Genomic DNA, 46,520 nt, shown 5'->3' with positions numbered 1-46,520 from the left:
TCTGACAGCCACCAAATTTGGCACTTCCAAAACAAACGGCGTGCTAATTTCGGCGGACGGGGGGCATCACTTGTGGGGAGAGTTGCACCATGTTGCCGAAGGGGTGTTTGGGTCGTTGCCTGGCCGTCGCCGGGCTTTCCTTGGTGTTGGGTGGTGTCGCGCAGGCGGCGCCGGGTAACAGCAGTCCTGTCGGTTCGGGCAACGTCACCGTCGCCGATCCGACTGTGCCGCGTCCGCCGGGACAGCCGTGCGTGGTGCAGCTTTTCAGCAATGACACGTTCAATGACTACAGCCCGCGGCCTTTCAGCTACACGCCGCCTGCCGGCTGCGGCACGCGCTGGTCGAAAGTGGTGCTGGAGGGTGATTTCTCGATCGACCCCGGCGTGCAGTTCGACCGCACGGCCACCATTTTCCTGAGTGGCGTCAATCTCTATTTCGGCACTACGCAGGAACCTGGCTCCACCGACGAACGCACTTGGCACGTGGAGCGTGATCTCACGGACTACACCGCGCTGTTCCGCAATGCCGGCAACGGGCAGGTGTTCATCGGCAACATCGTCAACAGCCAGTACACGAGCTCGCTGCATGGCAGTGCGCGGCTGTTGTTCTATCCGGCGTCGGTGGTGGCGCCTGCACCGCGCGTGCCGGATGCGGTGTACCCGCTGGGTAGCGATCCGGTCGGCAGCACCGTGACCTTGAACAACTCCAGCAGCCAGATGGCGGCGACGCTGACATTGCCGAGCAACGTGGAACGCGCTTACCTGGACGTGTTCACGCAGAGCCAGAGCAATGACGAATTCTGGTACACCTGCGTGCCGGATCAGTACGCCGCGGAAGCGGAAGAATGCGGCGGCGGCAATTTCCGCGAAGCCGAAGTGAGCATCGATGGCCAGTCCGCAGGCGTGGCGCCGGTGTACCCGTGGATCTATACCGGCGGCATCGATCTCTTCATCTGGAAGCCGACGCCCGGTGTGCAGACGCTGAACTTCATGCCGTATCGCGTGGATCTCACGCCGTTCGCCGGCATTCTCAGCAATGGCTCGCCGCATACGGTGGCCGTCAACGTGCAGGGGGCGAACAGCTACTTCTCCGCCACGGCGAGCTTGCTGGTGTACCAGGACAAGGGTGCGAAGCAGGTCAGCGGCGCCGTGGTGCGCAACACGCTGGCCAACCAGCCGCCCACACCGACCATCGGCAGCACGCTGCAACAGGATTCGTCGGGTAATGTCACCGGCGCCATCACTACCGATCTCAGCCGGCACTTCGTGATCGAGGGCTACGTCAACACTTCGCATGGCCGCGTGACGACCACGGTCGATCAGACGGTGAGCTTCGCCGACACACAAACCTTCGACATCACCGCGAACGATTTCCACCAGATCAGCGATCAGCTCACCAAGGTGGAGGGTGTCAGCCGCAGCCGCATCGGCAATTTCCTGAGCGGCGAATACGAAGCGCGTTTCCGCTATCCGCTGCACGTGGATGCCAACGAGACGATCGAGTCGAACGGCGATTATTCGATCCTCACCTCGATCAAGCAGGGCTACGACCAGCACGCCGGCCTGAGCTTGGGCGGCTTCCCGCTGTATTCGTCGGACGTGCATAACCAGATCGCGGGTTCGGACACGCTGGTTCTCAACAGCAACTTCCAGATCGTCAGCCATAGTGGCCAGCAGGCGACGCAAGACTTTGCGTTCAACGATTCGCTGGGTGGCTGCTATCGCGGCAGCGTCAGCTCGGCGAACAACCTGGTGACCGCCTACAGCACCGGCAAAGGTTGCCCCGCCGGACAAAACCGGGTGCTGTGGTTCGCGCATCCAGACGGCTCGCCTTACCTGGGCGATAGCTTGCTGCCCTGGTAAGTAACGAGTGAACATGGCGCCCCCTCCAATGGTCTGAGGGGGCGCCGGCATGCTAGGTTTGCCGGCATCTGACTTGAGCTTGTCGCTCACTGGAGCCCTTACCGATGCGTACTCGTCTGCTTGCCCTTTCCGTTCTTGGCGTGGCCGTTGCTCTCGCTGGCTGCCATCGCGGCACGCGTCCGGACGGTAAGCATGGTGTCACCGACATGGCATCGTTCGAAACTTTCATCGGTACGCACCCGACGCAGGACGAATTCAAGAAGACGTATCCAGGCGTGCAATTGATGCTGCCCGGCACCATCAGCACGATGGAAATCCGCTACGACAACTCGCGCTTCTTCCCGAATCTGGATCAAGACGGACACATCATCGGCGGCGACTTCCACTGAGAATCGCTCGCATACTGTACTCAAGCTGTCATATCCGACAGTTTGAGTCACGTTAGTGACATGTTGCTGCGTTAACGTGATCCCGACAGGGCGCTGCCATTTTTGCTAGGCGGCGAGTTTTCCAGGATCAAAGCGCAGGTCAGCATGTCTTCAACCGTTTCCCTCCCTGCGAACCGGCGCGGTTTGCTATTCGTCGTGCTTGGCGCGGTGCTGCTGTTGGTGATCGGTGGCGGGCTTTGGTATGCGCGCACGCAAATGAGCAGCAAAGAAGCCACGGGCCACACGGCCAATGATGGCAGCGAAGTGGGTGTGATGCTGGATCTGGCCGACAAGGCCTACAACGAAAAACGCCTGGTGTCCCCGGTCGGCAGCAACGTCTATGAGTTCTATTTCAGCGTGCTGCAGCTCGACCCTAACGACGCCATCGCGCAGAAGCGTTTGCACGAGGCGTTCAAGCCTGCTTGCGATGTGGTGGAAAGCACCATCAACGGCGGCGACCTGGATGAGGCCCAGCGCGAGCTATCGCTGCTGCGGCAATACGATCCGCACAATTACAAGCTCGCCTTGCTGGGCAGCGTGCTCGATGCGCAGCGCGTGATCGAGCGGCGCAAGCATGAGGCCGAAGCGGCGCGCATCCAGGCGCAGCAGACCAACGGAAACTAATTGCACGTAGGCAGGGATGCAATCCCAGCATTGAATGAGCAAAGAACGCTGGGATTTCATCCCTGCCTATGGCATCAACCTTCGGCGAGATAGACGTCCTTCAAGCGCACGTAGTGATCGGCGGAATAGTGCAGCTGCTCGATCTGCTTGTCCGTCAGCAGACGTACGCACTTCGCCGGATTGCCCAGCCAAAGCTCGCCCTCGCCCACCACCTTGCCCGGTGGCACCACGCTGCCGGCGCCGACGAAACCGTGTTTCTTGATCACCGCACCATCCAGCACGATGGCGTGCATGCCGATCAGGCAGTAATCCTCAATGGCGCAGGCATGGATCACCGCGGCGTGGCCGATGGTGACGCCTTCACCGATCACGGTAGGAAAGCCCCCCGGCGAATACGGACCATCGTGCGTGACATGCACGATGGTGCCGTCCTGGATATTGCTGCGCGCGCCGACGCGGATGTGATTCACATCGCCGCGCAATACCGCGCCGGGCCAGATGGAAACGTCATCGCCCAGCACGACATCGCCGATAACGCTGGCGGCTGGATCGACATAGGCGCGGGCGCCGAGAGTGGGCAGGATGCCCTTGAAGGAACGCAAGGAATTCATTCGCCTAGTTTAGCCTTCGAGCGGAAGCTGTGCCGTATCGCTTGCGTGAGAGGGATGGCGCTCTTCTTCTTCCAGCACGCGCAGCGTTTCCCGGTAACCGGAATCCACCGCCAGTTGCCAGTCGCGCCAGTCGAGCATGCCGACGTGCTCCAGCGGCGGCGTGATCAACACATCCGCCTGTGCACGGCAGCGTTCGCTGGTCTCCTCGCTGTTGACCATCGCCGCCCGGGTCAGCGTGGACACCAGTCGCGGCCAACCGACGCCGCGCCGCTGGCGCAGCCACAGCCGCCACCATGGCGGCGTGGCGAATTCCTCGGTCTTGGCGCGCAGTTCGATATCGGCGCGAATGCTTACCGCGGTGATGTGAGCAATGCCGTCTTCCGCCATGACATCGGTGGGCAGGTTATCGACCAGCGCACCGTCCACGTACACCTGCCCGTGATGCAGCACCGGCGGCAAAATGCCGGGGATCGAGCTGCTTGCGCGCAGCCACAGCCACAGCGGTCCATGGCGATGTACCACCTTGCCCTGGCCGGACAGATTGGTAGTCACGCAGAAAAATGGCCGCTCCAGATCCTCGATATCGATTGCCCCGAACGCACGCCGCAGCATGATAGCCGCGCGCCGTCCGCGCGTGAGCGCCACCAGCGGCAGCGTCCAATCCGACAGCGGCTTGCCGCGCACGAAAGCTTCGACATACACGCGCATCATCTCCTCGACGCTCCACATGTTGGCGAGGCCTGCACCGATGATGGCGCCGATGCTGGTACCGCCGATGGCGTCGAAGTCGTGTCCAGTCTCCTGCAGTGCGCGCAAGGCGCCCAGATGCGCCAAGCCGCGTGCACCGCCGCCGGCCAGTACCAAACCGCGTGCGTGGCCGCTGATCAGGCGCGCGATGCGTGGAATATCGCTTTCGCCGCAGATGTGGTGATGGCGAACGTCGCCGCTGAACTGCCCGCGCCAACGTCGTGCTGCGCCGTGCAGTACGCGGTGCGCAGGATGGATCAGCAACAGATGCCGCGGCCGATGCCGCACGCGCGCCGGATGCCCGGGTGCCGCTTCCGGCCATGGCCTGGCCGGTTGCGCCGCCAGCGCAGGCAGCAACAGCACGTCGGCCTGGCGCAGGCAGCGCAGGCGCCAGGAGGCATCGCCGGTACTGTCCAGATAGATCACGAAACGCACCTGCGATTCGCGCTCGGCAAACCAGTCGCTGCCGCGGTTGGCGCCGTGCTCGGCATCGATCACCACGCAGCTACCGAAGGCCTCCAGCGCTTGCGCCAGCTGCATCGCCAGGCCACGCACGGGAACGGTTTCGTCCACCGGCAAGATCGCAAACGTGCGCGGCTTGTCGGGCGGCTCCACGTGGCGTTCACGCCGGATCAGCCGATCCACTGCCTGCCGCGCCATGCCCATCATCGCGCGCGGATGATGTTCGATCAGCTGCTCGAAATGCTGTTGATCCAGACGCAGCAGCTCGCAATCGCGCAAGGCACGCACGTTGTAGCGGAGCGCCTCACCGCCCAGCAGGCTGATCTCGCCGACACAATCGTCCGCGGCGACTTGCCGAATCAGATCGGTCGCCCCATCGAACACACCCAGGCTGCCGCTACGCAACAGATACAGCGCGTCGGCCACTTCGCCGGCGCGGTACAGATACTGGCCGCCAGGCAGGCAAATCCAATGCAGATAGCCGGCCAATGTCGCCCGCTGCGCATCCGTCAGATGCGAAAACAGCGGGATACGACCGATCAGGGCGGGGATGTCGGCAGGTAGCATGCGCGCGATGGTACGACGGGCGTGATGACATCGTATGCGTTGCATCCGGCTTGATTTCGGCCCGTCGCGCCAGCACCCTTCCAGGCCTGTAAGGAGCGAAACCATGAGTCAAGACAACCCCCTGCTGGCCGACAGCGCACTCCCGGCGTTCTCCCAGATCCAGCCCGAACACGTGCTGCCAGCTGTCGAAACCCTGCTGGCCGACAGCCGCGCCGGCATCGCCGCACTGACTGCGCCGGGCGCCACGCACGATTTCAAATCCGTGATGCTGCCGCAGGAACGCTTCGACCAGCGCATCGCGCATGCCTGGTCGCCTGTTTCGCATCTGCACTCGGTCGCCGATAGCGAAGCGCTGCGCAAGGTCTACGGTCCAGCGGAAGAAATGCTCACCGACTACTCGATCGAAGTTGGCCAGAACCGCGATCTCTACGCGGCTGTGCAAGCGGTGGCGGATGCACCGAATTTCGCCAGGCTCTCCCGCGCGCAACGCGCCCTGGTCGAACATGCTCTGCGTGATTTCAAGCTATCCGGTGTTGCGCTGGAAGAACCCGCGCGCTCGCGCTTCCGCGACATCGGCGTGGAGTTGTCCAAGCTCTCCACCGAATTCTCCAACGCCGTGCTGGATGCCACCGATGCGTGGCAGGAACACATCACCGACGAACGCGATCTGGCTGGCATTCCCGAATCCGGCCGGGCCGTGCTGCGGCAGTACGCCAAGGAAAAGGGGATGGAAGGCTATCTGGTCACGCTCAAGCAACCCAGCGTGCAAGCGGTGATGACCTATGCCGACAACCGCGGCCTGCGCGAACGCGTGTATTGGGCCTATCAAACGCGCGCTTCCGATCAAGGACCACACGCCGGCAAATACGACAATACCGCACGCATCGACAAAATCATGGCGTTGCGCCATGAAGCAGCTCAGCTGCTCGGCTTCAACAACGCGGCAGAAGAATCGCTTGCCACCAAGATGGCTGGCGCACCGGACGAAGTGCTGACTTTCCTGCGTGACCTCGCTTTGCGTGCCAAGCCGGTGGCGCAGAAAGAACTCACCACGCTGCGCGATTTCGCCGCCGAGGAACTCAAGCTCGACAATCTCGAATCCTGGGATGTTGCTTACGCGGCGGAGAAACTGCGCCAGCAGCAATACGCGCTGGATGAAGAACAACTCAAGCCGTACTTCCCATTGCCGGCGGTGATCGACGGCTTGTTCGGCCTGGTGCAGAAGCTTTACGGCATTACGCTGAAACCGCGCGACGGCATCGACGTATGGCATCCGGACGTGCGCTACTACGACGTCGTCAACGCTGAAGGACACATCTTTGCCGGCGCCTATATCGATCTCTACGCACGCAGCGGCAAGCGCGGTGGTGCATGGATGGACGTGTGCCGCGCGCGCTTCGACGATGGCACGCATCTGGAATTGCCGGTGGCCTTCCTCACCTGCAATTTCGCGCCGCCGACCGAAGGCCGCCCTGCACTGCTCACGCACGACGACGTGCTTACGTTGTTCCACGAATTCGGCCACGGCTTCCATCATTTGCTGACCGAGGTGACGCTGCCTTCTGTCGGCGGCATCGACGGGGTGGAATGGGATGCGGTGGAACTGCCCAGCCAATTCATGGAGAACTTCGGCTGGCATCGCGAAGCGCTGGACATGTTCGCCAAGCACTGGGAAACCGGCGAGCGCCTGCCGGACGAACTGTTTGAACGCATGCTGGCGGCGCGGCACTTCCATGCCGGCCTGTTCCTGGTGCGCCAGCTCGAGTTCGCGTTGTTCGATTTCCTGCTGCATCTGCAATACGAGCCCGGCAAGGGCGCGCGCACGCTCCAGGTGCTGGAGCAGGCACGCCACGAAGTAGCCGTGCTGCATCCGCCGGCCTGGCAGCGTTTTCCGCATGCCTTTACCCACATCTTTGCCGGCGGCTACGCGGCGGGTTACTACAGCTACCTATGGGCGGAGTTGCTGAGTGCGGATGCGTTCGGCGCCTTCGAGGAGCATGCGCGCGACGGGCAGAGCGTGATCGATCCGGCTACCGGCGAGCGCTTCCGCCGCGAAATCCTGGCGGTGGGCGCAAGCCGGCCGGCTATCGAAAGCTTTATCGCGTTCCGCGGACGCAAGCCCGAACCCGAGGCGCTGCTGCGTAGCCACGGCTTGGCATGATCGACTTGCTCCCCTCTCCCTTCGGGGGAGGGGCTTCTCCTCTCGCACTTATCAGGCCAACAGGTTCACAATCGCCTCCACCCCGCCCTGCGACCATCGGCGGTGAAAGCTGCTACCCAATCGACTGCGCTGTAGACCTAAGGACTCTGCGATGAACGCGATGACGCACCTGCCGCCCGAATGGCATAACTGGATCCAGGAAAACCTCTCCCGCGGCTGTGCCCCGCAATCGCTGATCGACGACATGGTGCGCAATCATTTCGATCCGGTGTTCGCGCGCGCAGCGGTCAACGGCGTCATGAGCGGCCCCTTTGTTGCCGCAAGCAAACCACAACCGCAAGCCCAGTCTCCCGCCGGCTATGTGTATGAAAGGCCACGGCTGCACGCCGGCAATCTGATTCGCACGTCCGATCGCGACGTCCGTGTGGTTACGCGCGTGAATCGCCCGATGATCGCCGTGCTCGATGGCGTATTGAGCGAGGAAGAGTGCGATGAACTGATCCGCCGTTCCTCCGATAAGATGCGCCGCTCCACCACGGTCGATCCGCTTACCGGCAAGCACGAAGTCATCGCCGATCGCAGCAGCGAAGGCACCTTCTTCACCCTCAACGCCGATCCCTTTATCGCACGCCTTGATCGGCGCATTTCCGAGGTGATGAATTGGCCGGTCGAAAACGGCGAGGGCCTGCAGATCCTGCACTACGGCATCGGCGGCGAATACAAGCCGCACTTCGATTACTTCCCGCCGGAAGATCCCGGCAGCCAGGTACAGATGACCATCGGCGGGCAGCGTGTCTCCACCATGGTGATGTATTTGAACGAAGTGGAAGAGGGCGGCACCACCATCTTTCCCGAAATCGGCATGGAAGTCGTGCCGAAAAAAGGTTCAGCCGTCTATTTCGAATACACCAACAGCCAGAACCAGTTGGATCGCTTGACGCTGCATGGCGGATCGCCGGTGACACGTGGCGAGAAGTGGATCGTGACGAAGTGGATGCGGCAACGCAAGTACGGCGAAAGTGCTACGTGAACGTATATGTAGTGGGTGATTCATTGGACACTTAAACAGGAAGCTATTTCCATATGCAGGACAATCCGTATTCGCCTCCGACCGCAGCGCTGGTTTTACCGGTCGAGAACAAACCCAGTGCGCAAGCTCCATTTTTTGCTGTCTCGCCACTGAAACTTGTGTTGATGTCGATCTTCACGTGCGGGTTATACGAGCTGTATTGGTTCTACAAGAACTGGCAAAGCATCAAGCTTCGCGAAAAGGAGAATATTTCTCCTTTCTGGCGTGCTGTTTTTGGTGTCTTCTTTTGCTATTCCCTTTTTGACGAGATACGAGAATGGCAAAAAGAACATGGCAAGGGAGAAATGCCTGCCGGTTGGCTGGCAGCTGGATGGATTCTCTTAACGCTCGCGTACAAATTGCCGGGTCCCTTTGGATTGATCAGCATGGCCTCGGTAGCTTTTTTGATTCCCGTGCAGAAGGTCATCAACGACATCAACCGAATCGAAGCGCCCGAGCACGATCCCAATTCGAAAATTACTGGCGTAAATTGGATTGCTATGGTGCTGGGTGGTCTTCTGCTCGCCCTAGCCCTAGTGGGTCTATTCCTGCCTGACAACCCGGGTTGATCCATTAAACAGACGCCAGCAGTTGCGTAGGTTGGGTTGCGCCGCGCTCACCCAACCTATGACCACGGGATCATGAATTCGCGCCGTCCGCCTCAAGGTGGTAGTGCGTCGCAACTTCCACTTCCTTCTTCGAACCGAGAAACACCGGCACGCGCTGGTGCAAACCGGTCGGCTGCAGGCCAAGAATCGGCTCGCGTCCGGTGGTGGCCGCGCCGCCCGCCTGTTCGATGATGAAAGCCATCGGATTGGCCTCGTACATCAAGCGCAATTTGCCGCCTTTGCTCTTGATCTTGGCATCCAGCGGATAGAAGAACACGCCGCCGCGGGTGATGATGCGATGCACGTCGGCCACCATCGAGGCGACCCAGCGCATGTTGAAATCCTTGCCGCGCGGGCCGTCCTTGCCGGCAAGCAATTCGCCGATATAGCGCTGCATCGGCGGTTCCCAGTGACGCTGGTTCGACATGTTGATGGCGAATTCGGCAGTTTCCTCAGGGATGCGAATATCGCGGCGGCTGAGGGTGAAGCTGCCCACTTCGCGATCCAGCGTGAACTCGTGCGTGCCGTGGCCGAACGTCAGCACCAGCACGGTAGCGGGGCCATACACGACATAGCCCGCAGCGAGTTGCGTGGTACCGGGTTGCAGGAAGTGCTCAGCCTTTGGGTTGCTCACACCATCCGGGCAGCGCAGCACGGAGAAGATGGTGCCGACGGAAATGTTCACGTCGATGTTGGAACTGCCATCCAGCGGATCGAACAGCAACAGGTGATTGCCCTTCGGATACATGTCGGGAATCGGTTGCGGATCTTCCATCTCTTCGGATGCGCACGCGGCAAGCTGGCCGCCCCAGGCGTTGGCTTCCAGCAGGATCTCGTTGGAGATGACGTCCAGTTTCTTCTGTGCTTCGCCCTGGATGTTGCCAGTGCCCGCCTCGCCCAGCACCCCGCCGATGGCGCCCTTGTTGGTGGCCACCGCGATGCGCTTGCACGCACGCGCCACCACTTCGATCAGCAAGGTAAGTTCGGCGTTGATATGGCCGGCGCGGCGTTCTTCGATCAGGAATTGGATCAGCGAGATGGGCTTCATGGCGAACCTGCTGGCAAAGGGGCCGCCATTGTCCCGGCTAGGGCTTACGGAAGCCAGTCAACCGCCTGAATCTCTCGCCACCGTTGGCATCCCCTGCAAGGGTGGCGTCCTTTCGATGTGGTGCAGATCGAGATTCCCGCTTGCGCGGGAACGGCGTGGTGGGCTGCTGACAACACGCTGGCAGTAGCCGGGGCGCAAGCTTTCATTATCGAAAAGGAGGGACGATCATGCGCGACACGATTTATGTGCTGGTATTCGAAGGGTTTGCGGATTGGCAGGTGGCCTTGGCCCTGGCCGAAATCCGCCGCCCGGGGGAGTGGGAAGTACGCAGCGCCGGCTTCACGCGGGAGCCGGTCACATCGATGAGCGGGTTGCAGGTATTGCCCGATGTCAGCGTGGATGAGCTTGATCTGGATGCCGTCGCTTTACTGATTCTGCCGGGCGGGCATCTGTGGTTGCCTTCTCAGCTTGAGCAGACGGCAGCTGTGGCGCGACGCGTCTACGAAGCGGGAGCACCGGTGGCGGCCATCGATCAAGGCGTACCGGCGTTGGCGCGTGCGGGTTTGCTCGACCATTGCCGCCACACCGGCAACTGGCCGGCACAGATAAGCCGTGAAGCCCCCGGGTACACCGGCCACGATCAATACGATGCCAACGTGCTCGCCGTCAGCGATGGTGGCGTGATCACTGCCAGCCATCTGGGCAGCATCGAATTCGCGCGGGAAATCATCCATACGCTGGATCTGTACAACGCCAGCGACCGCGAACACTGGTACCGGCTGTTCAAGCATGCGGTGCCGCCGCCGTGGTTTGCCGGCCAGCCTATCGAAGTCGTTCGCGCAGCGTAAGGGGCTCACATGACTACCAAGAACTTCGTCGATCGTCTGTTGGCCGCGTACCGGCCGATGTATCTGCGGGGCCTGTTGATGGATGGCCAATATCGCCTGCCCGTGCCGCAGGAACAGCAGGAAGAGAAGCCCGAAAAAGGCAATCGCATCGTGCAGCTCACACCGGCATTCGAGCCGGAACGCAAACGCGTGCTGGTCTTGCCGGCCGCCGCTTCCACCAGCTTGCGCATGCGTTCGACGGATGAACCGTCGGGCGGCTTGAGCGGCGCATAACTCATCACTCGAGGATTGATCATGCAAAAGACCTATCACGGCAGTTGTCATTGCGGCGCAGTCAAGCTCGAAGCGGAGATCGATCTTGCGCAAGGCACGGGACGTTGCAACTGCTCCATCTGCAGCAAGGCACGGCAGTGGGGCGTCATCGTGAAGCCGGATGCGTTCCGGCTCATCAGCGGCGAAAGAGAGCTTTCCGACTACCAGTTCGGCAGCCACAGCATGCATCACCTGTTCTGCAAGCACTGCGGCGTCAGGCCCTACGGCAAAGGCAATCTCGACGTGCTGGGCGGCGAGTTTTACTTCGTCAACGTGTTCTGCCTGGATGACGTGGAACCCGCGGAGTTGATTGAGGCCCCGATGCATTTTTCCGATGGACGCAACAACAATTGGCAAAACGCGCCGGCTGAAACGCGGCATCTATAAACCTTCCGTTCAAAGGTGACGACATGAACCGCAAGATCGTTTTCTATCACGCACCCAATAGCCGTTCGGGCGGCACGTTTTCATTGCTTGAAGAATTGAATGCCGATTACGAACTGCACCTGGTCAACTTGAAGGCTGGCGAGTCGCGCCAGCCGGACTATCGGGCGATCAACCCGATGGGCAAAGTGCCGGCGATCCGGCATGGCGATGTACTGATCACCGAGCAGCCCGCGGTATTCCTGTATCTGGCCGATTTGTATGCGGAGGCAGGATTGGCTCCGGCGATCGACGATCCGCTGCGTGGTGCTTACCTGCGCTGGCTGGTGTTCTACGGCTCGTGCTTCGAGCCGGCGCTGGTCGATCGCTCGCTCAATCGCGAACCCGCGCCGCCTTCCACGTCGCCCTATGGCACCTGGGACGACGTCGTCAATACTTTGCAATTGCAGTTGGCCAAGGGGCCGTACATGCTCGGCGAGCGGTTCACCGCGGTGGACGTGCTCTGGGGCGGTGCGTTGCATTGGACCACCCTGTTCAAGCTGGTGCCGGAAACACCGCAGATTCGCGCCTACATCGATCGCGTGATCACGCGCCCGGCGATGCAGCGCGCGGCAGCCAAGGATGCTGAGTTTCTGGCTCAGCAGGCGGCGTGAGATGCACGCGAAGTGCGCGAGGCTGGGTTATCCAAGCGGCCGTCATTTCCACTCTCGCGGGAATGACGGCCGGGAGGGAACGCGCACTTTCACAGCCATTCTTCGTCCGAGGGGTGCAGCGCATGCCGACGTCTCACGCACTGCGACGACCCTGCATGACTTCGGACGCTGGTCCGTAAGGTCAACCTGGGCGATCATGCACGGATGCGTCGTGCTGATCGCCTCTTCCTCATCATCAATGCCCTGCGTGGTCGTCGTACCGCGCTGCAGGCACGCCAGCTCGCGGAAATGCTGGGGGTATCGCTGCGCACGGTCTATCGCGACGTGGCAGACCTGCAGCTCTCGGGCGTACCGATCGAAGGCGAAGCCGGCGTCGGCTACATGCTGCGCAAGGGCTCGGACATCCCTCCGCTGATGTTTACCGCCGAAGAACTCGAATCGCTGGTGGTCGGCACGCGCTTCGTCCGCGCGTTCGCAGGCGAAAAGCTGGCCGCCGGGGCGCAAGCCGCGCTGATGAAGATCGAAGCGGTGCTGCCGCCGGAACTCCGCGAACGGTCCTCGCGCACGCGCATCTATGCGCCGATCTGGCGCGACGAACACTCCACCGCCTTTGCCGCACGCATCGATCAATTGCACGCCGCGATCGAAGCGCAACACGTGTTGCGCCTGCTCTACAAAGACGAGGCGGGCCGCGCCAGCGAACGCGAGGTGGAACCGCTATGCCTGGCGTTCTGGGGCGGCAAATGGACCCTCGGTACCTGGTGCCGGCTGCGCAAGGACTTTCGCAACTTCCGGCCGGATCGCATCGATCGCATGGACAAGACCGGCGAGGTGTTCCAGACCGCACCGGATCGTGATCTGGGCTCCTACATGCAGGCGATGCGCGGGTATTACTCGGGGCTGGAGTAGGTTGGGGTGCGAACCCCAACATCGAGATATATATCCACGTGGGGAAGTTGGGGTTTGCACCCCAACCTACGCTACCCTGCGCCCACCAGGGCCACCGCAGGAGTCACCCCATGTCGTCAGGCGTGCGTCATCCGTTGTTGTCGATTGCGCCGGCCAAACTGCGCCCTACCCAGATGACCGTGGGCAAGGCGGAAGTAGCGGAGAAACGCGCGCAATGGGAAAAGCTCGGCAAGAAGAAGCGCAAGGAGCTGCTCGCCGCGCACTGGTTTCCTGGGGTATTGGGGCCGAAGCATCAGGTCTACATCGTCGATCACCATCACCTTGGCCTTGCCCTGTGCGAGGAAGGTGTCAAGGAGGTGCCGGTGATGATCCAGCGCGACTTTTCCTGGCTGGATGCGGACGTGTTCTGGCGCACCATGGAATTCAACCGCTGGGCCCATCCGTATAACGAACACGGCCAGCGGCAGGAATACGATGCGATTCCGCGCAACCTCACGGATCTGGCGGATGATCCCTATCGCACCTTGGCCGCGCGCGTGCGCGTCGCGGGCGGTTACGCCAAGGACGCCACGCCCTATTCGGAATTCCTGTGGGCGGAGTTCTATCGGCGCAACGTGAAACTCAAGGGTGAGCGCGTGACGTCCAAGCAGTTGCAGGATGCCTTGCTGCTCGCCCATTCGCACGAAGCGGCGTATCTGCCTGGGTGGAGCGGACAAATCCAATGAGTACCGCCACCTCGTCGGCCCCCATCGCCGACGTGCTGGCCGGCTTGGGGATAGCGGGTCTGCTGCTGCCCGAGGCGGTGGCCTACTCCGGTATCGCGGGCATGCCACCGCAGGCCGGTGTGGTGGCGTTGTTGGTCGGCTTGGTCTGCTATGGATTGCTGGGTACCAGCCGTTTCGCGATCGTGTCGTCGACCTCGTCCTCTGCGGCGGTGCTGGCAGCCGGCACGCTTTTGCTGGCCGGCGGCGGCGTGAATCGCGTGGCCGTTGCCGCCACGCTGGTGTTGTTGGGCGGCGGGTGTTTTCTGATTGCAGGCGTGGCGCGCCTGGGTGGTCTGTCGCATCTCATCGCGCGTCCGGTGTTGCGTGGCTACACCTTCGGGTTGGCGATCGTCATCGCGCTCAAGCAATTGCCGCATCTGGGCGACTGGCCGGGTCTGCACGGCGATTTCGTTCCCCTGTTGATCGTGGATCTGGTGCGCACCTCTGGGCAGGTACACGCCGTAACGCTGGCCACGGGCGTGCTGGCCTTGTTGCTGTTGTACGCGTGCGAGCGCCTGCGCCGCGTTCCGGGCAGTCTGCTGGTGATTGCATTCGGCGTGGCCGCATCCGGCTGGTTGGCGGCCCACGGCGTGCCGCTCACGGGCGTGATCGACCTCAAGCTGAGCATTGGCATGCCGATGTGGCCCACCAGTGGCCAATGGTTGCCGAGCGTGGAACTGGCGGCGGCTTTGTTGCTGATTCTGTATGCCGAGTCGTACAGCTCGATCCGCGGTTTTGCGTTGAAGCACAACGACACGGTGGCGCCGAATCGCGACCTGCTGGTGCTGGGCGTGGCGAACGTGTTGAGCGGCTTGTGCCAGGGCATGCCGGTCGGCGCCGGTTATTCCGGCACCTCCGCCAATGAAGCGGCGGGCGCGCAATCGAAGCTGGCCGGGTTGATTGCCGCGGCCACCGTGCTGTTGATGGTGTTGCTTCTGTTGCGCTGGATCGAACGCATTCCGCTCGCCGTGCTGGCCGCGATCGTGATTCACGCGGTCAGCAAATCGTGGCGCCTGTCGGTGTTCCGCCCGTATCTGCAATGGAAGCGCGATCGCCTGCTGGCACTTGCCGCGGTGATCGCGGTGCTGTCGCTCGGCATTCTCAACGGCTTGTTGTTCGCGATCGCCTTCAGCCTGATCTTGCTGCTGCGCCAGCTCGCTTCGGCGCGCGTCAGTGTGCTCGGCCGTCTTCCCGGCAGCCATGATTTCGTGGACATCGCGCAGCACCCGAACGCGGTGCAGCCATCGGGCATGCTGATCTTGCGCCCGGAAGAACCGCTGTTCTTCGCCAACGCCGAAGCGGTGATGGCGCTTGCGCGCAAGCAGCTGGAAGCACGCGGAAACGTGAAGCAGGTAGTGCTGAGCCTGGAAGCCTCGCCCGATCTGGACAGCACCGCGCTCGAATCGCTCGGCGATTTTTCCGGCTGGCTGCAGGCGCGCGGCGTCACGCTGCGCGTGGCGCGCGTGAAAGATGAAACCCGCGCCTTGCTGCTGCGCGCCGCCCTGCCCCAGCTTTCGTCACAGGCATTGGATAGCTGGAGCGTGGAAGATGCCGTGTCGGCTTCCATGGCCGCGATGTCTTCCACAGGAAATCCAACGCAGTGAAACACGCCTCTCGTATCGGCAGCCTCGTTGCAGGCTTGCTGCTGACCATGCCGGCCTTCGCGCAGCAACAAACCGCGGACGCACATTTCAAGCATCTCTACGAGCAGGAATGGGCCTGGCGTACCGGACAAGCCGGCGTGAGCGCTTCCGGCGAAGCGCAGCCGAACAACGGCCGCCTCGACCAGGTCGATGCCAAGCGCCAACAGGAGCGGCTCGATTACTGGCAGAAAGTCATGCGCCAGCTGGATGCGATCAACCCGAAGGAGCTTTCGCCCGCGCAGCAGGTGAACGACGCGATCTACCGCGAGCAGATCCGCAACTTCATCGCCGACCAGCAGTTCAAGCAATGGCAGATGCCGTTCAACAGCGACTCGGCGTTCTGGAGCGAACTCGACGGCGACCTGGGCGCCGATTCGCTGCACAACGAAACCGACTATCGCCGCTACGTCGATCGATTGGGACAGGTGCCCGCGTATTTCGACCAGCAAATCGCCAACATGCGCGCCGGCTTGAAGCGCGGCTTCAGCGTGCCGAAGGCGGTCCTGGCAGGACGCGATGTTTCCATCGCTGCCGTCGCCGACGTGAAAGACCCCACGCAAACGTCTTTTTACGAGCGGCTGCAGCACATGCCGTCGAACATCCCGGCGGTGACGACCGCGGCAATCCAGGCGGACGCTCGCGAGAAGATCAACCGTGCCGTTATTCCTGCCTATCAAAAGCTGCTCGCTTTCTTTCGCACCGAATACGTGCCGCAAGCGCGCAGCACACTTGCGGCGGAAGCCCTGCCCGACGGCAAGGACTATTACCGCCAGCAGATCCGCGAATACACCACGCTCGATCTGGACCCCGACACCATCCATCAGATCGGCCTGGCGCAGGTGGACAAAATCCACGCCCTGATGCTCGACACCATGCACGCCACCGGCTTCAAGGGCAGCTTCGCCGACTTTCTGCATTTCCTGCGCACCGATCCGCAGTTCTACGCCAAGACGCCGGAGGAACTGCTGGGCAAGACCGCCTGGGTGACCAAGGAAGTGGATGGCCAGCTTGGCAAGTTCTTCGGGCATCTGCCGCGTTCGCGCTTCACCATCGAGCCGGTGCCGGATGCGATCGCGCCGTATTACACCTCCGGCCGCGGCGGCCCGGACGTCTATCTGGTCAACACCTACGACCTGCCCTCGCGCCCGCTCTACAACATGCCGGCGCTGACCTTGCACGAGTCGTATCCCGGCCATGCGCTGCAATTGGAGTTGGCGGAAGAACAGCACGACCAGCCCGCATTCCGCCGCAACAGCTACATCTCCGCCTACGGCGAGGGCTGGGCGTTGTACGCGGAATACCTTGGCAACGAGATGGGCATCTACAAGACGCCCTACCAGCGCTTCGGCTATCTCACCTACCAGATGTGGCGCGCCTGCCGCCTGGTGGTCGACACCGGCATCCACCACCTCGGCTGGACGCGCCAGCAGGCGATCGACTACATGACCGAGAACACCGCGCTGTCCGACCGCGAAATCGCCAATGAGGTCGACCGCTACATCAGCTGGCCCGGGCAGGCGCTGTCGTACGAGCTGGGTTACTTGAAGATGCTTGATTTGCGGGCCAAAGCCGAGAAGGCGCTGGGGCCGAAGTTCGATCTGCGTGCGTTCCATGACACGGTGCTGTCCATCGGCTCGGTACCGTTGCCGGTGCTGGAGCAGCGCATCGACCGCTTTATTGCCGAGGGCGGCCCGGAGCCGGACTACGGCTGCGATTGCGCCAAGCATTGAGCGCGCGGCCAAGCCGCCGTAGGTGGGTTAGCGCAGCGTAACCCAACATTTTCCAGCGGTATCGTTGGGTTACGCAGCGCTAACCCAACCTGCACTGCCCCGATGGTCAAGGCTTGGCACAAACTTCACAGATGAAGTAGTATGCATTTAAACTTTATCGGGAGAGTCAGCCATGACAGCCCATGCCCTCCATCATCGGCTCGCCCCGGCCGAAGAAATGAGCGGCCCCGCCCTGCGCGCCTTCTTCAACATGGCCGAGCGCTGGAACCTGCGCATTACCGAACAGCGCAGGCTGCTGGGCGAACCACCCGAGTCCACGTTCTACAAGTGGAAGCGTCACCAGGACGGCACGCTGGGACGCGATACGCTGGAGCGCATCAGTTATTTGCTCGGCATCTACAAGGCGCTGCAGATCCTGTTTCCCAATCACGAACAAGCCGACGCCTGGCTGCATAAACCCAACCGCTCGCCGCTGTTCGGGGGGCAATCGGCGTTGGATCGCATGTTGTCGGGCAACGTGGCTGATCTGTACGTCGTTCGGCAATACCTGGACGCGCAACGCGGCTGGTAAGCCGCCAGCAAAACTACTGCGCGAGCGACGTTTTGCCAGCGGCTTGGTGGTATCGGTCGCAGTTGGCGAGAAGCCGTTTCGGCACCATTCCCCTCAACGTCGAACAGGGACGAATACCGATGCTGCGGTGATGTGCCGCGGACCACGCCATGCCTACCGACACGCCTCCCCTACGCCGCATCCGCTGGACGCATGCCTATCGCATCGTGCCGAGCCGCTTTCCGCCGGCTGGCTTGTTCGATCGCATTGCCGATCCGGCCGACATGGATGCGATCTTCGCCATTGAAGCGATGACCAATCCGCGCCTGCGCGAAGAGGCCGATGCGTTACGCCTGGTGCCACGGGATCGACGCATCAGCGGCCCGGGTTCGACGCCGGTGATGGCCGCATTCACGCATTTGAATCCGGAAGGCAGCCGTTTTTCCGACGGCACCTGGGGCGTGTTCTATGCGGCGCGCAACGTGATCACCGCCGTGGAAGAAACCGTGTACCACCGCGAGCGCTTTCTTGCGGCCACGTCGGAACCTGCATGCGATGCGGAGATGCGTTGTTACCGCACCAGCATCGATTGCAAGCTGCACGATATTCGCGGCGGCTGGATGCAGGCGCATGATCCGGACAGCTACGCCGACAGCGTCAAGCTTGCGCGCAGGCTGCTTGAAGAAGGTTCCAACGGCATCGTGTACAACAGCGTGCGGCATCGCGGTGGTGAATGCCTGGCGGCGTTTTATCCCGATGTCGTTGCACCGTGCGTGCAGGCGCAGCACCTGATCTATCGCTGGGATGGCCAGCATATTGCGCAAGTGCTTGAAGTGAACGAACTGAAGCGCCGTTGATGCAGTCGTGATGAGCGTGGCGGGATTATGATCGTCACTTCAACGATCGACCCGGGACCCTCATGAAGCTCCTGCTATCGCTGTTGCTTGCCCTGGCACCTTGTTTCGCGTGCGTCGCGCAGACCAACCATGCGCAGTGGAACGCGGCGATCGAGGCGTTCGAATCCTCCGATCGCGCCAATCCGCCGCCGCAGCATGCGGTGTTGTTTATCGGCAGTTCGTCAATCGAGCATTGGAAATCCGTCGCGGCGGATTTTCCGGAGGTCAAAGTCATCAACCGCGGCTTTGGCGGCTCGGAGCTGAGCGACTCCACCTATTTCGCCGACCGCATCGTCAAGCCCTACCATCCGCGCGCGATCGTTTTGTATGCGGGCGACAACGATTTGTTTGATGGCCACACGCCGCAGCAAGTACACGACGATTTCGTGGCGTTCGTGGCCAGGGTGCGTTCGTTCGATCCAGGTGTGGCGATCGCCTTCGTGGCGATCAAACCGAGCATGGCGCGCAAGGCGCTGTTGCCGAAGATCAAACAGGCGAATGCGCTCGTACGTAATTACGCATCAACGCAAAAGAACGTGACGTATATCGATGTGTTTACGCCAATGCTGGGAGCGGATGGCCAGCCGCAGCCGAAATGGTTTATCGAAGATGGGCTGCACATGAACCGCGCGGGCTATGCGCTGTGGATCGCGTTGCTCAAGCCATGGGTGGATGCGCACGGGCAATGAGGTGATTTGTAGGTTGGGTTACCCCCGGATCAAGTCCGGGGTAACCCAACCTACGCGACAACTGGCGGATCAAGTATCCGCGTCCGTCGCAAACCCTTCACGCGTACCGCGATGGAACACGCGATCACTCTCCAGCACATCCGCTGCCGCATGCGCGGTTTGCCGCTTCAACTTGGCATAGATGGGCGTGAAGTCTGGCCGCGTGGCATCGAACAGTTGCTCGAAGCTGTCGATCACGAAATACGTCTGCTGATAAGTATCGATGCGGTAGCGCGTGTTCATCACGCGCTCCAAACCGAAGCCGATGCGGTTCGGCGCGGGTGAATCCAGGCAGTAGATCGATTCGCCCTTGGAGCTGACGATGCCCGCGCCATAGATGCGCATGCCTTCGCTCGTGTTGATCAGGCCGAATTCCACCGTGTACCAGTACAGGCGCGTCAGGTTCATCAGCGCTTCGGGGCCGATGCCGAATGCCTTCATGCCGCCACGGCCATAAGCCTGCATGTAGTCGGCGAAGATCGGGTTGAGCAGTAGCGGTACATGGCCGAACAGGTCGTGGAACAGGTCCGGTTCGCTCAGGTAGTCGAGCTGTTCGGGCTTGCGGATCCACCAGGACACCGGGAAGCGCCGATGGGCGAGGTGGTCAAAAAACACTTCATCCGGCAGCAGGCCCTCCACCGCGACCAGTTCCCAACCGGTGGTCTTGCCGAGCACCTGGTTGAGGTCGGCGAATTTGGGAATGCCGCCATCACCCAGGCCGAAGCGTTCGACGCCTTCCAGGAATTCGCGGCAGGCCCGGCCGGGCAGCAGTTCGCGCTGGCGCTTGTACAACGTGTCCCACACCTCGTGGTCGGTGCGGCTGTAGCCGGACCAGGGCTGCTCCACCACACCGGTGGCGTAGACGGGGACATAACCACGGTCGGTCTGCTGGTGTTCGACGCGGCGCGGGGGGCTGGACGTATCCATCGACGGCTCCAAAAAAAGACGTGTGGCTGATCAATAGGATACGTCCCACATCGCGCATGTTCCTTGTTTTGTTGTGCGAAAAAGCGCCATGCGCGCAATAATCGTGCGCCAGATGATCATGAATCGGAGATATCGTGCATGGTTACCCTGGATCGCACCGACTTGCGTGTGCTGGCCGTGTTGCAGGCCGAAGGCCGCATCACCAATGCCGAGCTGGCCGAACGGGTGAACCTGTCGCCCTCCGCCTGCCTGCGTCGCCTGCAGCGGCTGGAGGAGGAGGGCGTGCTCACCGGCTACAGCGCGCAGGTGGATCCGGAAGCCGTGGGGCTGGGCTTGCAGGCGTTCGTGCGCGTGCAGCTCACCCGCCACGAAAGCGAGGTGATCGAGCGCTTTGTAGAGCGAGTCAATGGCTGGGATGAGGTGGTGAGCTGCTACGCGCTCACTGGCGACATGGACTACCTCATGCATATCTACGTGGCCGACCTGCAGCATTTCTCGCGCTTCCTGCTCGATCGGCTGCTCAACGCCTCCGGCGTGGCGGACGTGAACTCAAGCTTCGTGTTGCGGACGGTGAAGCGGGCAGGGGCCTTGCCGCTGACACAGCTGGAGCCGTAGGTTGGGGTGCGAACCCCAACGTCACGATGCATGCATACACGGCAATGCTGAGGTTCGCACCCCAGCCTACGATGCGGCGCTTTCGCCCGTGGCCACCCATGGCATGCGACCGTCACACCGCCGAATGCGCAACGCCAGGAACGCTGCCACCACACCCGTCGCACCGGCGATCACGAACGGCGTGAGATAGCTGCCCAATTGCACGCGCAGCACGCCCGCCATGAAGGCTGCCGTCGCTGCGCCCACCTGGTGCCCTGCCACGACCCAGCCGAACACCACCGGCGCATCGCGTTCGCCGAACGCATCGGTGGTAAGGCGCAGCGTGGGCGGCACGGTGGCGATCCAATCCAGCCCGTAGAACACGCCGAACAGCGACAGGCTGTACAGCGAGAAATCGGAATAGGGCAGATACATCAGCGACAGGCCGCGCAGTCCGTAGTAGACGAACAGCAGCTTGCGCGGGTCGAAGCGATCGGTCAGCCAGCCGGATGCGGTGGTGCCGATCAAGTCGCACACGCCCATCATCGCCAGCACGCCGGCCGCGCGCACTTCCGCAATGCCGTGATCGCCACACATCGCGATGAAGTGCGTGCCGATCAGGCCGTTGGTGGTGAAGCCGCAGACGAAGAAGGTCGCAAACAGCAGCCAGAACACGCCGCGCTTGCTGGCGCGCTGCAAGGTGCCCAAGGTCAGCGCGAACAGATTGCCCGACGACGCACTCGCCTCGATCGGTTCATTTGGTGCCGCGCCATACCGTGTCAGCCCGATATCAGCAGGACGCTCCGGCATCAGCCACAACACCAGGGGCAGCAACAACGCGCAAACCGCCGCGATGGTCAGCACCACCGGCCGCCAGCCGGCGTATTCCGCAATGGCGGCCAGGCCAGGCAGAAAGATCAGCGTGCCGGTCGCGGTGCTGGCGGTGAGCAAACCCATCATCAGGCCGCGATGCGTACTGAACCAGCGGCCCACCACGGTGGCGCCCAACACCACCGCCACGCAGCCGGTACCGGCGCCTGACAGCACGCCCCAGGTCAGCAGCAAGTGCCAGGGCCGCGTCATCAGCGCACTGGATGCCGCCGCCACTGACATGACCGTGAGCGCGATCAGCAGCACGCGCTTGATGCCGAAGCGCTGCATCAGCGCGGCGGCGAACGGGCCCATCAGCCCATAAAGCAGGATGCCGACGGCGGCTGCGGAGGAAATATCATCCCGGCTCCAGCCCAAGGCGCGGCCCAGCGGCAGCATCAGCACGCCGGGCGTGGCGCGCATGCCGGCCGAGGCCAGCAGCGCCAGAAACACCACGGCGACCACCACGAAAGCATAGTTTTGGCCGAATGACCGGCGGCGCTGTATAGTCATGTTACCGATCGGTACGGGACGGAAGCGCAGAGTACGTACCGATCGGTAACATTGTCAACCAGCCCGTTTATGGCCATGCGTTCTAAACCTTCCCCGGACACTACCACCGAAACCCCGCGACGCGCGGCAGACCGTATCCGCGATACCGCGTTCGATCTGTTCTACCGCGAGGGCATCCGCGCCGTCGGCGTGGAGGAAATCGTCAACCAGGCCGGCGTCACCAAGCCCAGCCTGTATCGTGCGTTCGAGTCGAAGGACGAATTGATTGCCGCCTACCTGCGCGATTACGACCAGCGCTTTTGCGAGCGCTTCGAGGCGCCCAGCGCCGAGCATCCCGACGATCCCAAGGCGCATCTGCTGGCGTACGTGGATCGGTTGTCCAGGCGCGCCAGCCGCGATGGCTATCGTGGCTGCGGCCTTACCAATGCGGTCATCGAATATCCCGACCATGACCATCCTGCGCACCAGGTCGCCGTGGAGAGCAAGCAAAACCTGCGCGAGCGATTGCGCGAAATGTGCCGCAGCATGGGTGCGCGCGATCCGGACGAGCTGGCCGATGGGCTGATGCTGCTGATCGAGGGCAGCTACGTGTCCGGCCAGACCTTCGGCGAAGGTGGGCCGGCACGCGTGCTTGGCGTGATGGCGCGGCGGTTGATCGACGCGTCGATGTAGCGGGTTGCGCCAACGTGTCTGCAGGCGAGCCGGATGTTGCACTGCCGATAGGACGTCGTTAACGCTAAACTAACCGCTGATGAGCATCGACGCCGTTTCCACCCCCGACCGTGACCTGCTGCGCCCACTGCGTTACCTGTGGCGCGTCCCGCTGCTGCTGGTGCACATAGTGCTTGGCATCATGCTGTGCGGGTTCATCCTCACCTGGCGCCGCCACGACGTCATGAAGAACGGGCGCGAACCGTTCACCCACCGCATGATCCGCGCCTGGTCCACCGGACTGATGCGCATCTTCGGCTTGCGCTCCGTGCGCGTCGGGCAGCCGTTGCGCGATCCGGTGCTGTTCGTCGCCAACCACACCTCGTGGATCGATATCGAGCTGCTGCATAGCCAGCGCGCGGCTTGCTTCGTGGCCAAGGCGGAAATCGCCAGCTGGCCGCTGGTTGGCTGGCTGGCGGCGAGCGGCGGCACCATCTTCCATCGGCGCGGCAGCAACCATTCGCTGGCGGCGGTGATGCAAGTGATGGTGGAACGCATGCGCGCCGGCCGTGCTGTGGCGGTGTTCCCCGAAGGCGGCACCGGCCACAACGGCGTACTGAAAGTGTTCCACGCACGTATCTTCCAGGCCGCGCTCGATGCCGACGTGCCGGTGCAGCCGGTAGCGTTGCGCTTCGTGCGCGATGGCAAGCGGCAGATCGATGCCGGTTTCCGCGACAGCGAGAACTTCCTGCAGAATTTCCTGCGCATGCTCGGCGGCGCGCCGATGGATGCGGAAGTGCATTTCCTGGAACCCGTGCCGGCCAGTCCCGAAGGTCGCCGTCGCATGGCCGATTTGTCGCGCGAACGCATCGCCGCCGCGCTTGAGGATCGTGCTTAATGTTGAGCAGGCCCCTCCCGCAAGGACGCGATTTTCAGCCGTCGTGGCCGCTGACCAGCGGGCATATCCAGACCATGCTCTCTTCCAGCGGCGTGCGGCGCACGCTGCTGCCGCGTCGCGCGTACCGCGTGCTGGATGGCGCGCAGGAAGTGATGGTGGATGGCGGCAACGGCATTCGCTTGACGGGCTCTTTCACCGCACAGACAACGCAACAGGCATCGCGCGGTTTGGCGGTACTGTTCCACGGTTGGGAGGGCAGTGTCGATTCCACGTACGTGCTGCAAACCGGCAGCCGTTTGCTGGACGACGGCTGGGATATTTTCCGCCTCAACTTTCGCGATCACGGCGAGAGCCACGGACTCAACGAAGCGCTGTTCCATTCCTGCCGCATCGATGAAGTCGTGCATGCGCTGGGCGATATCACGCGCCGCTGGCCTGCACGCGTGATGGCACTGGCAGGGTTTTCGCTCGGCGGCAACTTCGCACTGCGCGTGGCGATGCAGGCGCCGGCGCACGGCATTCCGCTCAACTATGCGCTGGCGGTGTGCCCCATTATCGATCCCAGCGAAGGTTTGTTCTCGCTGGAAGAATCCGCGCCGTGGTTCTACCAGGCGTATTTCATGAACAAGTGGCGGCGCTCGTTGCGCGCCAAGCAGAAAGCATTTCCGGAAGTGCAGTATTTCGAGCTTCAGGAATTGAAACAGAACCTGCGTGGCCTGACCGAATCGCTGGTTTTGCGCCACACCGATTTCGGTTCGCTCGAAGCCTATCTGGACGGCTATTCGGTAGCAGGCCGCATCCTGCAGCAGATGCAGATCCCGGCCACCATCCTGACTGCGCGCGATGATCCGGTGATTCCGGTCGCGGCGTTTGAAAAGTTGGAAGTGCCGAGCAACGTTGAACTCGATATCGCCACCTACGGCGGACACTGCGGCTTTATCCGCGGCTGGGACATGACCAGCTTCTGCGACGACTACATCGCTGCACGTTTCAACGCGATCGCCGATTCGTAGGTTGGGGCGCGAACCCCAACATCGTGATGCGTGGGAGACGACAATGTTGGGGTTCGCACCCCAACCTACGCATCCGCAGGCACGCAGCGCCCTTGCGCCCAGGCCCGCAAGCTGGCGACTTGCTCGTGCATCAATACCGACAGCGGTTTGGTCGTTTGCAAAGCATGCAGCAACGTTGCCTGATCAAGCGCACCGTCATTGCCGCTGGCATCGTAAAGCGCGCTGACGATGGCCTGTTCGATTTCCGCGCCTGAAAAGCCGTCACTCGCTTGCGCCAGCGCGTCCAGATCGAATTCGCCGGTATCGAGCTTGCGCCGCTTCAAATGCATGGCGAAGATCGCCGCGCGCACCTCAGGCTTGGGCAGGTCGACGAAAAAGATTTCATCGAAGCGCCCTTTGCGCAGCAGTTCCGCCGGCAATTCGTGCACCGCGTTTGCCGTGGCGACCACGAACACTTTGGCTTTGCGCTCCGCCATCCAGGTCAGCAGATAGCCAAGTACGCGCCGCGACACGCCGCCGTCTTCGCCACCACTGGCGAGGCCTTTCTCGATTTCATCGATCCACAGCACGCAAGGCGCCAATGTTTCGCAGCTAGCCAGCGCTTCGCGCAGGTTCTTTTCGGTTTCGCCCTGATATTTGTCGTAGAGCGAACCGAAATCCATGCGCACCAGCGGCACGCCAAAGCCGCCAGCGATCGCCTTGGAAACCAGGCTCTTGCCGCAACCCTGCACGCCCAGCAGCAACACACCCTTGGGTGGATCCAGCGCCGGCTTTGGGCTGGGATCGAGAAAGACCGTGCGCCGCCGCTGAACCCATTCGCGCACCTGGCTGACGCCGGCGACATCGGCAAAGGTGGCCGTGGCGTATTCGTAATGCAGCAGGCCCGAGCGGTTGAGCAGTTCGAACTTGGCCTTCATCAATTCGGGCAGGTCGCTGGCGTTGAGCGCACCGTCGTTATAGATCAGCTTGCGCACGATGCGCCGCGCATCCGGCCCGCTCAGACCGACCAGGTTGCGCACGATGGTGCGCGCCGCTTCGTTGTCCACTTCCAATGTGCGGTTGTGTTCGCGCTGCCACGCCGTGGCTTCGCCGCGCAGGATGCCGGCGAGTTCCTTGATGTCGGGCAGGGCCAGTGGCACGCGTGTGGCGAGCGCATCCAGTTCCTGCGGCAACTCCACTTTCGCGCCGACCAGCACCAGCGTGTGCGGGGCGCAGCGCTGGCGCTGCACGATCTCGCGCATCTGCCGCAGCGTGACGGCGTATTGCAGGCAGGGTTGGAAGTCGAACAGCAGATAGATGCTGCGTTGTTCGGCTTCGCGGATGGCGTGGAGCGTGGAGGTGGCGTCGGCCGCCACCTCAAGTGTGCGCGGGCCGTTGAAGTCCAGCCTTTCCAGGCCATCGGTCAGCGTCCAGCGCCACAGCGGATGCAGTGCCTGGGCGATGACATGGCGAAAACATTCGATGACCCGCTGTTCGTCGATCGTTTCAATCACCAGCAACGGCGTTGCCGCACGCACCAGTGTACTCAGGTCGTCCAACTCGCTCATGCTCCCTCCCGCAAGGGCGACTAAGGTAGCAGAGCTGTCACGACTGGATCATGGCCCGGGCGTTACGCTCGCTGCGGACAAGCGCCGGCTTGCCCCGCTCGACCCTGCCCCAGACTGGCGGCGTTCGATAGCGTTGGAGATGTCTCATGCAGCTACGCAGCGATAACTTCCTGCACGGTCAGCCGATTCCGCCGCAGCTGGCGTTCGCCAGGCTCGGCAAGCCGGTGTCTTTATCGGATAACGTGAGCCCGCACCTGGCCTGGAAAGACGCACCGGCAGGCACGCGTTCGTTCGCGATCACCTGCATCGACAACGACGTGCCGAGCAAACCCGATGACGTCAACAAGGAAGGCCGCACCGTGCCGCCGGATCTGCCGCGTGTGGAATTCGTGCATTGGCTGATGGCGAACATTCCAGTCGAATGCGGCGAGCTGGCCGAAGGCGCCTGCAGCGACGACATCACCCCGCGCGGCAAACCGCAGCCGTATGGACCGCCCGGCAGCGTGCAAGGTGTCAATAGCTATACCGATTGGTTCAAGGGCGACGTGCAGATGGAAGGCACCTATCTGGGCTACGACGGCCCGTGCCCGCCCTGGAACGATTCGCTGGTGCATCACTATCACTTTCGCGTTTACGCGCTGGACACGCAGTCGTTGCCGTTGATGCACGGGTTCTCACTGGAGGAACTGCGCGCTGCGATGGCCGGACACGTGCTGGCGGAGGCCTTGCTCACCGGCACCTACAGCCTCAATCCCAGCGTGGCCGCCTGAGCCCCCGTTCGCAGAACCAAAGCCGGAAACAGCAATTTTCACGCCAGCACGGCACGCTGTATGGCACATGGAAAACGGGCCGCGACAGGATGTCCTTAGGATCGAGGAGGAATGCTGGCATGTTGCACTACGCCCTGGTCTTTCTGGTCATCGCTGTGATTGCTGCCCTGCTTGGTTTTACCGGCATAGCCGGTACGGCCGCGTGGATTGCCAAGGTGCTGTTCGTGCTGTTTCTGGTGCTGGCGGTCATCGCCTTTTTCCGCCGGACCAGCTGAACAATGTGAGAAATGATTCAGCCAACAGCGCGGCAAACCGTTAGAGTGAACTTTCTTGATCTCACGGAGCAACGTCATGAACAACGAAGTCCAGACGAACGACAACAACGTCCACGGACGCATCGACCAAGGCGCCGAGCGCATCAAACAAGCCACTTCCGATGCCGTGGCGAGCAGCAAGGAAAAATTCGATCGCGCTGCCGATCGCGTCGAAGAACGCGTGCATCACGCCACCGACAAGGCCGCGCACGCTGCCAACCGCGCCAGCGACAAAGTCGCCGAGGCCACCGAGCGTGGGCGCGAAGCGTATGACCATGCCAGGGAACGCGCCGACGAATGGCTGGAGGAAGTGCGCGAATACGTGCGCGAAAAACCTGTGCAAGCCGTAGCCATTGCCCTTGGCGCCGGCTGGCTGCTCGGCCGCATTCTGCGTCGTTGAACTTGGCCGGTTACTAGGCACGGAGGCGGGCGATGCACGATTCCGTGCGCGACAACCAAGCAGATGCGCAGCCGGAGCCAGGCAGCGAAGCAGCATCGAGCGGCTTGCTCGACGATCTTGGCCGGCTCGCGCGCGCAGTACGCAGCCTGTTCGGCGCGCAGCTGAGCCTGCTCGCGGCGGAACTGGGATTGGCTCGCAGCGCCGTGTCCTGGCTGCTCGCGGCGGGCCTGGGCGCCACCATTGCCGGCGTGGGGCTCGGGCTCACTCTGCTCAGCTTGATCGGCTTTCTGCTGGCCAAGTGGCTGGGTTCATGGATCTGGGCGCTGGCTGTGCTTTCGGTGCTGGAAGTGCTGGTGTTGTTCGGCACCATCCTGCTGTTCCGCCGCTGCATGCATTGGATGAGCCTGCCGGGGACGCGGCAGGAATGGCGTGCGATCATGCGCGACACGGTCTACAAGGCCGAGCGCGATATCGATACCGGCAAGGGGGTCTGACATGAGCTTGTTCAAGCAACTGGCGAGAGTGGACCAGGCGCGCCAGCGTGTGGCCCAGCACCGCGAGGAAATGGCCAGGCCAGCCGCCGCCCTGCTGGAACGCGGCTATCACCATCCACTTGCCACGGTAGGTGCCGCTGCCGGCGCAGGTTTCGTGCTCGGCAGCCTGGGCGTAGGCCCGCTGCGGGTGCCGGGGCTGATCACCTCCGTAAGCGCCGGCTTGGCGGAAGTGGTGGCGTACGGCACGCGCCTGATCGCCGAAATGGGCATGGACGACGGCACCTACGCCAGCGACAGCGACGAACCATGACCGCCATCGACCCCACGGCGCGGCCAAGCGTGGCCCCCGTGGACGAAGCACCGCACGGAACGCCGTCCGCGCGGGTTTCCGCCGGCGTGGCGAAACAGATGCAGCAGGCCACGCGGGGCGTCTATCGCCTGCGCGGCCATTTGCGCGCCATCCGCATGACGCTCAACGCGCTGCTGATCCTCGCCCTGCTCTACACCGTCACCCTGATCAAAGCGTTGATCATTCCGCTGGTGCTGGCTGCCTTCATCGGCCTTGCGCTGAACCCCATCGTCGCGCGCGGCACGCGCCACCACATTCCGCGCTGGCTCGGCGCGAGCGTGTTGATGGTCACGCTGATGGCGGGCATCGTCGCCGGCATCAGCATGCTGACCCAGCCCGCCTTGAGCTGGCTGCATAGCGCGCCGTCGCAGATCCGCAGCTTTGTTCCCAAGCTGCAGCACCTCACTCGTCCGCTGGAAGCAGCAAGCCGCGCCACGCAGACCTTGGTCAACGGTCATCCAACCTTGTCAGCCCAGAATCCTGGCGACGTCGCGATCAGCGCGTGGGACGTGTTGGCCGGCGCACCGAAAGTACTGGCCGCCGTGCTCACCGTGTTGTTGCTGGTGTATTTCTTCCTGGTCTATGGCGACCTCATTCTGCGCCGGCTGGTCGAGATCGCTCCCAGCTTCGGTTACAAGCGACACGCGGTAAGCATCGTGCGCGGCATCCAGACCGAAGTGTCGCGCTACATCCTCACTACGATACTCATCAACGCATCGCTCGGCATTGCCACCGCCGGCATGCTGTACCTGCTGCACATGCCTGACCCGCTGCTATGGGGCACGGTGGCGATGTTCGCCAACTTCATTCCCTACGTGGGCGCAATCGTCACCACCGCTACCTTGCTGTTCGTAGGCTTGATTCATTTCGAAGTGCTGGCCGATGCCTTGTTGCCAGCCGTGTGTTTTGCCGGCATCACGGCAGTGGAGGGCAACTTGATCACGCCATGGATACTTGGGCGACGCATGCGCGTCAGCCCCATCGCGATCCTGATCTGGCTGTTGATCTGGGGTTGGCTGTGGGGCGTACCGGGTGCCTTGCTCGCGGTGCCTATGCTAACCAGTGCGAAGCTGATCGCCGAGCGTGTGCGCGGATGGGAGTGGTTCGCACGCATGGTGCAACGCTGAGGCGAACCACCTTCTTATCCGAATCGGTGTAGGTTGGGGTGCGAACCCCAACATCGCCATCTCCATGCATTGCGATGTTGGGGTTCGCACCCCAACCTACGTCGGACTACTGCGCCTCGGCGACGTTCGAGCAGCTGGCGTCGTCGCAAGCTTGCCAGCCACCGCCAAGCGCCTTGTACAACGCCACCGCGCGCGTATCGATCGCACTTTCCGATTGCGCCAGCGCATCTTCGGCAGAAAGTTGCACGCGCTCGGCATCCAGCAATTCCAGATAACCGGTCGCGCCTTCCTGATAACGCACACGCGCCAACTCCGCGGCACGCCGGCTTTGATCGGCCTGCGCCATCAACTGCTCCACGCGTCCATGCTCGGCGTTGTAATTGACCACCGCGTTGTCGACATCTTCCACCGCCTGCAGCACGGTGCGCTGGTAATTCGCTTCGGCAGCATCGGCACGCGCTTCGCTGGCATGCAAATTCGAACGCACGCGCTCCACGTTCAAACCGTTCCAGGTAATGCTGGGCATATACGACCACGCGCGCGACGCAGGCCCGCCAAAATTATTGCTTTGCCCGGCGAGAAAGCCGACGAAGCCACCCAGCGTGATGTGCGGAAAGAAATCCGCCTTTGCCACACCGATGCGTGCCGTGGCGGCCGCATATTGCCGTTCCGCGATGCGCACGTCAGGACGGCGTGCCAGCACGTCGCCGTTCTCGCCGATCGGCAGCACGGTGGCGATCGGCTTGAAGGTGGTGGACGAAACATCCACGTCCAGTTCGCCCGGCCGTTCGCCAAGCAGCACCGCCAGCCGGTACTCATAGCTGCGAATCTGTGCATCGAGCACCGGTAATTGCGCCCTGGCCGCGCTGAGCTGTGCGCTGGCGCTCGCTACGTCCTGTTCCGACGCGGTACCGATCTGCGCCCGCGCATTGATCAGCTTCAACGAATCCGCCTGGTTGGCAATGTTGCGTTGGGCAATCGCCAGGCGCTGCTGCGTGCCACGCAATTCGAAGTAGTTGCGTGCGACTTCGGCGAACAAACTCACCTGCGCATCATGCATCGATGCTTCGCTGGCGTCGAGGTCCGCACGCGCCGCTTCCACCGAACGGCGAATACCGCCGAACAGGTCGAGTTCCCACGATGCATCGAAACCCGCCTGATACGTATCGGTGGTCACGCGCTGCGTGGTGAAGCCAGGTTGCTGCTCGCGTGCACGCTGAAAGTCGATCGTCGTATCGATGGTCGGAATCTGATCCGACTTCGCCGTGCCGAGCAGTGCGCGCGATTCGGCCAGCCGTGCCCGCGCGATGCGCAGATCGAGGCTGCCCTTGGCGGCGCGCTGGATCAGCGTATCGAGCACCGGATCGTTGAACTGCTTCCACCACGTGGCCTGGAACTGTGCGTTGCTTTCGCGCGCCGCATCGATGTTCTGCACGTTGGCCGGTGGCGTGTTCGGTGCCTTGTAGTTCGGCCCCACGCTGACGCAACCGGCCAGCGCGAGTGCCGCAAACAAGGTGGTGTTACGTAACAAGCGAGTCATCTCAATGGCCCTCCAAAGCGGGCATGTTGGATGCGTGCTGTTTCTTGCGCGCTTCGCGGCGTTCCACCACGGCACGGATCAGCACGTAGAACAAGGGGGTATAGATCAGGCCGAAGATGGTCACGCCCAGCATGCCGGAGAACACCGCCACGCCCATCGCATGACGCATTTCCGCACCGGCGCCGTGCGAGGTCACCAGCGGCACCACACCCATGATGAAGGCGATCGACGTCATCAGGATCGGGCGCAAGCGCAGGCGAGCCGCTTCCAGCACCGCGTCATAACGTGTCATGCCTTCATGCTGACGTTCGCGTGCGAATTCCACGATCAGGATCGCGTTCTTGCACGCCAGGCCCACCAGCACGATCAAGCCGATCTGGGTAAAGATGTTGTTGTCGCCACCTGACAGCCACACACCGGCAATCGCAGACAGCAGCACCATCGGCACGATCAGGATCACCGCCAGCGGCAGCGACCAGCTCTCGTACAGCGAGGACAGCACCAGGAACACCAGCAGCACGCACAACGGAAACACCAGGATGGCGGTGTTGCCAGCGAGAATCTGCTGGTAGGTGAGCTCGGTCCATTCGTAGCTCATGCCGTTGGGCAGATTGTCCTGCGCCAGTTTTTCCATCGCCGCCTGCGCCTGGCCCGAGCTGAAGCCCGGCGCCGGACCACCGTTGATTTCCGCGGTGATATAGCCGTTGTAGTGCTGCACGCGTTCCAGGCCAGCCGTACGACGCACCGTCAAGAACGAACCCAGCGGCACCATCTCGCCCTTGTCGTTGCGCGTCTTCAACTGCAGGATGTTGTCAGGCTCATGCCGGAACGCGGGTTCGGCCGACACATTCACCTGATACACGCGACCGAAGCGATTGAAGTCGTTCACGTACAACGAACCCAGATAAGCCTGCAGCGCTTCGTTCGCATCATTCAGATCGATGCCTTCCTTCTTCGCCTTCTCGCGATCCACATCCGCATCGATCTGCGGCACGCTCACCTGATAGCTGGAGAACAAGCCCGCCAGCGCCGGTACCTTCTGGCTCTTGGCGATCAGATTCTGCGTCTGCTTGTACAACTCGTCGAAACCAAGCTGCCCGCGATCTTCGATCTGGACGCGGAAACCACCGATGGTGCCGAGGCCCTGCACGGGCGGCGGCGGGAACGTGGCGATATACGCATCCTGGATCGTCGCGAACTTCTGATTCAACGCGGCGGCAATCGCGCCCGCCGACAGCGAAGGATCGCGACGCTCTTCAAATGGCTTCAGCGTCTCGAACACGATGCCGGCGTTGGTGGCATTGGTGAAGCCGTTGATCGACAGACCCGGGAACGCCACCGCGCTCTGCACGCCGGGTTGCTTCAATGCGATCTCCGACATGCGGTGGATCACGTCTTCCGTGCGATCCAGCGACGAGGCATCCGGCAACTGCGCGAATGACACCAGATACTGCTTGTCCTGCTGCGGTACAAAGCCGGTCGGCACGTGATGGAAGCCGAAGCCCGCGAGCGCAATCAGGCCCGCATACACCACCAGCGCTACCGGACCCAGGCCGACAATGCGGCGCACGCCGCCGACGTAGCGATCGGCACTGCGATGGAAGAAGCGATTGAACGGGCGGAAGAACCAGCCGAGCGCCTTGTCCATCAGGATCGCCACGCGGTCCTTCGGTGCATCATGACCACGCAACAGCACCGCAGCGAGCGCCGGGCTCAAGCTGAGCGAGTTGAACGCCGAAATCACCGTGGAAATGGCAATCGTCAACGCGAACTGGCGATAGAACTGACCCGTCAGGCCGCTGATGAATGCGGTCGGGATAAACACGGCGCACAGCACCAGTGCCGTCGCAATGATCGGCCCGGTCACTTCGTTCATCGCGCGTCGCGTGGCTTCGCGTGGCGTGTAGCCGAGTTCGATATTGCGCTCGACGTTTTCCACCACCACGATCGCGTCGTCCACCACGATGCCGATCGCGAGCACCAGGCCGAACAGTGACAACGCGTTGAGCGAAAAGCCCGCCACGTACATCACCGCGAACGTACCGATCAGCGAGACCGGCACGGCGACCAGTGGAATCACCGACGCACGCCAGGTCTGCAGGAAGAGGATCACCACCAGCACGACCAGGAAGATTGCTTCTACCAGCGTATGCGCCACGGCTTCGATCGAACCGCGCACGAACACCGTCGGGTCATAAACGATGTGGTACTCGATGCCCTGTGGGAAGTCCTTGCTCAGTTCCTTCATCGTCGCGCGGACTTCGTCGGAAATCTGGATCGCATTGGAACCGGGCCGCGCAAAGATCGGAATCGCCACCGCCGGCTGGTTGTCCAGCAAGCTGCGCAATGCGTATTGGTTGGAACCCAGTTCGATGCGCGCAACGTCACGCAGATGCACCACGCTGCCGTCCCGATCCGTGCGCACGATGATGTTGCCGAATTCTTCCGTCGTGCTCAGGCGGCCCTGCGTGTGGATATTGAGCTGGAAGTCGGTATTGCCCGGCACCGGCGGCGCATTCAGTGCACCGGCGGCGACGGCGACGTTCTGCTCCTGGATCGCATGCACCACATCGCCGGTGGTCATGCTGCGCTGGGCCAGTTTGTTCGGGTCCAGCCACACACGCATACTGTATTCACCGGCGCCGAACAACTGCACGTCACCCACGCCGTCAAGACGGGCAAGAATGTCCTTGATGTGCAGGCGCGCATAGTTCGACAGATAGAGCATGTCGTAGCGCTTATCCGGCGACGTCAAGTGCACCACCATGGTGAGGTCGGGCGAACTCTTTTGCGTTGTCACGCCCAGGCGCTGCACTTCTTCCGGCAAACGCGGCAAGGCTTGCGAAACGCGGTTCTGCACTTCCACCTGCGCATTGTTGAGGTCGGTGCCGAGCGCGAAGGTGACGGTCAACGTCATCTGGCCGTCGCTGGTCGCCTGCGAGGAGGAATACAGCATGCCTTCCACGCCGTTGATCTGTTCTTCCAGCGGCGTGGCAACGGTTTCGCCGATCACTTCCGGGCTGGCGCCCGGATAGTTGGCGCGCACCACCACAGTGGGCGGCACCACTTCGGGGTATTCGCTGATCGGCAACTTGAACACCGCGATGCTGCCGGCGATCACGAAGATCAGCGAAAGCACGGCGGCCATGATCGGCCGGTCGACGAAAAACTGTGCGATGTTTTTCATGGGGTTCTCTCAATGCTTGCTGCGAGCTACTCCCTCCCCCCTCCGGGGAGAGGGGTGGGTGAGGGGCCGCATTTGCGGCAGTCTTTAACGTTGCCGCGGTTCTTTTGGGGCTCTTCGCAAGATTCGCCCCTCACCTCGGTCCTCTCCCCGGCGGGGAGAGGAAGAAAAGCGAGGCTCAGCCCTGCGAGCGCTTCTGCGCACTCCTGCCATCCGCCTGCGCCGTGCGCGAATCCTTGTTATCCGGATTCGTCTCCGCCGCATCGACCAGGGCCTTGTCCTGCGCATCCAGCCGGTAATCCATCGCCACCTGCTGCGGATTAACTTCCGCACCCGGACGCACATGCTGCAGGCCATTGACCACCACCACGTCGCCGGCGTTGAGGCCGTCATCGATCACGCGCAGGCCATGGAACAGCGGACCAATGTCGACCTTGCGGTACTGCACCTTGTGCTGCCCATCGACCACATACACGAACTGGTTGCTGAGATCCGTGCCGACGGCGCGGTCGTCGATCAACACACGCGAACGCGGCTGACCGGCTTGCAGATGCACGCGTGCGTACAAGCCAGGCGTCAGCAGGCCGTTTTCCTCGTCGAACACGGCGCGCAAGCGCATCGTGCCGGAGCCCGGGCGCACCTGGTTGTCGACGAAATCGATGCGGCCTTCATGCGGATTGCCTTGTTCGTCCGCCAGACCCATGGTGGCTTCGATGCGTGGTGTGCGGCCGTTCTTGATCGCATCACGGCGCAGGCGGTCGAGCTTCAGCCAGGTGTGTTCGTCCACGTCGAAATAGACGTAGACCGGATTGACCGACACCACGCTGGTGAGCACGTCGGAACTCGACACCAGGTTGCCCGCCTGGATGTGCGCGTTGCTGACGCGGCCATCGATCGGTGCGCGTACCTGCGTCCAGTCGAGATTGAGCTTGGCGGTGGCCAGTGCTGCGGTCGATGCCTCCAACGTGGCCTTGGCGCTTTGCTCGGCGGTGTTCTGGCTATCGGCGTCTTCCTGCGACACCGCGTGCTGGGCGAGCAGGCGGCGCGCGCGGTCGGCATTGGCTTGCGCCAGTGCGAGTTGCGCTTTCGCCTGCGCGACGTTGGCGCTCAGCCGATCGACTTCGGCCTGGAACGGGCGCGGATCGATCACGAACAGCACGTCGCCCTTGTGCACTTCGGTGCCTTCCTTGAACAGCACACTGTTTACATAACCGCTGACGCGCGGGCGCACGTCGACGGTATCCACCGCCTGCAACTGGCCGGTGAAATCGGCGCTGTCGCTGACCGGGCGCACCATGACCGGGGCCACGGTCACTTCGGGCGGGCCGCCTTGCGCGCCGGCAGCCTGGGCGTGAGCGCTGCCGCCATGGCTGCCCAGCAGTGCCCAACTGCCGGCAATGGCTGCTACGACCAGGCCGGCCAGGATTGTCTTCTTCAACATCACTCGCTCCCAATTTTTGTCGTTTGCAGGGAAAGGGCAGTCCTGCGCTTTCCGATGCGTCGAGCCGCGCGGATGCCCGGGCTCGGCTACGCCGACATCAAGCGGTTGCCATGCCTGATGCGTGACAGGCCATCCTCTGGTCTGTGCTGACAGGACGCCTATTGCCGTGTCAGACTTCTCTTGTCGCAGTGCAGCAGGATTTGCGACGGAACGAATGATGGGTACACCGTACAGTTTAGAAAATCCGTTCCTTGCGCAAGCCACTCGTGACTCTCAGTCATGAATGGGCGCATAATCACCAGCAGTCCATATTCTGGAACATGCTATGGAAGACTTTTCCGCGATTTCGTCTTTCGTCCGGGTGGTGGAAGCGAAAAGTTTTGCGTCAGCCGCTGCCCAACTGGGCATGACCCCTTCCGGTGTCAGCCGCGCCGTGTCCCGTCTGGAGGAACAACTTGGCGTGCGGCTTCTGTTCCGCTCTACCCGTGCCTTGCGCCTGACCGACGATGGCGCCTCGTTCTATACACGTTGCAAGGAGATCCTTGCCGATCTGGCCGAGGCGACTGAATCGCTGGGTTATGCCCACCGCAAGCCGCAGGGCAAGTTGCGGGTCGGCATGTCGGCATCCGTGGGGCGGGCGGCGATCGTGCCGCAGCTGTCGGAGTTCGAGCGTCGCTATCCGGATATCCGGTTGGAACTGATGATGTGCGACTACCCCTACGACCTGAACGAGGAAGGGGTGGATTGCGCCATTCGCATGGGCGAGCTGGAAGATTCCAGCCTGATCGCCCGCAAGATCGGCTACCTGCGCAATGTGCTGCTGGCGTCCCCGGAATACCTGGAGCGCTACGGGTACCCGGACAGCATCGAAGACCTGAAGAACCACCGCTGCATCAACTATGTCTACGCCAACGGCAAGCCGCGCCTGTGGCAATTCGACACGCCCAACGGCCGCATGGAGCTGGACGTCAATGCGCACCTGTTGATCAACGACGGTGAGTCGGTGATCCAGGCGGCGATGGCGGGCTTAGGCATCATCCAGGCGCCGCATGTGCTGGCGGCCTGTGCACTGGATCTGGGCAAGCTGGAGCCGATCCTTCCCGACACGGTATCCACCGGCAAGAACGTTTGGATCGTCTATCCGCAGAAGAAGCATCTCTCCGCGCGCGTGCAGGCCTTTATCGAGTGGGCGCGCGAGCTGTTCGAGCGACCGTTCGAGGACATCTGCCCGATGGCGCCAGTGGTAGAGGCGTTCCGCCCGCCGTTGCCGGCGGTGCGGAAAGAAAAGCCGGTGCGGGCGCAATGAGCTATTAGCTTCGTAGGCTGGGATGAAATCCCAGCATCGCCATGCATAAAAAAGCTGGGATTGTCATCCCGGCCTACGAGAAGCGTGTCACGCCCCGGCTGGCATCAACAACAACAGCGCCGCCCCCAGCGCAATGCGATACAGCGCGAACCACGTAAAGCGATGCGTGCGGATGTAACCCAGCAACCACTTCACCGCCACGAACGCCACCACCAGCGACACCACGAAGCCGACGATCAGCGCACCCCAATCTTCGTGCGCCGTGCCGCCGCTCTTGAGCACCTTCAGCAACTCATACCCGGTCGCCGCGTACATGGTCGGAATGCCAACCAGAAACGAAAACTCCGTTGCCGCAGGCCGATTGCTGGTGCCGGCCAGCATCGCGGTAAAGATCGTTGCACCCGAGCGCGAGGTGCCCGGAAAAATCCCCGCCACCATCTGCGCCAGGCCGACCAGAATGGCTACTCGCCAGGTCACCTCGCGGCGATCCACCTGCTTGGCCGCAATCGCCTCCGCGCCCAGGATCCAGAAACCGCCAATCAGCAGGGCCCAGGCAATCGGTGTCACCGTTTCCGGGAGCTTGAAGCCATAGTGCGTCACCACCAGGCCAAGCACGCAGGTGATCAGGAACGCCACCAGCAGCTTGAGCAGATAAGCGCGGTTGGCGGGCTCCTGCCATTGGGTCAACAGTTCCCAGATGCGCTTCCAGTAGATCAGCGTGATCGCCAGGATCGCGCCCGCCTGGATGCCGACATTGAACAGGTCGGAGCGGGCGCCAAGCCCGAAGCTTTCAGCAATCAACAGGTGGCCGGTACTGGAGATCGGCAGGAATTCGGTAATACCCTCGATGATGCCGAGCAGGATGACGTTGAGGAGGTCGTGCACGTGGAAGACTCCAGGTGAATGGCGAAGGCGCCGCCGCGACGCCAAAAACGATATAGCGTAAAGCTTAGTGTTGCCTTGCCGGCCGGTTAACCGCGGTGGGCCTTTCCGGATGTGGCGTGACAGGAATCATGCAGTCAACTGGCAAATCCAGCGACACCCAGCAGCATCTGCGCGAGCTTGCCAAGCTGCGTCGCGTGCGCGACCGGATCGACCGGGAATACGCGCAACCGCTGGATGTCGAGGCACTCGCCCGCGGCGTGAACATGTCGGCGGGGCACCTTAGCCGCCAGTTCCGGCTCGCCTATGGCGAATCACCCTATTCCTATTTGATGACACGCCGCATCGAGCGCGCGATGGCGTTGCTGCGCCGTGGCGACCTCAGCGTGACCGATGTCTGCTTCGACGTGGGCTGCTCGTCGCTCGGCACCTTCAGCACGCGCTTTACCGAACTGGTCGGCATGTCGCCCAGCGCGTACCGTCGCCAGCAAGCGCAGGCGACGGAAGGGATGCCCTCATGCGTGGCCAAACAAATCACCCGTCCGATCAGGAATCGAGAAGCGCCGCTGCCCGAGCCGTCATTAGAGTGATCGCACCACTTATCACCAAGGGACGATCACCATGAACCTGAGCATTCATTCCACCTTCCTGCCGCAAACCGATCCGGAAGCATCGCTGGCCTTCTACCGCGATGTGCTCGGCTTCGAAGTCCGCAACGACGTCGCCTACGGCGGGATGCGCTGGATCACCGTCGGTCCGGTCGGCCAGCCCGGCACGTCGATCGTGCTCACGCCGCCGGCCATCACGCCCGGCCTCACCGACGACGAGCGCCGCGCCATCACCGAGATGATGGCCAAGGGCACCTACGCCATGATCATCCTGGCCAGCCAGGACCTCGACGGCACCTTCGAACGCATCCAGGCCACCGGCGCCGAGGTCATCCAGGAGCCGACCGCGCAGCCGTATGGCGTCCGCGATTGCGCCTTCCGCGACCCCGCCGGCAACCACGTTCGCATCAATGAGGTGCGCTGAGCCACGGTGACAGGCACGGCCCCGGCGGCCTTGCGCCGCCGGGTTGAGCGATGAGGTGATCCAAGCACCACACAAGTGCAAATTACGCACTCATATGGTGCAAAAAGGACGCATGCCAATGACCCATTTTTGTGCAATCATTTGAAGTTCCGGGTGTTTTCACATTGGTACGGTGCTTGCTCTAACAGCACGCGCGATCCCCTAAATTCACGAATCATCGAGGTTTTACATGTCCGCCAAGAAAGTGCTCGACCTGATCCAGGAAAAAGAGGTCGAGTTCGTCGACCTGCGTTTCGCCGACATGCTCGGCAAGCACCACCATGTCACCTTTCCGGCCCACGCCATCGACGAATCGACGTTCGAGGACGGCAAGATGTTCGATGGTTCCTCGATCTCGGGCTGGAAGGGCATCAACGAATCGGACATGGTGCTGCTGCCCGACCCGGACACGGCCTACCTCGATCCGTTCAGCGCGCACACCCAGCTGGTCCTGCATTGCGACGTGCTGGAGCCGAGCACCATGCAGGCCTACGGCCGCGATCCGCGCTCCATCGCCAAGCGCGCCGAGGCGTTCCTGAAGTCCACCGGCATCGCCGACACCGCCTTCTTCGGTCCGGAGCCGGAATTCTTCATCTTCGATTCCGTGCGCTGGCAGAACGACATGGGCCGCGTGTTCTATGAAATCGAATCGCAGGAAGCCGCGTGGAGCTCGCGCTTCAAGTACGACGAAGGCAACAGCGGCCATCGTCCGGGCGTGAAGGGCGGCTATTTCCCCGTCAGCCCGGTCGACTCGCTGGGTGACCTGCGCGCCGACATGTGCAAAGTGCTGGAATCGCTCGGCCAGGTGGTGGAAGTGCATCACCACGAAGTGGCCAATGCCGGCCAGTGCGAGATCGGCGTGAAGTTCAACACGCTGGTGACCAAGGCCGATGAGCTGCTGACGCTCAAGTACGTCATCAAGAACGTCGCGCACCAGAATGGCAAGACCGTCACCTTCATGCCCAAGCCGATCGTCGGCGACAACGGCAGCGGCATGCACGTGCATCAGTCGCTGAGCAAGGACGGCAAGAACCTGTTCTCCGGTGATCTGTACGGTGGCCTGTCGCAGCTCGCGCTGTGGTACATCGGCGGCATCTTCAAGCATGCCAAGGCGATCAACGCGTTCGCCAACTCCACCACCAACAGCTACAAACGCCTGGTGCCGGGCTTCGAAGCGCCGGTGATGCTGGCTTACTCCGCGCGCAACCGCTCGGCGAGCTGCCGCATTCCGTTCGTGTCCAATCCGAAGGGCCGTCGCATCGAGCTGCGCTTCCCCGACCCGATCCAGTCCGGCTACCTCACCTTCACCGCGCTGATGATGGCGGGCCTGGACGGCATCTTGAACAAGATCGACCCGGGTGCGCCGGCCGACAAGGATCTCTACGATCTGCCGCCGGAAGAAGAGAAGAACATCCCGCAGGTGTGCTCCAGCCTCGACGCCGCGCTGGAAGCGCTCGACAAGGACCGCGACTTCCTCAAGGCCGGCGGTGTGTTCACCGACGACTTCATCGATGCCTACATCGAACTGAAGATGCAGGAAGTGACGCGCTACCGCGCCAGCACGCATCCGTTGGAATTCCAGATGTACTACGCGATCTGATCGTTGCGGTATGTGATGAAAACGACGGGCGCTTCGGCGCCCGTCGTTTTTTTTGCGTATGTCGCTACAAATTTCAGCGAAGCTATTGAAGATCGATAAACTAGGCAAACTTCTCTACAGCTGACAGCCGCACACGATGAAGAATCTGCAAGCACCGCTTTCAGAGCAGGAACTTACACGCCTGGACCGCCTGCTCCTGATCGGTGATGTCCCGGAAGACGCCATGATCCTCTCTTCGCTGGATGGCTATCTGACGGCGATTGCGGTTGGCCCTGAAACCGTGGCCCCGAGCGAGTGGCTGCCACACGTTTTCAGCGAATCCGAACCGCATATACCGCAGTTCGAGAGTGCGAAAGAGGGTGAGGAACTACTCATCTTGATCATGCGGCGACTGAACCAGATCATTAGCGGGTTGATGAGTCACCCTCGCGAACTCACTCCTATCTACAGCGTGGGCACCCATGGCGAAGACCAGCGCGAGTACCCCGATCCTGAAGCCTGGGCGATGGGCTTCTGGTCAGGCATCGAGCTGCGCTGGGAGAGCTGGCAGCCCTTGCTTGAAAGCGAAAAGGGCCAGGAACTCATCCGCGCCATCCGGCTGCTTGGCGCATCGGAGGTCATCGAGGACGAGGAAGAGCTGACCGCCACGCCATCTCAACGTGAGGCGCTTGGCAAGCAAATACCCGAAGCCGTGATGGACATCTATTTCCACTGGCTGCCATATCGTCATGCAGCGGTCGAACGCACAGTGGCGCAAACCTATGTGCGGGCACATCCCAAGCTCGGCCGCAATGATCCTTGCCCATGCGGAAGCGGCAAAAAGTTCAAGAAGTGCTGCGGAGTGGCCGGAACGGTTCACTGAAACCTGGTTTCCTCCCGGTCTTGCAAGGCGGCATAGTTGCTGAATTAATCCCGTTCTGAACCAGGGACCGCGGAGATCAGCATGAAGCCGGAAGATCAGGCGCGCACAATCATCGATCAGAAACTGGCATCAGCCGGCTGGATCGTTCAGGACTTCAAAGCCATCAACCTGGGTGCCGGCAATGGCGTGGCCGTGCGCGAATACCCCTTCGACAAGGATGCCGGCACCAAGGACGCCGGCAGGCCCCAGGCCGACTACGTACTGTTCGTCGACCGCGAGCCTGTCGGCGTGATCGAAGCCAAGCGCGATGAAGAGGGCCAGAACCTCACTGTCCATGAGACACAGACCGAAGGCTACGCAGCCGCCAAACTCAAGTGGCGCAAGCACGGCGAGCCTTTGCGCTTTCTCTATGAGAGCACCGGTCAAATCATCCACTTCACCGATAGTCGCGATCCCCATCCGCGTGCGCGCGAAATCTTTCACTTCTTCCGTCCGCAGATGCTGGTGGATTGGGCACACGAGCCTCACACCCTGCGTTACCGGCTTGCGCATGCGATGCCGTCGCTGCCCGAGCGCAACCTGCGCGACTGCCAGATCAACGCCATCAACGGCCTGGAAAAATCGCTGGCGAAGAATCATCCGCGCGCATTGGTCCATATGGCCACCGGCGCAGGCAAAACCTTCACCGCCATCACCTCGGTCTATCGTCTGCTGAAGTTCGCAGGCGCGCGCCGCATCCTGTTCCTGGTCGATACGCGCAACCTCGGCAAGCAGGCCCACCAGGAGTTCATGGCCTACACGCCGCCGGACGACGGCCGCAAGTTCACCGAGCTGTACAACGTGCAGCGCCTGGCAAGCAGTCGCATCGATCCGCAGGCGCAAGTCTGCATCAGCACCATCCAGCGCATGTATGCCATTCTCTCCGGCGAAGCCATCGACGATTCCGCCGAAGATATTTCACTTGCCGAGATTCCGCAGGCCGGCAAACAGCCCAAACTGGTGCGCTACAACCACGCGGTGCCGATCGAAACCTTCGACTTCATCGTCATCGACGAATGTCATCGCAGCATCTACAACCTGTGGAAGCAGGTGCTGGATTACTTCGACGCCTTTCTGATCGGCCTTACCGCCACGCCGGACAATCGCACCTACGGCTTCTTCAATGAAAACGTCGTGGCCGAATACAGCTACGAGCAATCCGTACTCGATGGCGTCAACGTCGGCTACGAAGTGTACGAAATCGAAACCGCGATCACTCGCGCAGGTGCCGAGGTGAACGAGGGGGAATGGGTCGACCATCGCGATCGCCAAACCCGAAAGAAGCGTTGGGCCGAAACCGAAGAAGATACGGTTTATTCGTCCACCGACCTCGACAAGTCGGTGGTCAATCCCAGTCAGATCCGGCTGGTCATCCAGACCATGAAAAACGCCGTGGAGACCCGACTTTTTCCCGAGCGCAAGGAAGTACCCAAAACTCTGATTTTCGCCAAGACCGACAGCCACGCCGATGACATCATCCACACCGTCCGCCAGGTTTACGGCCAGGGCAACGCCTTCTGCAAAAAGGTCACCTACAAAGCCGAAGAGGATGCGGACACCATCCTGGCCAGCTTCCGCAACGACTACCATCCGCGCATCGCCGTCACCGTGGACATGATCGCCACCGGCACCGACGTCAAACCGCTGGAAGTGCTGCTATTCATGCGCGACGTGCGCAGCCGCGGCTATTACGAGCAGATGAAGGGCCGCGGTGTGCGCAGCCTGGACGCCGAATCGCTGAAAAAAGTCAGCAACAGCGCCGACAGCGCCAAGACTCATTTCTGGCTGATCGACGCGGTGGGCGTGGAAAAAACCCTGAAAACCGAAAGCCGCTCGCTGGAGAAGAAACCCAATCTATCGCTGGACACGCTGCTAAAAACCGTGGCCGTCGGCGGCCGCGACGAAGACACTGTGCTCAGCCTAGGCAACCGCCTGGTGCGCATGGTCAAGCAGTTGGACGACAAGGCACAGGCACGCATCAAGCAGGCTGCCGGCGGTATCGCCCTCAACGATCTGGCGCGGCGCCTGATCGAAGCCGTCGATCCGGATCGCGTAGTGGCCGACGCGCTGGATGCCGCCAAGGCTGCCGGCATCACTGCTGGTGAAAACACGCTCACCTCCGAACAGCTCGATGCGGCCCGCCAGCGTCGTATCAATGCCGCATGCCAGCCTTTCGACGACCCACGGCTGCGTGACCTGATCGAAACCATCCGCCGCGAGCGCGAGCAACTGATCGATCACATCAATCTGGATCAGATCACTTTCCAGGGCTTCAGCGCCCAGGCCGAAACGCAGGCACAGGCCACCGTGCAGGCATTCGCCGATTACCTGCGCGCCAATAAGGACGAGATTGCCGCTCTCGCCTTTTTCTACCAGCAACCGTACCAGCGCCGGCAACTCACCTTCGACATGATCGAGGAGCTGCACGATGCGCTATCGCGCCCGCCCTTGATGCTTACCACTGAACGACTGTGGTCGGCCTACTCCCGTGTGCAAGCGTCCAAGGTGGACGGTGCCGGCACGCGTCGACAACTCACCGACCTCATCGCTCTCGTCCGTTTCGCACTAGGCATGGATGACGAACTGCACCCGTTTGCCGACACCGTCGACAAACGCTTCCAGACCTGGATTTTCCGGCACAATGCGCAACGCGCCACCGCCTTCACCCCGGAGCAGACCGAGTGGCTGCGCATGATCAAGGACCATATCGCGTCGAGTTGCTCGATCAGCCGCGAGGACTTTGATTACGCGCAATTGGCGGCGAAGGGTGGCTTGCAGAAGGCGTGGCAGGTGTTTGGCGAGCAGCTGGATGGGTTGCTGGCGGAGATGAATGAGGAGTTGGTTGCTTGAGCAGTTCAGATGAGACCAGTTGGCCGCTACCAAGGACATGGTCGTGGACAACTGCGGGTGACATTGCCCAAGTCGTTGGTGGGGGTACCCCGGATACCACAGATGCCAGGAACTTTGGCGGAATGATTCCCTGGATCACCCCGGCGGACATGTCTACGCATGTAGGCAAGGCAATTACAGGCGGATCTCGTTCGCTGACCGAAACGGGACTTTCTGGATCGGGGGCAAAGTGGTTACCCGAAGGCGCGGTTCTCTTTAGCTCGCGGGCGCCTATTGGGTACACAGCAATTGCCTTGAGGGCGGTTACTACCAACCAAGGTTTTAAGAGCTTCATACCCGAATCTTGCGTAAGCTCTGATTACCTCTATCACTGGCTAACTAGTTCTAAGGAACGCGCAGAGAAGCTAGCAAGCGGAACCACATTCTTGGAATTATCCGGAGCCAAAGCCGCATTGCTCCCAGTTCCTTTGGCGCCTTTCGCCGAACAAAGTCGCATCGTCGAAAAACTCGAAGAGCTGCTCTCCGAACTCGATGCCGGCGTAGCCGAACTGAAGGCAGCGCAGCGCAAGCTGGCGCAGTATCGCCAATCGCTGTTGAAAGCCGCCGTGGAAGGCGCGCTAACCGCCGATTGGCGCACGACTCGAGCACGGAGCGGCAAGCCACAGGAAACCGGCGCCGAGCTGCTGCAACGCATCCTTGCCGAACGCCGCGCTCGTTGGGAAGCCGTGCAGCTTGCCAAGTTTTCTGAGCAAGGTAAGGTCCCATCTAAGTGGTGGCAGTCGAAATATCCTGAACCTATCGCACCCGACCTTACCCGCTTGCCAACTTTACCTGCGAGCTGGTCATGGGCAACAGTCGATCAGCTAACACCAGAGGATTTGGCGAATGGCCGGTCTGTCCCGAGCGCTGAGAGCGGTGCAAAAGTTCTTCGCCTTACTGCCGTGAAGAATGGCAGCATTGATCTCCATGAGTACAAATTGGGTGCTTGGTCAGATAAAGAAGCGCAACCATTCGCCGTAGCTGATGGTGATTTGCTAATCGTTCGAGGCAATGGTTCGTTGTCATTAGTGGGGCGCCTAGGGCTTGTACGGGGCGTATCGGAACAAATTGCATATCCCGATACATTGATCCGCCTCCGTGTAATCGAGTCAGTCGTATTGCCTGGCTGGATCGGTCGTAATTGGGATACTTCACTTTCCAGGGACCATCTTGAGGGAAGGGCAAGAACATCGGCGGGTATTTACAAAATCTCCCAGCCGGACATCATTTCCGTAACTGTGCCCGTGCCACCGATCGCCGAACAGATTGAGGTTTTGTCTCTGCTAGAACGCTTCGACGAGCAATTGACCGCTATAGATAAGGTGCTGGAAAGAGAATTAAGGCAAGCCGAAGCCCAACGCAAAAACATCCTCAAAGCCGCCTTCTCCGGCAAGCTGGTACCGCAAGACCCCAACGACGAACCCGCCAGTGTGCTGCTGGAACGCATCCGCGCCGAACGCTCTGTTGAAGCTGCGAAAGCCACAAGAAAGCGCGCCCGCAAAGCCAAGGAGAACGAATGAACTACGCACGTCCATGGATGGATTTCTCGGGCCAGCTCCAACTATTGAAATCACGCGGCATGGAAGTCAGCAACGAGGCGGCCGCCGTGAGTTACCTTGAGCGGATCGGCTACTA

44 protein-coding genes are annotated in these 46,520 nt (G+C 61.8%); 34 read left to right on the top strand and 10 right to left on the bottom strand.

All coding sequences use genetic code 11. The features are described from left to right. Positions 1-89 precede the first annotated feature (89 nt). The 3 genes from VJR68_RS04210 to VJR68_RS04200 all read left to right on the top strand — a co-directional run bounded on the left by VJR68_RS04210 (position 90) and on the right by VJR68_RS04200 (position 2,914). Positions 90-1,862, top strand: a complete 1,773-nt coding sequence (locus tag VJR68_RS04210) for a peptide-N4-asparagine amidase (protein WP_324146299.1) — start codon at positions 90-92, stop codon at positions 1,860-1,862. A gap of 104 nt (positions 1,863-1,966) precedes the next feature. Then, positions 1,967-2,251, top strand: a complete 285-nt coding sequence (locus VJR68_RS04205) for a hypothetical protein (protein WP_324146298.1) — start codon at positions 1,967-1,969, stop codon at positions 2,249-2,251. 144 nt (positions 2,252-2,395) lie between these two features. Continuing rightward, complete coding sequence (locus tag VJR68_RS04200) at positions 2,396-2,914, top strand: hypothetical protein (RefSeq protein WP_324146297.1); 519 nt, start codon at positions 2,396-2,398, stop codon at positions 2,912-2,914. 74 nt (positions 2,915-2,988) lie between these two features. On the opposite strand, the gene VJR68_RS04195 is transcribed toward VJR68_RS04200, so the two are convergent. Both VJR68_RS04195 and VJR68_RS04190 read right to left on the bottom strand, forming a co-directional pair. Further along, positions 2,989-3,525, bottom strand: coding sequence for a gamma carbonic anhydrase family protein (locus VJR68_RS04195; RefSeq protein ID WP_324146296.1), 537 nt, complete (start codon positions 3,523-3,525; stop codon positions 2,989-2,991). A gap of 9 nt (positions 3,526-3,534) precedes the next feature. After that, entirely contained in the window at positions 3,535-5,301 is a 1,767-nt protein-coding gene (locus tag VJR68_RS04190) for a patatin-like phospholipase family protein (RefSeq protein ID WP_324146295.1), read from the bottom strand. A 103-nt stretch (positions 5,302-5,404) separates the two neighbouring features. Between VJR68_RS04190 and VJR68_RS04185 the strand changes: the two genes are divergently transcribed. The 3 genes from VJR68_RS04185 (at position 5,405) to VJR68_RS04175 (ending at position 9,100) form a co-directional block, all read left to right on the top strand. Continuing rightward, on the top strand, positions 5,405-7,462 hold the full coding sequence (locus VJR68_RS04185) for a M3 family metallopeptidase (protein ID WP_324146294.1): 2,058 nt from the start codon (positions 5,405-5,407) through the stop codon (positions 7,460-7,462). A 151-nt stretch (positions 7,463-7,613) separates the two neighbouring features. Further along, positions 7,614-8,492: a 2OG-Fe(II) oxygenase gene (locus VJR68_RS04180; RefSeq protein WP_324146293.1), complete on the top strand. Its 879-nt coding sequence runs from the start codon at positions 7,614-7,616 to the stop codon at positions 8,490-8,492. A 53-nt stretch (positions 8,493-8,545) separates the two neighbouring features. After that, a complete protein-coding gene (locus VJR68_RS04175) occupies positions 8,546-9,100 on the top strand; it encodes a DUF4234 domain-containing protein (RefSeq protein ID WP_324146292.1) in 555 nt (184 codons plus the stop codon). A gap of 70 nt (positions 9,101-9,170) precedes the next feature. Here the strand turns inward: VJR68_RS04175 and VJR68_RS04170 are convergent, their stop codons facing one another. Further along, complete coding sequence (locus tag VJR68_RS04170; RefSeq protein WP_324146291.1) at positions 9,171-10,187, bottom strand: class 1 fructose-bisphosphatase; 1,017 nt, start codon at positions 10,185-10,187, stop codon at positions 9,171-9,173. Positions 10,188-10,414: 227 nt separating this feature from the next. On the opposite strand from VJR68_RS04170, the gene VJR68_RS04165 reads away from it, so the two are divergent. From VJR68_RS04165 to VJR68_RS04115, 11 genes are all read left to right on the top strand, one after another. Beyond that, positions 10,415-11,035 carry a DJ-1/PfpI family protein gene (locus tag VJR68_RS04165; protein ID WP_324146290.1) on the top strand — a complete coding sequence of 207 codons (621 nt, stop codon included), beginning with the start codon at positions 10,415-10,417 and terminating at the stop codon, positions 11,033-11,035. Positions 11,036-11,044: 9 nt separating this feature from the next. Continuing rightward, positions 11,045-11,308 (top strand): hypothetical protein, encoded by a 264-nt coding sequence (locus tag VJR68_RS04160; protein ID WP_324146289.1) that lies wholly within the window; start codon positions 11,045-11,047, stop codon positions 11,306-11,308. 21 nt (positions 11,309-11,329) lie between these two features. Beyond that, entirely contained in the window at positions 11,330-11,734 is a 405-nt protein-coding gene (locus tag VJR68_RS04155; protein WP_324146288.1) for a GFA family protein, read from the top strand. 23 nt (positions 11,735-11,757) lie between these two features. Further along, positions 11,758-12,384: a glutathione S-transferase gene (locus VJR68_RS04150; RefSeq protein ID WP_324146287.1), complete on the top strand. Its 627-nt coding sequence runs from the start codon at positions 11,758-11,760 to the stop codon at positions 12,382-12,384. Positions 12,385-12,588: 204 nt separating this feature from the next. Continuing rightward, on the top strand, positions 12,589-13,293 hold the full coding sequence (locus VJR68_RS04145) for a YafY family protein (RefSeq protein WP_324146286.1): 705 nt from the start codon (positions 12,589-12,591) through the stop codon (positions 13,291-13,293). A gap of 110 nt (positions 13,294-13,403) precedes the next feature. After that, a complete protein-coding gene (locus VJR68_RS04140) occupies positions 13,404-14,018 on the top strand; it encodes a ParB-like protein (RefSeq protein WP_324146285.1) in 615 nt (204 codons plus the stop codon). Continuing rightward, entirely contained in the window at positions 14,015-15,661 is a 1,647-nt protein-coding gene (locus VJR68_RS04135) for a SulP family inorganic anion transporter (RefSeq protein ID WP_324146284.1), read from the top strand. Before VJR68_RS04140 ends, VJR68_RS04135 begins: the two co-directional genes overlap by 4 nt. 47 nt (positions 15,662-15,708) lie before the next feature. Beyond that, positions 15,709-17,430 carry a DUF885 domain-containing protein gene (locus VJR68_RS04130; RefSeq protein WP_324146301.1) on the top strand — a complete coding sequence of 574 codons (1,722 nt, stop codon included), beginning with the start codon at positions 15,709-15,711 and terminating at the stop codon, positions 17,428-17,430. A 172-nt stretch (positions 17,431-17,602) separates the two neighbouring features. Further along, positions 17,603-18,001 (top strand): MbcA/ParS/Xre antitoxin family protein, encoded by a 399-nt coding sequence (locus VJR68_RS04125; protein ID WP_324146283.1) that lies wholly within the window; start codon positions 17,603-17,605, stop codon positions 17,999-18,001. Positions 18,002-18,150: 149 nt separating this feature from the next. Beyond that, positions 18,151-18,837 carry an RES family NAD+ phosphorylase gene (locus tag VJR68_RS04120; protein WP_324146282.1) on the top strand — a complete coding sequence of 229 codons (687 nt, stop codon included), beginning with the start codon at positions 18,151-18,153 and terminating at the stop codon, positions 18,835-18,837. A 62-nt stretch (positions 18,838-18,899) separates the two neighbouring features. Further along, the gene (locus VJR68_RS04115) at positions 18,900-19,565 is read left to right on the top strand and encodes an SGNH/GDSL hydrolase family protein (protein ID WP_324146281.1); all 666 of its coding nucleotides are present in this window, start codon (positions 18,900-18,902) and stop codon (positions 19,563-19,565) included. Positions 19,566-19,634: 69 nt separating this feature from the next. Here VJR68_RS04115 and phhA read toward each other — a convergent pair whose 3' ends face one another. After that, positions 19,635-20,531, bottom strand: coding sequence for a phenylalanine 4-monooxygenase (gene phhA / locus VJR68_RS04110; RefSeq protein ID WP_324146280.1), 897 nt, complete (start codon positions 20,529-20,531; stop codon positions 19,635-19,637). A 138-nt stretch (positions 20,532-20,669) separates the two neighbouring features. Here phhA and VJR68_RS04105 point away from each other — a divergent pair, with 138 nt between their 5' ends. After that, positions 20,670-21,146, top strand: a complete 477-nt coding sequence (locus VJR68_RS04105; protein WP_324146279.1) for an Lrp/AsnC family transcriptional regulator — start codon at positions 20,670-20,672, stop codon at positions 21,144-21,146. Positions 21,147-21,212: 66 nt separating this feature from the next. Here the strand turns inward: VJR68_RS04105 and VJR68_RS04100 are convergent, their stop codons facing one another. Further along, positions 21,213-22,508, bottom strand: coding sequence for an MFS transporter (locus tag VJR68_RS04100; RefSeq protein WP_324146278.1), 1,296 nt, complete (start codon positions 22,506-22,508; stop codon positions 21,213-21,215). A 75-nt stretch (positions 22,509-22,583) separates the two neighbouring features. Between VJR68_RS04100 and VJR68_RS04095 the strand changes: the two genes are divergently transcribed. The 3 genes from VJR68_RS04095 (at position 22,584) to VJR68_RS04085 (ending at position 25,070) form a co-directional block, all read left to right on the top strand. Beyond that, on the top strand, positions 22,584-23,180 hold the full coding sequence (locus tag VJR68_RS04095) for a TetR/AcrR family transcriptional regulator (protein WP_324146277.1): 597 nt from the start codon (positions 22,584-22,586) through the stop codon (positions 23,178-23,180). Between the two features lie 79 nt (positions 23,181-23,259). Beyond that, entirely contained in the window at positions 23,260-24,057 is a 798-nt protein-coding gene (locus VJR68_RS04090; protein ID WP_324146276.1) for a lysophospholipid acyltransferase family protein, read from the top strand. Next, complete coding sequence (locus VJR68_RS04085; RefSeq protein WP_324146275.1) at positions 24,057-25,070, top strand: YheT family hydrolase; 1,014 nt, start codon at positions 24,057-24,059, stop codon at positions 25,068-25,070. Before VJR68_RS04090 ends, VJR68_RS04085 begins: the two co-directional genes overlap by 1 nt. 65 nt (positions 25,071-25,135) lie before the next feature. On the opposite strand, the gene VJR68_RS04080 is transcribed toward VJR68_RS04085, so the two are convergent. After that, positions 25,136-26,617 carry an AAA family ATPase gene (locus VJR68_RS04080; RefSeq protein WP_324146274.1) on the bottom strand — a complete coding sequence of 494 codons (1,482 nt, stop codon included), beginning with the start codon at positions 26,615-26,617 and terminating at the stop codon, positions 25,136-25,138. A gap of 146 nt (positions 26,618-26,763) precedes the next feature. Here VJR68_RS04080 and VJR68_RS04075 point away from each other — a divergent pair, with 146 nt between their 5' ends. From VJR68_RS04075 to VJR68_RS04050, 6 genes are all read left to right on the top strand, one after another. Further along, positions 26,764-27,387 (top strand): YbhB/YbcL family Raf kinase inhibitor-like protein, encoded by a 624-nt coding sequence (locus VJR68_RS04075; protein WP_324146273.1) that lies wholly within the window; start codon positions 26,764-26,766, stop codon positions 27,385-27,387. 119 nt (positions 27,388-27,506) lie between these two features. After that, positions 27,507-27,662: a DUF1328 domain-containing protein gene (locus VJR68_RS04070; protein ID WP_324146272.1), complete on the top strand. Its 156-nt coding sequence runs from the start codon at positions 27,507-27,509 to the stop codon at positions 27,660-27,662. Between the two features lie 76 nt (positions 27,663-27,738). Then, positions 27,739-28,101, top strand: coding sequence for a hypothetical protein (locus VJR68_RS04065; RefSeq protein ID WP_324146271.1), 363 nt, complete (start codon positions 27,739-27,741; stop codon positions 28,099-28,101). A gap of 32 nt (positions 28,102-28,133) precedes the next feature. Next, on the top strand, positions 28,134-28,595 hold the full coding sequence (locus VJR68_RS04060; RefSeq protein WP_324146270.1) for an ABC transporter ATP-binding protein: 462 nt from the start codon (positions 28,134-28,136) through the stop codon (positions 28,593-28,595). A 1-nt stretch (position 28,596) separates the two neighbouring features. After that, positions 28,597-28,905, top strand: coding sequence for a hypothetical protein (locus VJR68_RS04055; RefSeq protein ID WP_324146269.1), 309 nt, complete (start codon positions 28,597-28,599; stop codon positions 28,903-28,905). Next, entirely contained in the window at positions 28,902-30,071 is a 1,170-nt protein-coding gene (locus tag VJR68_RS04050; RefSeq protein ID WP_414647732.1) for an AI-2E family transporter, read from the top strand. Before VJR68_RS04055 ends, VJR68_RS04050 begins: the two co-directional genes overlap by 4 nt. 106 nt (positions 30,072-30,177) lie before the next feature. Here VJR68_RS04050 and VJR68_RS04045 read toward each other — a convergent pair whose 3' ends face one another. The 3 genes from VJR68_RS04045 to VJR68_RS04035 form a co-directional block, all read right to left on the bottom strand. Further along, positions 30,178-31,611, bottom strand: coding sequence for an efflux transporter outer membrane subunit (locus tag VJR68_RS04045; RefSeq protein ID WP_324146268.1), 1,434 nt, complete (start codon positions 31,609-31,611; stop codon positions 30,178-30,180). 1 nt (position 31,612) lies between these two features. Continuing rightward, positions 31,613-34,798: an efflux RND transporter permease subunit gene (locus VJR68_RS04040; protein ID WP_324146267.1), complete on the bottom strand. Its 3,186-nt coding sequence runs from the start codon at positions 34,796-34,798 to the stop codon at positions 31,613-31,615. Between the two features lie 175 nt (positions 34,799-34,973). Continuing rightward, entirely contained in the window at positions 34,974-36,236 is a 1,263-nt protein-coding gene (locus VJR68_RS04035) for an efflux RND transporter periplasmic adaptor subunit (protein ID WP_324146266.1), read from the bottom strand. 325 nt (positions 36,237-36,561) lie between these two features. Here VJR68_RS04035 and VJR68_RS04030 point away from each other — a divergent pair, with 325 nt between their 5' ends. Continuing rightward, entirely contained in the window at positions 36,562-37,542 is a 981-nt protein-coding gene (locus VJR68_RS04030) for a LysR family transcriptional regulator (protein WP_324146265.1), read from the top strand. Between the two features lie 87 nt (positions 37,543-37,629). On the opposite strand, the gene VJR68_RS04025 is transcribed toward VJR68_RS04030, so the two are convergent. Further along, complete coding sequence (locus VJR68_RS04025; RefSeq protein WP_324146264.1) at positions 37,630-38,427, bottom strand: undecaprenyl-diphosphate phosphatase; 798 nt, start codon at positions 38,425-38,427, stop codon at positions 37,630-37,632. A 116-nt stretch (positions 38,428-38,543) separates the two neighbouring features. On the opposite strand from VJR68_RS04025, the gene VJR68_RS04020 reads away from it, so the two are divergent. From VJR68_RS04020 to VJR68_RS03990, 6 genes are all read left to right on the top strand, one after another. Beyond that, entirely contained in the window at positions 38,544-39,014 is a 471-nt protein-coding gene (locus VJR68_RS04020) for a helix-turn-helix transcriptional regulator (RefSeq protein ID WP_324146263.1), read from the top strand. 31 nt (positions 39,015-39,045) lie between these two features. After that, entirely contained in the window at positions 39,046-39,456 is a 411-nt protein-coding gene (locus VJR68_RS04015; protein ID WP_324146262.1) for a VOC family protein, read from the top strand. Between the two features lie 229 nt (positions 39,457-39,685). Then, positions 39,686-41,095, top strand: coding sequence for a type I glutamate--ammonia ligase (glnA, locus tag VJR68_RS04010; RefSeq protein ID WP_324146261.1), 1,410 nt, complete (start codon positions 39,686-39,688; stop codon positions 41,093-41,095). 136 nt (positions 41,096-41,231) lie between these two features. Then, the gene (locus VJR68_RS04005) at positions 41,232-41,957 is read left to right on the top strand and encodes a UPF0149 family protein (RefSeq protein ID WP_345786039.1); all 726 of its coding nucleotides are present in this window, start codon (positions 41,232-41,234) and stop codon (positions 41,955-41,957) included. An 81-nt stretch (positions 41,958-42,038) separates the two neighbouring features. Beyond that, positions 42,039-44,846: a type I restriction-modification enzyme R subunit C-terminal domain-containing protein gene (locus tag VJR68_RS03995; protein ID WP_324146260.1), complete on the top strand. Its 2,808-nt coding sequence runs from the start codon at positions 42,039-42,041 to the stop codon at positions 44,844-44,846. After that, on the top strand, positions 44,843-46,405 hold the full coding sequence (locus VJR68_RS03990; RefSeq protein ID WP_324146259.1) for a restriction endonuclease subunit S: 1,563 nt from the start codon (positions 44,843-44,845) through the stop codon (positions 46,403-46,405). Before VJR68_RS03995 ends, VJR68_RS03990 begins: the two co-directional genes overlap by 4 nt. Positions 46,406-46,520 lie beyond the last annotated feature (115 nt).

Origin of the sequence: Dyella sp. (assembly GCF_035277725.1) — a bacterium.
In the GTDB taxonomy this organism is placed as follows: domain Bacteria; phylum Pseudomonadota; class Gammaproteobacteria; order Xanthomonadales; family Rhodanobacteraceae; genus Dyella_B.
The sequence above is the reverse complement of the archived record's forward strand: the minus strand, read 5'-3'. Positions and strand labels throughout refer to the sequence as shown.

Bases quoted from the DNA above. Each gene is read 5' to 3' on its own strand.
- VJR68_RS04060 (WP_324146270.1), top strand. From the start codon at position 28,134: ATGCACGATTCCGTGCGCGACAACCAAGCAGATGCGCAGCCGGAGCCA.
- VJR68_RS04035 (WP_324146266.1), bottom strand. From the start codon at position 36,236: ATGTTGAAGAAGACAATCCTGGCCGGCCTGGTCGTAGCAGCCATTGCC.
- VJR68_RS04195 (WP_324146296.1), bottom strand. From the start codon at position 3,525: ATGAATTCCTTGCGTTCCTTCAAGGGCATCCTGCCCACTCTCGGCGCC.
- VJR68_RS04080 (WP_324146274.1), bottom strand. From the start codon at position 26,617: ATGAGCGAGTTGGACGACCTGAGTACACTGGTGCGTGCGGCAACGCCG.
- VJR68_RS04140 (WP_324146285.1), top strand. From the start codon at position 13,404: ATGTCGTCAGGCGTGCGTCATCCGTTGTTGTCGATTGCGCCGGCCAAA.
- VJR68_RS04150 (WP_324146287.1), top strand. From the start codon at position 11,758: ATGAACCGCAAGATCGTTTTCTATCACGCACCCAATAGCCGTTCGGGC.
- VJR68_RS04115 (WP_324146281.1), top strand. From the start codon at position 18,900: ATGAAGCTCCTGCTATCGCTGTTGCTTGCCCTGGCACCTTGTTTCGCG.
- VJR68_RS04120 (WP_324146282.1), top strand. From the start codon at position 18,151: ATGCCTACCGACACGCCTCCCCTACGCCGCATCCGCTGGACGCATGCC.
- VJR68_RS04070 (WP_324146272.1), top strand. From the start codon at position 27,507: ATGTTGCACTACGCCCTGGTCTTTCTGGTCATCGCTGTGATTGCTGCC.
- VJR68_RS04135 (WP_324146284.1), top strand. From the start codon at position 14,015: ATGAGTACCGCCACCTCGTCGGCCCCCATCGCCGACGTGCTGGCCGGC.
- VJR68_RS04055 (WP_324146269.1), top strand. From the start codon at position 28,597: ATGAGCTTGTTCAAGCAACTGGCGAGAGTGGACCAGGCGCGCCAGCGT.
- VJR68_RS04095 (WP_324146277.1), top strand. From the start codon at position 22,584: ATGCGTTCTAAACCTTCCCCGGACACTACCACCGAAACCCCGCGACGC.
- VJR68_RS04185 (WP_324146294.1), top strand. From the start codon at position 5,405: ATGAGTCAAGACAACCCCCTGCTGGCCGACAGCGCACTCCCGGCGTTC.
- VJR68_RS04180 (WP_324146293.1), top strand. From the start codon at position 7,614: ATGAACGCGATGACGCACCTGCCGCCCGAATGGCATAACTGGATCCAG.
- glnA (WP_324146261.1), top strand. From the start codon at position 39,686: ATGTCCGCCAAGAAAGTGCTCGACCTGATCCAGGAAAAAGAGGTCGAG.
- VJR68_RS04175 (WP_324146292.1), top strand. From the start codon at position 8,546: ATGCAGGACAATCCGTATTCGCCTCCGACCGCAGCGCTGGTTTTACCG.
- VJR68_RS04015 (WP_324146262.1), top strand. From the start codon at position 39,046: ATGAACCTGAGCATTCATTCCACCTTCCTGCCGCAAACCGATCCGGAA.
- VJR68_RS04200 (WP_324146297.1), top strand. From the start codon at position 2,396: ATGTCTTCAACCGTTTCCCTCCCTGCGAACCGGCGCGGTTTGCTATTC.
- VJR68_RS04030 (WP_324146265.1), top strand. From the start codon at position 36,562: ATGGAAGACTTTTCCGCGATTTCGTCTTTCGTCCGGGTGGTGGAAGCG.
- VJR68_RS04130 (WP_324146301.1), top strand. From the start codon at position 15,709: ATGCCGGCCTTCGCGCAGCAACAAACCGCGGACGCACATTTCAAGCAT.
- VJR68_RS03995 (WP_324146260.1), top strand. From the start codon at position 42,039: ATGAAGCCGGAAGATCAGGCGCGCACAATCATCGATCAGAAACTGGCA.
- VJR68_RS04085 (WP_324146275.1), top strand. From the start codon at position 24,057: ATGTTGAGCAGGCCCCTCCCGCAAGGACGCGATTTTCAGCCGTCGTGG.
- VJR68_RS04170 (WP_324146291.1), bottom strand. From the start codon at position 10,187: ATGAAGCCCATCTCGCTGATCCAATTCCTGATCGAAGAACGCCGCGCC.
- phhA (WP_324146280.1), bottom strand. From the start codon at position 20,531: ATGGATACGTCCAGCCCCCCGCGCCGCGTCGAACACCAGCAGACCGAC.
- VJR68_RS04190 (WP_324146295.1), bottom strand. From the start codon at position 5,301: ATGCTACCTGCCGACATCCCCGCCCTGATCGGTCGTATCCCGCTGTTT.
- VJR68_RS04040 (WP_324146267.1), bottom strand. From the start codon at position 34,798: ATGAAAAACATCGCACAGTTTTTCGTCGACCGGCCGATCATGGCCGCC.
- VJR68_RS04075 (WP_324146273.1), top strand. From the start codon at position 26,764: ATGCAGCTACGCAGCGATAACTTCCTGCACGGTCAGCCGATTCCGCCG.
- VJR68_RS04065 (WP_324146271.1), top strand. From the start codon at position 27,739: ATGAACAACGAAGTCCAGACGAACGACAACAACGTCCACGGACGCATC.
- VJR68_RS04105 (WP_324146279.1), top strand. From the start codon at position 20,670: ATGGTTACCCTGGATCGCACCGACTTGCGTGTGCTGGCCGTGTTGCAG.
- VJR68_RS04155 (WP_324146288.1), top strand. From the start codon at position 11,330: ATGCAAAAGACCTATCACGGCAGTTGTCATTGCGGCGCAGTCAAGCTC.
- VJR68_RS04005 (WP_345786039.1), top strand. From the start codon at position 41,232: ATGAAGAATCTGCAAGCACCGCTTTCAGAGCAGGAACTTACACGCCTG.
- VJR68_RS04045 (WP_324146268.1), bottom strand. From the start codon at position 31,611: ATGACTCGCTTGTTACGTAACACCACCTTGTTTGCGGCACTCGCGCTG.
- VJR68_RS04210 (WP_324146299.1), top strand. From the start codon at position 90: ATGTTGCCGAAGGGGTGTTTGGGTCGTTGCCTGGCCGTCGCCGGGCTT.
- VJR68_RS04205 (WP_324146298.1), top strand. From the start codon at position 1,967: ATGCGTACTCGTCTGCTTGCCCTTTCCGTTCTTGGCGTGGCCGTTGCT.
- VJR68_RS04145 (WP_324146286.1), top strand. From the start codon at position 12,589: ATGCGTCGTGCTGATCGCCTCTTCCTCATCATCAATGCCCTGCGTGGT.
- VJR68_RS04090 (WP_324146276.1), top strand. From the start codon at position 23,260: ATGAGCATCGACGCCGTTTCCACCCCCGACCGTGACCTGCTGCGCCCA.
- VJR68_RS04165 (WP_324146290.1), top strand. From the start codon at position 10,415: ATGCGCGACACGATTTATGTGCTGGTATTCGAAGGGTTTGCGGATTGG.
- VJR68_RS04050 (WP_414647732.1), top strand. From the start codon at position 28,902: ATGACCGCCATCGACCCCACGGCGCGGCCAAGCGTGGCCCCCGTGGAC.
- VJR68_RS04125 (WP_324146283.1), top strand. From the start codon at position 17,603: ATGACAGCCCATGCCCTCCATCATCGGCTCGCCCCGGCCGAAGAAATG.
- VJR68_RS04160 (WP_324146289.1), top strand. From the start codon at position 11,045: ATGACTACCAAGAACTTCGTCGATCGTCTGTTGGCCGCGTACCGGCCG.
- VJR68_RS04100 (WP_324146278.1), bottom strand. From the start codon at position 22,508: ATGACTATACAGCGCCGCCGGTCATTCGGCCAAAACTATGCTTTCGTG.